Genomic DNA, 55,602 nt, shown 5'->3' with positions numbered 1-55,602 from the left:
CGCGGCTGTCCAGCGCGGCGCAGGAGCAGGATCTGCTCGACGTCGCCTACACCGTGATGCCCTCACCCGTGGGGGAGCTGCTGCTCGCCGCCACCCCGGCCGGGCTGGTGCGGGTCGGGTTCGGCATCGAAGGGCACGACGCCGTGCTGGCGCAGCTGGCGCTCCGCGTCAGCCCGCGGATCCTGGAAGCTCCGGAGCGACTCGCCGAGCCTGTCCGTCAGTTGGGTCAGTACTTCGCCGGAACCCGCAGGGAGTTTAGCCTGCCGCTCGATTTCCGCCTGGCCACCGGCTTCCGGCGCACCGTCGTCGAGCGCCTGGCTGACATCGGCTACGGCTCGACGGCCAGCTACGCCGCCCTCGCTGCCCTCGCCGGGAACCCCGGAGCCGTCCGCGCGGCGGGCACCGCCTGTGCCCGGAATCCGCTGCCGGTGGTGGTGCCCTGCCACCGCGTGGTGCGCTCGGACGGCAAGATCGGCAACTACCTGGGCGGCACGGAAGCCAAGGCCGCCCTCCTGGCGATGGAGGCTGCAGCATGACCGGCCAGCTGTTCCCCCGCGAACGTTCCGCACCCTCGGCAGGGGCCGTTCACGTACCCGGCTGGTTGGAACCCTCCCGCCAGCGCGGGATCGTCGAAGCCTGCCGGGCCTGGGCGGTGGGGCCGGTCCCCATGCGCTCCGCGGTGCTGCCCGGCGGGCACAGGATGTCGGTTCAGACCGTCTGCCTCGGCTGGCACTGGCAGCCATACAAATACACCCGAACGGCCGACGACGCCGGCGGCGGCCGCGTTGCCGACGTCCCGGAGTGGCTGATTGAACTGGGGCGGAACGCCCTCCGAGCCGCGTACTTCGCGGAAGGGGAGGCTGGCTACGCACCGGACATCATGGCGCCGGAGGACTACACCCCGGACACGGCCCTGATCAACTTCTACGCCCACGGCGCGCACATGGGAATGCACCAGGACAAGGATGAGCGATCGAGCGCACCCGTGGTCTCCATCAGCATCGGCGACACCTGCATATTCCGGTTCGGGAATACACAGACCCGCACCAAGCCCTACACCGACCTGGAACTGGTCTCCGGGGACCTGTTCGTGTTCGGCGGGCCTTCCCGCTTCGCCTACCACGGGGTGCCAAAGACCCTTCCCGGTACCGCTGGTCCGGCGACCGGACTCGACTCCGGGCGGATCAACATCACCCTGCGCATGACCGGGCTCGGGTGACCGGCCTGCCCGGGGAGAGGACCCACCGCATCCCGGTGCCTGAGCCGTTTCCCTGGATTCCGCTGGTCCGAAGCCTCGCCGCCCACGCCGTGCCCGGCCTTGAATCCGTGCAGTTCGACGGCGCGTCCGCGTCGGTCACCCGGCTGCTGCCGGCGTCCGGGGGTCATTCGTCCGAAAGGCCGACACAGCAAAGTCCGGTGCTGGCTGAGGTCCGGTTCGGGGCTCCGGACAGTGTGACGGTGCGGTTTGCCGGCGGGACCCCGGCGGAGGACGAGGCTGCGCTGGCCCGGCTGCGCAGCTGGCTGGACCTGGATGCCCCGGGCGCCGCCGTCGACCATTTCCTCTCCGGGTTTCCGCTCCTGGCTCCGCTGGTGGAGGCACGGCCGGGACTTCGGATCCCCGGCAGTGTGGATCCGTGGGAAACCGCCGTGCTGACCGTGCTGGGGCAGCAGGTTTCGCTGGCTGCGGCACGGACCTTCGGGTCCCGGCTCGTCGCCGAATTCGGCACCCGGGGCCCCGGAGGTTTTTGGCTCTTTCCGTCACCGCAGCGCCTGGCCGGCGCCAGTGCGGACGAGCTGCAGGCTGCCATGCGGATCACCGGTTCCCGGGCACGGACTATCCAGGTGCTGGCAGAAGCAGTGGCCGGCGGGCTGGAGCTGGCAGGGAGCGCTGCCGGCACCCGTGCCGAGCTCCTGGCACTGCCGGGAATCGGTCCCTGGACCGTGGATTACCTGGCGGTGCGGGCCGCCGGGGACCGGGACGCGTTCGTGCCCGGGGACCTGGTACTGCGCCGGGCGCTCGGCGTGGGTACCCCGTGGGAGGCCGCGGCGCTGGCGGAACCGTGGCGGCCGTGGCGTGCCTACGCGCTGTTCCATCTCTGGACCGCTGCGGCGTATGACGCCCCCGCAGCAAGGGCGGCCTCCGGCCGGCTGGCGAATGTCAGGACCCCATAAGGGCGAGCACCAGGGCGAGCAGCGCCGGAATGCCCCGGATGAGCGCGATCCGTACCAGTGGCCACCTGCTGGCCAGCAGCACCACCGAGGCCAGCACCATGCAGGCCGTAGAGAAGCTGATCAGCGTCAAACCGGCCACGGGACTGCTCACCCCCAGCAGCAGCACTCCCAGTACCGCACCCACGCCGAGGAACAGATTGTAGAAGCCCTGCGTGTAGGCCAGCGGCTGGGTGGTCTCCGCGTCGACGGAGGATGTGATTCCGTACACGCCCATGGTCTCCGGAACGTTCCAGCGAAGGGACTCCAGCACGAAGAAGTAGAAGTGGACGGCGGCGGAGACCAGGGTGAAGATTGCGGCAGCGACCAGCACGGAACCCCCTCGGGGCAGGGACCGCGCGGCCGGGCGCCTGTTCGGCAAACCGGTCCGCAGCGGTCCGCGGTCCGGCCAATCCTTGCACTCCGGGCCATGGCCGCCAAGGGTGGGCGGCGCTCCCAGTTGGCGGTGGAGACTAATCGGCGGCTAGCCTTGAACTGGCGGCAGCGCCGCTGTGCCCCGTGGGCGCACCGAGCTGCCCGCCAAAACGCCGTCAACGCCGGTTAGCCCCAAGAACAGCCCCAAAAGGAGCACCTTCGTGCGCACTTCCCGTCCCCTTCGCGCCCTGGCAGTCACCGCCGCCGCAGCGCTGGCGCTAACCGCATGCGGCTCTGACTACCCCCTGGGGGACGAACAGCGCGAAGCTGCCGAGAACAGCACGTCCACGCTTTCCGGCATTATCTCCGGCTCGGGTTCGACAGCCCAGGGCCCGGCTATGGATGCCTGGATCGGCGGATTCCGGGTGCTGCACCCCAAGGTGCAGGTCCAGTACTCCCCGGACGGCTCCGGGGCCGGCCGCAACGCCCTGCTGGCCGGAGCGGTGCAGTTCGCCGGCTCGGACGCCTACCTGCAGGACGAGGAGCTGAGTGAAGCACGCGAGGTCTGCGGGCCCGACGGCGCACTGGACATCCCTGCCTATATCTCCCCGATTGCCGTCGCGTTCAACCTGCCCGGATTCGAGTCGCTGAACATGGACGCGGCCACGATCGCCAAGATCTTCCGCGGCGAGATCGAATACTGGAACGATCCGGCGATCGCAGCCCAGAACCCTGGCGTGGAGCTGCCGGACATCCGGGTCACGCCCGTCAGCCGGGCCGACGATTCCGGTACCACTGAGAACTTCACGGAGTACCTGCACGAAGCCGCTCCCGAGGCCTGGCCGAACAGCCCCTCCGGTTCCTGGCCCGGCGGCCTGGGCGGCGAGAACGCGCAGGGCAGCGCCGGCGTCATCAGCACCGTCACCCGCACAGAAGGATCCGTTGCCTATTCGGATGACTCGGTGGTGGATGACTCGCTGGGCACAGTGAACCTTAAGGTGGGCGAGCAGTACGTGCCGATCAGCGCCGAAGCCGCGTCGATCGCCGTCGAGCAGTCCTCCCGGGTTCCCGGACGCGGCGCCCATGACATAGCCCTGCACCTGGACCGCACCACCACGGCTCCCGGCGCGTATCCGCTGGTGCTGATCTCCTACCAGATCTTCTGCAGCAGCTACGAGGATGCCGACACTGTGGAGCTCGTGCAGTCCTTTGGGCAGTACGTCATCAGCCCCGAGGGCCAGGAAGCCTCCGCTGACGCCGCCAAGTCCGCGCCGATTCCTCAGGGCCTGGCGGAGGATGCCAGGGCGGCGGTCGAGAGCATCACCACGCGCCGGTAGCTGCGGCCCCGAGCACCCCTGCGCAGCTGAATCCAGCCGCTGGGAAGGCCGTTTACCGTTCCGGCGGTCATTCGCTGCCTGCCTTGCCCGGCGGTCTTCCCTGGACCCCTTGCGCCCTTCAGAGGCCGGTGGCACCGTGGACCTACCGCGACGGAAAGGGGGCAGGGAATGCAGCCCATCAGGATCGAACGATGGTGGCCGTATCTCGACATCACTGCAAAACAGTGGCTGCGGGAGAACCTCCGGCAGGACGGAATTCCGCCCAAGGTCCAGGACCGGATTGCCGAGGCAGGGGGACCCGTCATAGATCCCATCCTCGATATAAGGGACTGGGACTTCATCGAAACCCAGTCCGAGCTGGTCGATTAGGACAGTTGCCCCGCCTAGTGTGCTCATTTGAGTGGGCGGTCGATGCTCACATGATAAATTGAGCTGCACCTATCCGCTCGTCCAACAGGTGTGACCCATGAGTAAGCTGAAAACCGAGTCCCTGGCCGGCCTTTCCGAGGCGCTGGCCGTTCCGACCTACGACCGCTCCGCCGTGAGCACCGGCATAGTGCACTTTGGGGTGGGCGGATTCCACCGCGCGCACCAGGCCATGTACCTGGACCGGCTGATGAATGACGGAAAGGCCCTGGACTGGGGCATTTGCGGCGTGGGCGTGCTGCCGCAGGACGCAGCGATGAAGTCCGTCATGGACGCGCAGGACTGCCTCTACACCCTGGTACTCAAGAACCCGGATGGAACGCGGGAAGGCAGGGTCATCGGCTCCATTACCGAATACCTGCTGGCTCCGGAGGACCCGGAAGCAGTTCTTGCCAAGATGGCCTCGCCGCAGACGCGGATCGTGTCCCTGACCATTACCGAGGGCGGCTACAACTTCCACCACGTCACCGGGGAGTTCGACGCCGGCAACCCCGCCGTGCAGGCGGACCTGGCCCCCGGAGCGGTCCCGGCCACGGTCTTCGGGCTGGTCACCGAGGCCCTCGCCCGGCGCCGCGAGGCCGGCACTGCGCCGTTCACCGTGATGTCCTGCGACAACATCCAGGGCAACGGCGACGTTGCCCGCCGCATGTTCACGGCGTTCGCGGACCTGCGGGATCCGGAACTGGGGGAGTGGGTACGCGCCAACGTGGCCTTCCCCAATTCAATGGTGGACCGCATTACCCCGGTCACCACGGATACCGACCGGGACATGGTGGCGGAGGACTTCGGCGTCGAGGACGCCTGGCCGGTGGTCAGCGAAGACTTTGAGCAGTGGGTCCTGGAGGATCACTTCCCGCAGGGCCGCCCGCCCTTCGAGGACGCCGGGGTGCAGGTGGTGGACGACGTCGAGCCCTACGAACTCATGAAGCTGCGGCTGCTCAACGCCAGCCACCAGGGACAGTGCTACTTCGGCTACCTTGCCGGGTACCGGTACGCCCACGAGGTCTGCCAGGATCCGCTCTTCTCCCGCTTCCTGCTGGACTACATGGAACGCGAGGCCACGCCCACGCTCAAGCCGCTGCCCGGCGTGGACCTCGATGCGTACCGGCACAAGCTGATCGAACGCTTCTCCAACGAACACGTCCGGGACACCCTGGCCCGGCTCTGCGCCGAGAGCTCAGACCGGATTCCCAAGTGGCTGCTGCCCGTCATCCGCGAAAACCTCGACGCCGGCGGGGAGATCCACCGCTCGGCGGCCATCGTGGCCAGCTGGGCCCGCTACGCCGAAGGCACGGACGAGCAGGGTGCGGACATCGACGTCGTCGACCGGCTGCGGAAACCCCTGATGGCTGCCGCAGCGCGCAACCGCGAAGACCCACTGGCCTTCGTTGCCCAGTCTGAGCTCTTCGGAGACCTGGCTTCCAATGACCGCTTCGTCGACGCCTATACGCGGGCGCTGGCCGTCCTGCACGACGCCGGTTCCCGCGCCACGGTCGAAGGGCTTGCCGCTGAGGGTGCCTGACGGGCCCGGGTGCCGGAACGCAGGCTAGCGGGCGGTGTCCGCCGGCTCCGGTGCGTCAGCCGGCGCCGGCCGGGTGCTGGCCGGCAGCGCCGCGGCCGCCGCAAACACGAGGACCAGCGCCGCACCCCAGATGATGGCTGCGAGGTTGCCGCCCACCAGGAACGGGAAGTTCCAGATGGAGAGAGCCAGCACGCCGAGCAGGCCGATCCCGCCGGCCACGCCCGCGGCCCGCACTCCGCCGGGAGCAGACACACCGCGCGTACCGAAGCTGACGGTGGCGAAGCTGGTCAGGGTCATCATGACAATCACGCCAATGGCCCCTGCCCCGGAGTACCAGGTGTAGATCTCCAGTACTGGATCCAGCTGGGCGGCGGCGGAGACCAGCACGACGGCGGCGGTTACGCCGGTCACCCAGAAGGAGGCGCGTGAGGGTGCCCCGTGGGCGGGGTGGACGGCGGCCAGGCGGACCGGCAGCACCCCGCGCTGGCCCAGGGTGAAGAGGTAGCGGGAGACGATGTTGTGGAAGGCCAGCATGCAGGCGAACATGCTCGTCACCACCAGGACCTGGACAATGTCCGTCATGACCGGGGCGAGGATCTCCCCGGCGAAGCCCACCACCACGCTGTCCGGGCTGTCCGTGGCCAGGGCGACGGCGTTGCCGGCCCCGAGGCCGCTGATGATCAGCCAGGAGGAGAGGATGTACAACGCGCCGATGGAGAGCACCGCGATGTAGGTGGCCCGCGGAACGGTGCGCTCCGGGTCCTTGGCCTCGTTGCGGAACACCGCCGTCGCCTCGAAGCCGAAGAAGCCGAGGAAGGCGAACAGCAGGCCCAGGCCCGGTGCGCCGGACATGGCTTCGGCCGGGCTGAAAGGAACGGAGGTCAGTTCGCGGCCGGAGAAGAGGACGCCCAGGTCGATGGCCAGGACGGCGGCGACCTCCAGGACCAGGACGGCGCCCAGCACCTTCGCGGAAAGGTTGATGTCCCGGTAGCCCAGGAAGCCGACGACGGCGATCATGGCAGCAGAGACGGCCCACCAGGGAACCTGGACTCCGGACCAGAGCTCAATCAGATTTCCTGCCTGCACACCCAGATAGCAGGTCATTGAGACCGTGAGCAGGACGTAGGCAAAGAGCGCCAGCCCGGCAGTGCCGAGCCCGGCACGGCGGCCCAGCCCCCGGTCCACGTAGGAGTAGAAGGCGCCGGCATCCGGCACGTGCGGCGTCATCCAGGCGTAGCCGACCGAGAACAGCAGCAGGATCGCCGTGGCAGCCAGCACCATCAGGGGCATTCCGGCTGATTCGGAGACGGAGAGGATGAGGGGGAAGTTTGCCGCGACAACGGTGATGGGTGCCGCAGCGGCGACGACCATCAGGACGATTCCGGGCACGCCAAGCCTGCGGGTGAGTGTGGTTTTCAACGGTTTCCTTAGCTCTGTGGCCGGTTTATCTCCAGCCGGCACAGAGCCGATTTTAGTAAACCGCCGGTTCCAGCCCTTCATAAGCGTGTCACACACGGCGTTCGGCGAAACGAAAAGACCCTGATCCGGCGAACCGGATCAGGGTCTTTTCTCGTGGTTGCGGGGGCAAGATTTGAACTTGCGACCTCTGGGTTATGAGCCCAGCGAGCTACCGAACTGCTCCACCCCGCGGCGTGCTTAGAACTCTACCGCACCCCTGCCGGAGGGACTAATCGGGTGGCGGGGGTCACTTCCCGGAGAGAGCGACGGCAAGGTCTTCATCAATGAGCAAGGTGGTGACAAATCCGGCGGCGAGCACGGCCCGCACGGCATCGGCGCGGGCCGCTCCCTGTGCCACCGCCACCACCCGGGGTGTGTTCCGGAGCTGGTCCAGGCTGACGGCGAGCACCCGTTCATCCAGTTCCGAGCGCACGGGCCGGCCTTCGGCGTCGATCAGCCGCCCGGAGCATTCGGCCACCGCGCCGGCCTGGGCCGCTTCCAGCTTCAGGTGGTTGTCCACGCGGTTCCATACCGTGGAGAGTCCCGGAAGCCAGGCTCCGACTGCCACCACGGCGGCATCCAGCGAGCCGGCCTTGGCGAGGGTATTCCCGATCTCCGGCTGGCGGCGCAGGCTCTGCGCGGTCAGCGCATTTTCGACGACGAGCGGAGCCCACAGCGGCCAGGTGGCAACGCCGTCGTGCCGGCCCAGGTTCTGGATGAGTTCCAGCGAGTTGCCGCTTCCGGGAACCGGCAGGGCTCCGGCCAGCTGCACGATGTTGCACGGCGGCAGGTTGGTCACATAGCGGGCTGCCAGGTCCAGGGTGCGGGACCAGGAAACCCCGATGCTCGCTCCCGGCGCGGCCGCGGCCATGATTTCCTCCGCGGCCTGCTGGGCCATGGCTTCGCGGGTCGCGTGGTCGTCCGCCCCCGTGGGGCTGATGCGGACGCGTTCGACGCCGAGCGATTCGGCAAGGCGTGCCGGTGTTAGGTCTGCGGCGGCTTCCGGGAAACGGACGTCGATGCGCACGATGCCCAAGGCCCGCGCTTCATCCAGCAGGCGCGCCACCTGGAAACGGGAAATTCCGTAGTTCCGGGCAATGTCCACCTTCGAATGGTTACTGAGGTAGTAATCCCGGCCAATCCTGGCCAGGAGTTCCTCGTGGGACGAACCTGTTCCGGTAATGATTCCGCCCTGCCTGTTTCCGAATGAGCGTTACTTTGTTGCTCATTTGAGTGTATATGACTAGAGTTCCTCACCAAATGAGCGCAAAAAATAATCTCAAATGAGCAAGGGTGACGTATGAGATCAGAACGCAGCCAGCCGCAGCGGCGGCGCGGACGCAGGGCAAGGCAGCTCGCGGCAGCCGCAGCGGCAGCAGCAATGGTGCTAACCGGCTGCGGCAGTGCCAGCGCGGACGGCCGGCAGGAGATCGTGGTGGCCATCGTCTCCAACCCGCAGATGACGGACGCCATCGCACTGCAGGACCGGTTCAAGGAAGAGCACCCCAACGTCGACGTGCGCTTCGTGTCCCTGCCGGAAAATGAAGCCCGGGCCAAGATCACGGCCTCTGTTGCCACCGGCGGCGGCGAGTTCGACGTCGTGATGGTGTCCAATTATGAAACGCCGATGTGGGCGGAAAACGGCTGGCTGACTAACCTGCAGGACTACGCGGACAACACCCAGGGCTATGACCCGGATGACTTCATTCCGAACATCCGCGAGGCGCTCAGCTACGAAGACGATCTTTACTCCGTCCCGTTCTACGGTGAATCAGCCTTCCTCGCCTACCGGGAGGACCTCTTCGAGGACGCCGGGCTGACCATGCCGGAACAGCCCACCTGGGCTGATATTGCCGGATTCGCCGAGACCCTGCACAACCCGGACGAGGGATTCTCCGGCATCTGCCTGCGCGGACTCGCCGGCTGGGGCGAGGTCATGGCCCCGCTGACCACCATGATCAACACCTACGGCGGCAGCTGGTTCGACGAGGACTGGAACGCCACCCTGGACAGCCCCGAAGTCAAAGCCGCAGTCACCGACTACGTAGACCTGATCCGCAATTCCGGCCAGCCCGGGGCGGCAACCAGCGGCTACGGAGACTGCCTGACCCGCTACAGCCAGGGCAACGCGGCCATGTGGTTCGACGCCACCGCCATGGTTTCAACCGTTGAAGATCCGGACTCGTCCCTGGTGGTCGGCAAGACCGCCTACGCTCCCGCACCGGTGGAGGAAACCGACTCGGCCGGCTGGCTGTACTCCTGGTCCCTGGCCATTCCCTCCACCAGCGAAGAAAAGGACGCCGCCTGGGACTTCATCTCCTGGATGACGGACAAGGACTTCATTGAACTGGTGGGCGAGGAAATCAGCTGGGAACGCGTTCCTCCGGGAAGCCGTCTCTCCACCTATGAAATCCCCGAATACGCCGAAGTGGCGCAGGCCTACGCCGAACCCACGCTCTCGGCAATGGCCGGGGCCTCGCAGGACACGTCCATGACGGGCAGCGTGCCCTACCCCGGGCTCCAGTTCGTGGGCATTCCCGAGTTCCAGGACCTCGGAACCCGGGTGGCGCAGCAGGTCTCCGCGGCCATCGCGGGACAAAAAACCGTCGAGGAAGCGCTGGAGCAGTCCCAGCGCTACGCAGAAACCGTCGCCGAGAGCTACCAGTCGGGAGAGAACTGATGACCACACTGGTAGAGCGGCATAACGCGAAGGCGCGCCGCGACGTCGAAAAGCGCCAGTCCGGGGGAATGTCCCGGGCTGAGGGCTGGCGGCGGCGGGGGCCGCTGCTGCCGGCGCTGATCTTCACGATCATCGTCACCCAGGTCCCGTTCCTGTTCACCATCTGGTACTCGCTGCAGAACTGGAACCTGCTCAACCCCGACGGCGACCGGTTCGTCTGGTTCTCCAACTACGTGGAGATCTTCGCCGACTCAACCTTCCGCCAGGCGGCCCTGAACAGCGTCATCTTCACGCTCGGCTGCGTGTTCTTCGCGATGATCCTGGGCATCATCTTCGCCCTGCTCCTGGACCGCTCCTTCGCAGGCCGCGGAATCGTGCGGACCCTGCTGATCACGCCCTTCCTGATCATGCCGGTGGCCGGCTCCCTGCTCTGGTCCGTCTCGATCCTCAACCCCAGCTACGGCCTGCTCAACTGGCTGATCGGGCTGGTGGGCATTTCCCCGGTGGACTGGACCTCCGCCCACCCAATCGCCTCGATCCTGATGTCCCTGGTGTGGCAATGGACGCCGTTCATGATGCTGCTGGTCCTGGCCGGACTGCAGGCCCAGCCCAAGGACGTCCTGGAAGCCGCGCAGGTGGACGGCGCCGGCTGGTGGCGGACGTTCTTCTCCGTCACCCTGCCGCAGCTGCGCCGCTACATCGAGCTGGGCGTCCTGCTCGGCGCGATCTACGTGGTGAACACGTTCGACCAGATCTACCTCATGACCGCCGGCGGCCCCGGCACTGCCAGCGCCAACCTGCCCTTCTACATCTACCAGCGGGCCTTCCTTGGCTTCGACATTGGGCAGGCCGCCGCCATGGGCGTGGTGGTGGTGATTGCCACCATCATCGTGGCCACCTTCGCCCTCCGCCTGATCTTCCGCAGCTTCGACACTAAGGACTAGCCGTGGCCACCCAGACACAGCCGGCTCCGGCTGAACGCACCCCCGCAGCACGGACCTCCGGACAGCGCATGAACCGCAAGCCCAAGCCGCGCGCCGGGGCATCCCTGCTCACGGTCCTCACCTGGATCATCGCCATCGGGTTCTTCTCCCCGGTGCTCTGGATGGTGCTGACCTCCTTCAAGCAGGAATCCGCGGCAGCCTCCAACCCGCCGTCGTTCTTCTTCACCCCCACCCTGGACCAGTACAGGGCGGTGCTGGACGCCGGTGCCGGGACGTACTTCCTCAACTCGGTCATCGCCACGGGCGTCTCCACCCTGCTGGTGGTCATCCTGGCCGTGCCCGCGTCCTACGCGCTGAGCATCCGGCCGGTGAAGCGGACCCAGGATGTGCTGTTCTTCTTCATCTCCACCAAGATGCTGCCCGTGGTGGCCGTGATCATGCCGATCTACGTCATTGCCGGACAGCTGAAGGTCCTGGACAACGTGTGGACCCTGGTGGTGCTCTACACCTCCATGAACCTGCCCATCGCGGTGTGGATGATGCGCTCCTTCTTCCAGGAAGTGCCCTCCGAGGTGCTGGAAGCGGCCCAGATGGACGGTGCGGGACTGCTGAAGACCCTGTGGCGGGTACTGATGCCCATGGTGGCGCCCGGCCTCGCCGCCACCGCCCTGATCTGCGTCATCTTCGCCTGGAACGAGTTCTTCTTCGCGCTGAACCTGACGGCGGCGAAATCCGCCACGGTGCCGGTGTTCCTGGTGTCCCAGATGACCAGCGAGGGACTCTACCTGGCCCAGCTTTCCGCGGCCTCCGTGCTCGCATCCCTGCCGGTGGTCCTGGCCGGCTGGGTGGCACAGAAACAGCTGGTGCGCGGCCTGTCGATGGGAGCGGTCAAGTGAGCATTTCCGAATCCATGTCCGTTTCAGTGCTGGACGGACCCGGAAAACTGAGCCTGGAGGACCGGCCCGTGCCGGTGCCCGGACCGGGAGAAGTCCTGGTGCGGATCGCCTCGGTGGGCGTCTGCGGGTCGGACACGCACTACTACCATGAGGGCCGGATCGGCAGCTTCGTCGTCGAGGCGCCGCTGGTCCTGGGCCACGAAGCGTCCGGCCGGATCGAAGCGGCGGGCGACGGCGTCGACCCCTCCCTGGTGGGGCAGCGGGTGTCGCTGGAGCCGGGCATTCCGCAGCCGTACTCGAAGCAGACACTGGCCGGGCACTACAACCTCGACCCGGACGTGCGCTTCTTCGCCACCCCGCCGGTGGACGGCGCCTTCGCTGAATATGTGGTGCATCCGGCGGCGTTCGCCCACCCTGTCCCGGATCGGCTCTCCGATGATGCGGCCGCCCTGCTGGAACCGCTGAGCGTGGCGCTCGCCGCCCGAGCTGCCGGGAAAGTGCAGCTGGGGGACCGGGTGCTCATAGCGGGCGCCGGACCAATTGGCCTGCTGGTCTCCGCCGTGTGCGCGCTCGCCGGCGCCGAGGTCACCGTGACTGACGTCCGTGCCGAACGGCTGGAAGTTGCCGGCCGGTACGGTGCCGCGCACACCTTCACAGTCGCGGAGGCTGCTGAGCCGGAACCGGAATACCAGGTGTTCATTGACGCCACCGGGGCTGAGCCGGCCGTCCTCGCCGGCATGCAGCGCCTGGCCCCGTGCGGCCGCTGCGTCCTGGTGGGCATGGGAGCGGACACCATCGCCCTGCCGGTCCCGCTGGTCCAGGGCCGGGAACTGCGCATCACCGGCACCTTCCGCTACGCCAACACCTGGCCGCTGGCGGTGTCCCTGGCCGGGCAGGGGCTGGTTGACCTGGAAGGGCTCGTCACGTCCCGGCACGCGTTGAACGACGTCGAAGCGGCGCTGGTCGCCGGCGCCCGGGAGGGTGCGCTGAAGGCCGTCGTCGTTCCGTAACCGTTTCCGTTCCTCCCCGCCCCTCCCATCGAGATGACAGAAACTGCCCGTATGGGCGCTCATACGGGCAGTTTCTGTCATCTCGATGGGGAGTAAGAGGCCGCCGCGGCAGTTGCCACCCGCCGGCCGGCTTCAACCGGGTAGGCCGGATATCCGCGCAGATACGCGGCAAGCGTGCCGTTGTAGGCCAGCACGACGTCGTCCGCCAGGTCCGCGGCATGCTCGCCGGCCAGCGGCTTGGCAAAGTGCCGCAGCCTCTCGGTCAGCAAAGCGGTATCCGCGGCGAGGACGGCGGCGATTTCCTCGCCGGCGTCGGGCAGTTCGGTGGCAGTGGCCAGGAAGGCACACCAGCGGGCCGCCGGCTGCCGGGCACGGAAGGCGGCCAGCGCATCGAAGACGGACAGCAGCCGGTCCAGGTCGCTGCCTGCCTTCACCGCGCACCCGTCCCACACCGACTGCCATTCGGCGAGCCGGACGCGCAGGGCCTCCGCCACGAGTCCGTCTTTGCTGCCGAAATGCGAATAGAGGCTGGCAGCGGACACCTTGGCGGCGCCCAGCACCTCATCCACACCCGTGGCGCGAATGCCTCGGTCGAAGAACACTTCTTCCGCCGCCGCGAGCAGCCGCTCGCGCGCCGGGACTTTCTGGCCGGTAGTCATGGGCCAACTCTAGCCAGCCTTGTTCCAGAACGATAGTTCTGTTTGACTGTAACGATCGTTCTGGTTCGGAAGTCGGGAGTCTTCAATGCAGTGGAAGCTGGTGGCCAGTGGGCTGGCCCTGATCGCGGCGACCTATGGGCTGGCCCGGTTCGGGTACGGGCTCTTCCTGCCGGGCTTCGCGGAGGCTTTCGAGATGGGCCCCGGCCTGTCCGGGGTGATCCAGGCCGGCAGCTTCCTCTCCTACTGCGGAACTGCCCTGTTCGCAGCCCGGCTGGGATTCCGGCCCCGCCTGGTCGTGCTGCTGGCCGGAACAACCGCCGCGCTGGGGTCCGCGGGAGTGGCGCTTGCCCCTAATGCAGCAGTGCTTGCTGGCGCGGTGGTGCTCGCTGGGGCCGGAGCGGGGTTTGCGACCCCGGGACTCGTGAGCCTGATCGAATCCAACGTGGAGGCCCGGCGGCAGGAAAACGCACAGGCCATCGTCAATTCGGGAACGGGCGCCGGCCTGGTGGCGGCCGGGGTGCTGCTGATCCTGGTGGCAGGGCAGTGGAGGCTGGGCTGGGCGGTGATTGCCGTCGTCGTTATCCTGGCGACCGCTGCGACGCTCGCCTCCGACCGGAAGGCAGTCCGTCCCGAGCAAAAGAAGCCGGCACCGCGGATGCCGGGCCTCGTGGAACCGGCACTGCTGCGCCGGCCGCTGATCGCCGCGGGTTTGGCGGGAGCGTCAAGTGCCGCCGTCTGGACGTTCGGCCGAACGGTCCTGGCTGCCGGCAGCGAAGGGGAGCTGCACTCGATCGCGGCCTGGATGATGTTGGGTGGATTCGGGATGCTGGGTGCCGCGGCCGGAAGCATCGTGCAGGCATGGAGCCTGCGGACCGCGTGGACCACGACGGCGCTGCTGATGTCCGGCGGTACCCTCCTTCTGCCGGCGGGGCAGGCAGTACCCGCGGCGGGCTATGCCTCAGCGGCTGTTTTCGGCGCCAGTTACATCGCCCTGAGCGGAGTGCTGATCGTATGGGCGGTCCGGACCGTTCCGGAGCAGGGTGCCCCTGGGACCGTGTTCCTCTTTATCGCGCTCGCCGTTGGCCAGGCCGCCGGATCCGTGGGCCTGGGCGCCGTGCTTCAGCCGCAGGCGCCGCTGCCCGCTTTCGGTCTGGCTGCCGCCGTCGGCCTGCTGGCGATCGCCCCTGTCTGGCTGCGCGGGCGCACGGACCGGGAGCCTTTGGCCAGCACCAATTCATCGAGATGACAGAAACGGCTCTTTACAGCTCTGTAACGTGCACTTTCTGCCATCTCGATGGGGCGTTTTGGTCAGGCCACAGGGTAGCTCGTAGCGTAGTCCTGCGAACGTACGGGGATTGTCCTCGGGGAGGGGACACCATGGGCAACACCGCCACCGCCATCCAGGCACCGGAGCAGGCATCCCCGCCGCAGGGCCCGTCCCGGAGCCGCGCCGGCATCCTGCTGGCCGTCTGCATTGTGCTCATCGGCCTGAACCTGCGCACCGTCTTCTCCAGCTTCTCCGCCATCCTTCCGGAAATCACCGCGGCCTCCGGCATGCCCGCGCCCCTGGTCAGTGTCCTCACCACCGGACCCGTGCTGCTGCTCGGCCTCGTGGCGCCCGCTGCCCCGGCCCTGGCCCGGAAACTGGGAATCGAACGCACCATCCTCGCCGCCATGGTGGTCCTGACCGCCGGGCTGGCCGTCCGCGGCACGGGCGACTTCACCGCCATGGCCGCCGGGACCATTGCCGCCGGTGCGGGCATCGGCGTCGTCAACGTCCTGCTGCCAACCCTGGTCAAGCGGGACTTCCAGCACCGGCTGGGACTGATGAGCGGCCTGTACACCGGCTCGATCTGCGCGGCTGCCGCGCTGGGTGCCGGCTTCACCCAGCCGCTGCTGCAGGCCACCGGCTCCTGGCAGGACGCACTCGCGTTCTGGACCCTCCCCGCCGCCCTGGTGGTGCTGTTCTTCGCGCCGCTGGCACTGCTCCGCGGGCGCACTCCGGCGGACAGGACCAACGACGCCGGCCCCTCGGTCTGGCGCTCAGCCCTGGCCTGGCAGATCACCGGTTTCATGGCCCTGCAGGCCATGATGTCCTTCAGCGTTTTTGCATGGCTGGCCCCGATCCTGCGCGAACGCGGCATCGACGGCGCAACAGCAGGCTACGTGGTGGCCGGCTCGATCGTGGTGCAGGTCCTCGGCTCCTTCCTCGCACCTCCGCTGGCCGCCCGCCTGCGCAGCCAGGGCTGGCTGAACGCCTTCATCGCGCTCCTTACGGGTGCCGGCTTCGCACTCACCATCCTGGGCCCGCTGGAGCTTGTGTGGCTTTGGTCCGTGATGCTCGGCGTGGGACAGGGCAGCCTCACGGCGCTGGCACTGACCATGATCGTGCTGCGTACCCGGAACGCCGCCACCGCGGGCCGGGTGTCCGGCATGATGCAGTGCCTCGGGTACGGTGTGGGCTCCTCCGGAACCCTGCTCGTGGGCATACTGCACACCGCGTCCGGGTCGTTTACGCCGGCAGCGGTGATGTTCCTGCTGGTCGGTTCCGCTGCGGCGGGCATGGGCTTCCTGGCCGGCCGCGCCCGGTTCGTCGGCGGTTCCCGCCGGGATTATTAGGGCAGCAGCCCGGAGAGGGGAGCCGTGAGGGTGCAGCCGTCCAGCGGGCCCGGGTCGGAGAGGCCCGCGGCAGCGCTGGCCACCAGCACCTGATCGTCCAGGACCAGCACGCTGGTGGGCTGCCGGACCGGCACCGGCACGGCGGCCAGGCGTTCGCCGGTTTCTGAGTACACGTCCAGCCGCGAAGCGCCCCACACCGCACTCCAGATCCGGCCGGAAGGGTCCACATGCATGCCGTCCGGGTTCTCCTCGGGCACCCGGGCGAAAACCTCGGCGGCACCGGGATCCGCCGTCGTCGTCCGCAGGATTCTGCCGCGGTCGGTGTCCGAAATCAGCACACTGTGTCCGTCCGGCAGGAACACCGGCCCGTTGGGAATCGGGATGCCGCTGCGCAGCTGCACGACGCCGCCGCCCCCCTCCGGGTCCCAGCGCCAGAGGGCGCCGTCGGGCTCTGACCCGTCGTGGACCATGGTGCCGAACCAGAGGGACCCGTCCGGCGCAAAAGCGCCGTCGTTGACGCGGTAGCGAGCCGGGTCCAGCCCGGTGCCTGCCAGCGGAACAGCCGTTCCGTCCGGAAGCAGCTCGACAACGCCGGTGCCGGCGGCACCGATCAGCCGCCCGGCGGAATCCTCCTCGGCGAAGCCCAGGGGGTCAGCGAGGCGGTGGGTGAGCACCGGGGTGCCGCTCCCCGGTTCCCAGGCATAGAGTTCCCCGTTCACCAGGTCAACCCACCGGGCACCGCCGGGCGTGCGCCGCAGCCCTTCGCCGAGCTCCAGTGCGTGCGTGCTGACGGGTGTCCACATCGTCTGGTCCATGCCTGCCTTTCCGGGAGTTGCACGTGTTGAAGTAATCTACCGGACGCGCCTGCGCCGGCCGGCAGACGTGGTGCTAACCTCAGTTCTGCGAAGGCGGGCACCGGCCGGTGCTAACTACCTGGCATTTCCCGGCCGGAGAGACCGCCGGGGCCTTGATCGCAGGGGGCAGTTCCCATGAATTCAGACGCCGCATACCTTTCCCGGGCCATCGAGCTGGCCACAGCCAACGTCGCAGACAGCGGCGGACCGTTCGGCGCCGTCATCGTTACGGCGGACGGACAGGCGTTCGACGGCGTCAACCGGGTTACCGCCAACAACGATCCGACAGCGCACGCTGAAGTCACCGCCATCCGCAATGCGTGCGCTGCGCTGGAAACCTTCGACCTCAGCGGTGCGGTGCTCTACACGAGCTGCGAGCCGTGCCCCATGTGCCTGGCCTCGGCGCTGTGGGCGCGCATCGACCGGGTGGTCTACGCCGCGGACCGGCACGACGCCGCCGCAGCGGGTTTCGACGACGCCGTCTTCTACGAATACTTCGAAACCCCCGTCGAAAAGCGGTCCATGCCCGTGAGCCAGCTGCCCGGGGACACCCGCAACGCCCCGTTCGACGCCTGGACCGCAGCGGCGTCGCGCATCGACTACTAGTCCGCGAAGCCCGGGTCCGGGCAGTTGGCGGCCCTCAGGCCGGCCGGGGGTCCCGCCCGGGCGGCGGGAGCCGTATCCTCCAAGCATGGACCCGGTTCGTGTGTGTCTGTGGATCTTCATGGCGGTCACCGCCGCAACATGGATCCTGTCTCTTCTCACGCGGGAATACTCGTGGACGGACCGAATCTGGTCGATCGTCCCGGTGGCCTACGTCTGGGTGTTCGCAGCGGCGTCGGACATGGCACCGCGGCTGGTGCTCATGGCAGTGCTGGTGACCCTCTGGGGCGCGAGGCTGACCTTCAATTTCGCCCGCAAAGGAGGCTACGCGCCCGGCGGGGAAGACTACCGCTGGGGGGTCCTGCGCGGACGGCTGCGGCCGTGGCAGTTCCAGGTGTTCAACCTGGGGTTCATCAGCATCTACCAGAACGGAATCATCTGGTTGATCACGCTTCCGGCGCTGACGGTGTTCCAGAACCCGGGACCGCTGGAAGCCTGGGACTGGGCGCTCGCTGTGCTGTTCGTGGCCGCCCTGGCGGGGGAGATTACCGCTGACCAGCAGCAGTGGAACTACCAGCAGCGAAAAAAGGCTGAGCGTGCTGCCGGGAGGGAAGCCGGGCAGGGCTTCGTCCAGAGCGGGCTGTTCCGGTTTTCACGCCACCCGAACTTCTTCTTTGAACAGGCCCAGTGGTGGCTGTTCTACGGATTCACCGTCACTGCCTCCGGTTCCTGGCTGCACTGGACACTGGCCGGACCCGTGCTGCTGACCCTGCTTTTCGCCGGGTCCACGGTGTTCACGGAAAGCATCTCGGCCAGCCGTTACCCTGCCTACGCCGAGTACCAGCGGCGGACCTCACCGATCATTCCCCTGCCGCAGCGCGGTTCCTCCCGTCCCCTCGAAGCCGGCTAGGAGAATCTGAAAGATGCGCTCAGCTGCGTGGACCGCACCCCGGGTTCGATCACCTTGGCAAAGCAGGTTGAATGCGGCAGGTCCTTGTACGGGCCAAAGTTCGGCACCTCGGCGTAGCCGGCCTGCGCATAAAACCGTTTCCCGTCGGACTGGGCTGACCCCGCTTCCGCGGTGACCGCTCCGAATCCGGCGGCACGGGCACGGAACTCGAGCGAAGACAGGATGGCGGTGGCCACCCCGGACCCGCGGGCGTAGGGCAGGACATAGATTCGCTTCACCTCGGCCGTGGAACAGTCCAGCCGCCGGAGCCCCCCACACCCCAGCGGCTGTCCCGAACTCCGCTCGTAGGCGATCACGAACACTGCGGTGTCCACATCGGAAGGCGGAGACGGGTCGTGGTCCGGGCTTCCGTAGCGGGAATCCAGCTCGGCCTGCTGCGCCCTCCGCAGGTCGGCGCCCACCGGGTTGGACCAGGGCACCTCGCGGATGTAGAGGTTCGGGGGAAGCGGGAACACATGAACCTCCTGGGCCTGCGGAACTGGTTCACCTCAATCTACGAAGCCGTGATTTCGCCCGTGTTTCCGCTGTGTGAGAACTGGGCTAAGCCAAAAACACGATTTTTCATTACATGTCAAAATGGAAGGGATGACTTCCCCCAAAACTTCCCCAGCTGCCCCGAGCGCATCCGGCGACAAGCCGCAGGTGCGTCCCGCAACCGAAGGGTGGGAGCAGGCCAAAGAGCCAGACGGCCGCCCCCTGCTGCAGTTCAAGTCCCCGCGGGTTTCCCAGCCGCCGGAACACCTGGCAGACCTGACGCTTGCCGAGCGCCAGGAGAAGCTCAAGGCCCTGGGGCTGCCCGCATTCCGCGCCAAGCAGCTCTCGGTGCATTACTTCCAGCACTACACCACCGATCCCGAGAAGATGAGCGACCTCCCCAAGGAGCGCCGCGACGAGCTGGTTCAGGAGATGTTCCCGACCCTGCTCACCGAGGTGAAGCGCCTGACGACGGACAACGGGGACACCATCAAGTTCCTCTGGCGGCTGTTCGACGGCTCACTCGTTGAGTCAGTGCTGATGCGTTACCCGGGCCGGATCACGCTCTGCGTCTCCAGCCAGTGCGGCTGCGGCATGAACTGCCCGTTCTGTGCCACCGGCCAGGCAGGACTGACCCGCAACATGTCCGCCGCGGAAATCCTGGACCAGATTGTCCAGGCGAACCGCGTCATTGCCGAAGGCGGGCTGGGCGGCAAGCGCCGGGACGGCGGGCACGACGCCGAGCGGGTCACCAACATCGTCTTCATGGGCATGGGCGAACCGCTGGCCAACTACAAGCGCGTGATGAACGCCGTGCACCGCATGGCAGCCGAAGCTCCCGAAGGCCTGGGCATGAGCGCCCGCAACATCACGGTCTCCACCGTGGGCCTGGTGCCGGCGATCAAGAAGCTGGCCGAGGAGAACATCCCGGTCACGTTCGCGCTGAGCCTGCACGCACCGGACGACGAACTGCGTGATGACCTGATTCCGGTCAACAGCCGCTGGAAGGTGGACGAGGCGCTGGACGCCGCGTACCACTACTACCGCACCACCGGCCGCCGGGTCTCCATCGAGTACGCGCTGATCAAGGACATGAACGACCACCCGTGGCGTGCGGCCCTGCTGGCCAAGAAGCTGAACTCACGCGGCCGCGGGTGGGTCCATGTGAACCCGATTCCGCTGAACCCGACCCCGGGCTCCATCTGGACATCCCCGGAACCCGAGGTGATCCAGGAGTTCATCGACACCCTGATCGACGCCGGTGTTCCCACCACGGTCCGCGATACCCGCGGCAAGGAAATCGACGGCGCCTGCGGCCAGCTGGCTGCGGCGGACTAGCAGCCCGGCCGTTCCGGCATCAACGGATTTCGCTCCAGTGTGTGCCGGACGCTCCGCTTCGCCGGGCCCGGAATCGCCCAAACCGGAGCAAAAACAGATAACGAAGGCGGGAGGCCGGGTTTGCGAACCCGGCCTCCCGCCGTCGTTATTCTGTGGGGTCCTACTTCTGCAGGTGGTCCACCAGGTCCTCGGCGATGCCGATGTACCTCGCCGGGGTCAGCGCGAGCAGGCGCGCTTCGGCCTCGGCGGGCAGTCCCAGCCCGGAGACGAACTCCTTCATGCGCTCGGCATCCACGTGGTGTCCGCGGGTGAGTTCCTTGAGCCGTTCGTACGGGTTTTCCATGCCCGGAGCACCGGCGATGGCCTCGGCGCGCATCACCATCTGGATGGCTTCGCCCAGGACTTCCCAGTTGGTGTCCAGGTCCGCGGCCAGCACATCTTCGGCGACGTTCAGGCGTTCCAGGCCCTTGGCCACGTTGGAGATCGCCAGCAGGGAGTGGCCGAAGGCGACGCCGATGTTCCGCTGCGAGGAGGAGTCCGTGAGGTCGCGCTGCCAGCGGGAGGTGACCAGCGTGGACGCCAGGGTGTCCAGCAGGCCGTTGGAGATTTCCAGGTTCGCTTCGGCGTTCTCGAACCGGATCGGGTTGACCTTGTGCGGCATGGTGGAGGATCCGGTGGCGCCGGCTACCGGGACCTGAGCGAAGTAACCGATGGAGATGTAGCTCCAGACGTCCGTGCAGAAGTTGTGCAGGATCCGGTTGAAGCGTGCCATGTCCGCGTACAGCTCGGCCTGCCAGTCATGTGACTCGATCTGGGTGGTGAGCGGGTTCCAGGTCAGGCCAAGACCTTCAACGAAGGACTTGGCCACCTGCTGCCAGTCGGCACCCGGAACGGAGGCGTAGTGCGCGGCGTAGGTGCCGGTGGCGCCGTTGATCTTGCCCAGGAACTCGGTGCCGGCCACGCGGTCCAGCTGGCGGGTCAGCCGGTGCACCGTGACGGCCAGTTCCTTGCCAAGGGTGGTGGGGGTGGCGGGCTGGCCGTGGGTGCGGGAGAGCATCGGAACGGCGCGGGTTTCCTCTGCCATGGCGGCGATCTGGGCCACCATCTTCCGGGCTGCGGGCAGCCAGACGTTCTCCACCGCACCCTTGACGCCCAGGGCGTAGGAGAGGTTGTTGATGTCCTCCGAGGTGCAGCCAAAGTGCACCAGCGCGGTGAGGTTCTCAATGCCGATCGCCGCCAGCCGGCGGCCAATGTAGTACTCAACGGCCTTCACATCGTGGACGGTGACCTGCTCGATTTCCCCCAGCTCGTTGACGGAGTTTCCGTCAAAGCCGGACACGATTTCGCGCAGCTGCGCCTGCTGTTCAGCGCTCAGCGGTGAGGTTCCCGGCAGTACGGAGTTGGAGGTGAGGTGGATCAGCCACTCGACTTCAACATGGGTCCGGTCACGGTTCAGGGCAGCTTCGGAGAGGTAGTCGACCAGCGGTGCGGTCGCGGAGCGGTACCTGCCGTCCAGGGGACCCAGCGCGATCGCGGGGGTCACGGCGGCAAGGGACACGCGGGGTGCGGAAGATGAATCGGCCATGAGCCCAATTCTTCCACGGTCCCGCCCCGGGGCCGATTCCGTGACAGGACGCTCCACCTGCCCTCCACAGTGCTCCGGAAAAACGCCGGTTTCCCCGGCAGGGGAGCGGGCGACGGCGGCGGGCCTGCGGCTGCCTAGAGTTGCTTTCCCGGCGAAAGGGAGGGCGGTCCTCGCCGGTGCCTTTGCGGCGGCGGCACGAAGGATTGGGATGACAGGCGGGAAAGCACGTGACAGGCGGGGAAGCAGCGGCCCAGGCGCTGAGGGCAGGAGAAACTGCGGGGATGCTCGAGCAGTATGCCGCGGAGCTGCGCGGCCTGCAGCGTGAACTGGCGCATGGGGATGAAGAGCAGTGGCGTTCCCCGGCCGGAACGGCATTCCGCCGGCAGGTGGACGGGCTGGCCCTGGAACTGGGGGCGTGCCTGGAGGCCCTGGAACGGGCAGCATCTGCCCGCCGCACGGTTTCCTCGGCTGAGCAGTTCGGGGAACAGTGGCTGGAATGAGCGGTACCTGTCCACTGCCGCCGCCGGCATATCAGGTCCGCGGCGGACAGAACAGCATCCTGGTGGAGTTCGAGGCACTGGAGAACCGCGCCGGGCGCCTTGAATCCGTCGCCGGAGCACTCCGGGAGATCGGCGCTGACCTGCAGCGGATCAGCGGGGAGGAGGTCGCCTGGACCCGGATGCAGCCAGCCTCCGCGGCAGAAACAGCAAGGGTGGAACTTGACCGAGCTGTCTTCCTGCTGCGAGCCTGCACCCAGGCAGCCGAGGAAGCAGCATCCGGCCTGCGGACTGCGGCAGCCAGCTACCGGGATGCGGAAGGGCGCGCCGAACGCCTTGGCGGGCTGCCCGGGGTGCTGCCCGTGGGACTCGCGCTCCTGGATGCCGGCCCCGGCGGATTTCCGAAGCGGCGCTGGGTCGAGTCCCTGCCGCTGAGGCGAGTGGACACTCCCGCGCTGTTGGCGCTGGCAGGGATTCTGGGCGGACGCAGTGCCCTGCGGGACATAGAGGTGGAGCGGGTCGGGCCGGCGGGCGCCAGGGACGAAACCGTCCAGGTCTCCGGATCTGCAGCCGGGCTGCTGGAGCGGAGCGCCGTGCTGCTGCGGGAGGATGACCCCGGTGTGGTGGAAGTGCTGCGCCTGGAAGCAGCGGACGGAAGCGCCGGTGAGGGGAAGGTCTTTGTGGTGACAATCCCGGGAACGCAGCCGGGTTCAGGGGCCGCGGGGGACAACCCGTTCGACAACTACGGCAACGCCGAGGGCCGGGCAGCAGACAGCCGGTTTGTTGCTGCGGCCGTGGCAGAGGCACTGCGGCAGGCCAAAGCGGAAGCGGGAGACTCCGTGATCCTGGTCGGCTACAGCCAGGGCGGCATTCATGCTGCCCACGCGGCCGGCTACCTGCGGGAAACGGAGGGGCTGGACGTCCGTTATGTCCTGACTGCAGGCACCCCGGCCGGTGACGCCGCGATCCCGCCCGAGGTCCAGGCCCTGCACCTTGAACATGCACAGGACTGGGTGCCGGGAGCGGACGGCACGTCCAACCCCGACTCACTCAACCGCGTGACCATGACCCTCACCGGCGACGTCCCGGTGCCGGCCGGAGAAAGCGGGCTGGGCCCGGCCCACAAACTGCCCGTCTATCTGGAGGGAGCAGCGGCTGCGGACAGGAGCACGGACCCGTCGCTCCGGGCGTCACTGGCGGGGGCGGGCACAGTGGTGGGTACAGGAAGCGTTGCGGCCCGCGAGCTCTACCGGTTCCGGCGCCGGGACCGCCGGCCGGCAATGCAGGTAGTGCCCAAGAGCCTGACGGGTCCGGAGTCCGGGCCGGCAGTACCCGGCAATGTGCCTCGCGGCAGGGACTAGCGGCGGGTTCCGGCCAGTGAACCGGCGACCAGCGAGACCAGGGAGATGATGATCGAGGCGAAGATTGCCGTCCAGAAGAAGGAATCGATCTCGAAATGCACCGGGGTGAAGCTGGTGAGCCAGGCCGTGAGCATCAGCATGGCGGCGTTGATGATTACGGTGAACAGGCCGAGGGTCAGGATGGTCAGCGGAAGGGCCAGCAGCCGGACTATGGGACGAACCAGCGCGTTCACTACTCCGAAGACCAGGCCGATGAAGAGGTAGGCCAGGGCCACGTCCAGGGTGGAGTTGCCGGTGGCCGGCGTACCGGCTTCACCCACCACGATTCCGGGCAGTGCCCACGCGGCAACCCACAGGGCGAGGGCATTAATAAGGACTCTCAGCACTAGGCGCATGCCCTAATGCTGGCACAGCGGCTGCGCCCTCCAAAGCCCCAAAGTCATTTGACCCGAATCAGGCCTGTGCGTCACGTCACATGGGCGCCGGTGAATCCGGACTAGTCTTAAGCCATGACCACTACCGAGAATGACACCAGTGCTGTGGCAGGCCAGGCGCCCGAAATCCGCCCGCGCCCGGTCGTTGACCGGCTGCCGCGCTACGCTGCCGGAAAGCCGCCCGTGACGATTGAAGGGCTGCAGAGCTACAAGCTCTCCTCGAATGAGAACCCCTTTCCGCCGCTGCCTTCAGTCCTGGAAGCTATCGCTGCCCACCCGAACGTAAACCGCTACCCCGATCCGCTGGCAACGGCGCTGCGGACGGAACTGGCCTCGTTCCTTGACGTTCCCGCAGAGGACATCGTGACCGGCGGCGGAAGCCTCGGCGCGCTGAACCAGCTTCTGGCCACCTTCGCCGGACAGGGAGAAAACGGCACGCAGGACGAGGTGATTTACCCGTGGCGCTCCTTCGAGGCCTACCCCATTTCGGTAGGACTGTCCGGTGCCCGCAGCGTGCAGGTTCCGCTGCTCGCTGACGGGCGCCATGACCTGGACGCCATGGCCGCGGCAGTCACGGACCGGACCAGGATGGTCCTGCTGTGCACGCCGAACAACCCCACCGGTCCGGTGCTGAGCACTGAGGAAGTAGAGGGATTCCTGGCCAAGGTCCCCTCGGACGTAATCGTCGTGATTGACGAAGCGTATGAGGACTTCGTGCGTGACCCGGACGCCGTCAACGGTGTGGAGGTCTACCGCCGGCACCAGAACGCCGTAGTGCTGCGGACCTTCTCCAAGGGCGCGGGACTGGCAGGGCTGCGGGTGGGTTATTCGATATCCCATCCGCACCTGACGCAGTACCTCCGTGTCACCGCCGTGCCGTTTGCCGTCTCCCAAATCGCCGAGCAGGCGGCAATTGCTTCCCTGAAGCACCACGATGAAGTTGTGGAAAGAATACAAGCGCTGGTAGCCGAGAGGACCCGCGTAGTCGATGGCCTGAAGGCGCTGGGGTGGGCCATTCCGCAGGCTGAGGGTAACTTCGTCTGGCTGGATCTGGGGGAGAATACCCCCGAGTTTGCAGTGCTGGCGGAGCAGCAGGCGCTGGCAGTACGTGCCTTCGGAACCGAAGGGATGCGGGTGACCATCGGCGAGGAGGAAGCCAACAGCCGATTCCTCGCTTTATGTGCAACCTATACAAAAGGCCCCCGGGTTTCCTAGCGTGTCCTGAGTGCTTTTGGGGCCCCGGCCCTCGCTAGGCTGTGGGAAGTAACTTCCACATATATGCCACAACGGGTACATATTCCCTGCGCGGCATATTTCTAGCGGGGGCCGGATCCGTAGGTCCGCCCCGGCGAGGAGAGGTATGGCCCTGGAGCACTTGCCCGCCACCGAATTCGATTCGACGGCACTGAATGAGACGTTGGTGCCTGCCCCCGGCAGCTCACCGGACGGCATGGTCCAGCTGCTGACCCCCGAAGGGGAGCGGGTCGGTCACGAGCTGTACGGCTGGTACGCGGACGACGTCGACGCCGAGGCACTGCGCTCCTTCTACCGGGACATGTTCCTCATCCGCCGGTTCGACACCGAGGCCACCGCCCTGCAGCGCCAGGGTGAACTGGTGATGTGGGTTCCCCTCACCGGGCAGGAAGGTGCGCAGATCGGCTCGGGCCGGGCTCTGGCTGCCCAGGACTACGTCTTCCCAACCTACCGGGAGCACGGCGTTGCGCTCACCCGGGGCCTGAAGCTCTCCCATCTGCTGCGGCGCTTCCGTGGAATCTCCCACGGCGGCTGGGATCCGCGGGAAGCGAACTTCCACCTCTATACCCTGGTCCTGGCGGCCCAGGTCCCCCATGCAGTTGGGTATGCCATGGGCATGGCCCGGGATAATGCCTCCGACGCGTCCTCGCCTGCCGGCGCCACCGTTGCCTTCTTTGGCGACGGCGCCAGCTCCGAAGGAGATGTCCACGAATCCATGGTCTTCGCGGCCTCCTACGACGCCCCCGTGGTCTTCTTCTGCCAGAACAACCACTGGGCGATCTCCGTTCCCACCGAAGTGCAGTCCCGTATTCCGCTGGCCAACCGTGCCCAGGGCTACGGATTCCCGGGCATCCGGGTAGACGGCAACGACGTCCTGGCGGTCCACGCCGTGACCCGGTGGGCACTCGAACATGCCCGCAGCGGCAACGGCCCGGTGCTCATCGAAGCCTTCACCTACCGGATGAGCGCGCACACCACCGCAGATGACCCCACCAAGTACCGCCTCTCGGCCGACGAAGAGGCCTGGATTGGCCGGGATCCGCTCACCCGCCTGGAAAAGCACCTGCGGGCCACCGGTGCCGGCGATGAAACCTTCTTCGCGTCCCTCACCGCCGAAGCGGACGACCTGGCAGTGCGGCTGCGCTCGGAGGTGCAGGCGATGGAACCGCCGTCGTTCGCTGACTCCTTCGCGGACGTTTACGCCGAACCGCACCCGCTGATCGCCGAGGAGCTGGCGTTCCACCAGGCGTACGAGGACGGCTTCACGGACACCGGGTCCAGCAACGACACCGAGGAAGAGGTCGGCGCATGAGCACCATGACCATGGCCAAAGCCATCAATGCCGGCCTGCGCGCCGGCCTGGCCGCTGACCCCAAGACCCTGCTGATGGGCGAGGACATCGGCGCGCTTGGCGGCGTCTACCGCATAACCGAGGGCCTGCAGGCCGAATTCGGAACCGACCGGGTCATGGACACCCCGCTGGCCGAATCAGGCATCATCGGCACCGCAATCGGCCTGGCGCTGCGCGGCTACCGGCCGGTCTGCGAAATCCAGTTCGACGGCTTTGTCTTCCCCGGGTTCAACCAGATCACCACGCAGCTGGCCAAGATGCACTCCCGCAGCGAGGGCGCCCTGAGCGCCCCGGTAGTCATCCGGATTCCCTACGGCGGCGGCATCGGCTCGATCGAGCACCACTCGGAGTCTCCGGAGGCGCTCTTCGCCCATACCGCGGGGCTGCGCATCCTCGCCCCCTCCAACCCGCAGGACGGCTACTGGATGATCCAGCAGGCCATGCAGGGCAAGGACCCGGTGATCGTCTTTGAACCCAAGCGCCGCTACTGGCTGAAGGGGGAAGTGGACACCACTGCGCCCTCCGGCGATCCGTACGCGGCCCAGGTGCTGCGGGCCGGAACCGACGCCACGATCGTCGCCTACGGACCGCTGGTTCCGGTGGCGCTGGCAGCGGCTGAAGCTGCGGCGGAGGACGGACGCAGCATCGAAGTCATCGACCTGCGCTCCATCTCCCCGATCGACTTCGACACCGTTACCGAATCGGTTCGCCGTACGGGACGCCTGGTTGTCACGCACGAAGCCCCAACCTTTGGCGGCATCGGCGGGGAAATCGCGTCCCGGGTCGCAGAGCGCGCGTTCCTGCACCTGGAAGCGCCCGTCCTGCGGGTGGGCGGATTCCACATGCCCTACCCCGTTGCCGCGGTCGAGGAGCACTACCTGCCGGACATCGACCGGCTGCTTGATGCCCTCGACACCGTCTTCTCCTACTGAGAGACCCTGACAGCCGCTTCCGCCGCCGGTCCGCCGGCCCACGCCAGATCGAGATGCCATGACTGAAAAAACATTCAAACTGCCCGACGTCGGCGAAGGCCTCACCGAGGCAGAGATCGTCCAGTGGCGGGTCAAGGAAGGCGACACGGTTGCCGTCAATGACGTGATCGTTGAGATCGAGACCGCGAAGTCGCTGGTGGAACTGCCCTCGCCGTTCGCCGGGACGGTCAGCGGGATCCTTGTCGAAGAAGGCACCACGGTGGAAGTGGGCACGCCCATCTTCCAGGTCTCACCGGCCGGGGGAAGCGGGAAGTCCCCGGCCAAGACGGCCGGCCGAGCGGAGAAAACCACACCGGAGGAACCGGCAGCCGCCGACGGCCCGCCGGCGTCGTCACTGACCGGAACCGGCCCCAAGGCCGACGCCGTCCGCCGGCGTCCACGGCGCAGCCGGGCCACCGCCACGCCACAGGCACCGGCTGCCCCGGCAGCGGTGTCCCCGCAGGCCGATGCACCCCGGGCTGATGCACCCCGGGCCGCCGCCCGGCCGGACCCCCGAGGAGCCGCGGTAGCGGCTGCGGGCGCGGCCGGTGCAGCGGTGCAGGACCGCTTCAACCAGCTCATCCAGCGCGTGCTGGCCAAGCCGCCGGTCCGCAAGGCCGCCAAGGACCTGGGCATCAACCTTGCAGATGTCCCCGCCACCGGCGCGGGAGGCGAGGTGACCAAGCAGGACCTGATCAGCTACCAGGCCCAGCGCGAGTCGGAAGTCGACTCGGCAGACACCTTCTGGTCCTCCTCCAGCAAGCCGCAGGACAGCCGCATTGAGCGGGTCCCGGTCAAGGGAGTCCGCAGGGCCACGGCGAAGGCCATGGTGGACAGCGCCTTCAGTGCCCCGCACGTCAGCATCTTCGTGGACGTTGATGCCTCGCGCACCATGGAATTCGTCAAGCGGCTGAAGGCGTCCCGGGACTTCGAGGGCATCAAGGTCTCGCCCCTGCTGATCCTGGCGAAAGCTGTCATCTGGGCGGCCGCGCGGAACCCCTCCGTCAACGCAACCTGGGCCGGCGACGAAATCCACGTCAAGCACTTCATGAACCTCGGCATCGCCGCCGCCACGCCGCGCGGCCTGATGGTGCCCAATATCAAGGACGCGCAGGATCTTTCGCTTAAGGAACTTGCCGTAGCGCTGAACCAGCTGGCCACTACGGCCCGGGCCGGCAAGACGCCGCCGGCGGACATGCGCGGCGGCACGCTCACCGTTACCAACATCGGCGCCCTCGGCATTGACACGGGTACCCCGATCATCAACCCGGGCGAGGTGGCCATTGTCGCTTTCGGCACCATCAAGCAGAAGCCGTGGGTACTGGACGGCGAAGTCATCCCGCGCTGGATCACCACCCTGGGTGGTTCCTTTGACCACCGGGTGGTGGACGGCGACCTTTCAGCGCGGTTCATGGCCGACGTAGCGGCCATCCTGGAGGAACCGGCCCTGCTTCTGGACTAGGCTCGATGGGGGAACCAACGATCGGAGCAGCATGGCAATGAATCCCGGACCCGGAAACCGCGGGGGCGGACCCCAGATCGACTGGAAGCGGACCGCCTGGATCCTGGCGGGCGCCTTCATCGTGTCCAGCCTGCTGATCATCCTCTTCCCGAACCTGGGCATGCTCTGGCGGCTGGCCATCATGGCACTGCTGTTCGTGATTGTGGTGCCCTTCTTCGACCGCAGGCGCCGCAAGTAACAGCCCGTGCGCGGCACCCGCCGGCCGGCGTCCGGGCTAGGACGCTCCGGCTGGGGCCAGGGCCCGCCGAATGACCGGAGCCAGGCGCCGCACGCCTTCTGCGATGTCCTCCTCGGAAACGGCGCTGAACGCAAGCCGCAGCTTGGAGCTGGGCTCGTCGCCGGGGGTAAAGGCCGTACCCGGAATGAACACGGTTCCTGCGTCGATGGCCTCTGCCAGCAGTGGATAGGTGTCGATTCCTTCAGGCAGCGTCACCCAGACGAAGAACCCGCCGTCCGGCACCGTCCAGCTCACGCCGTCGGGCATTTCCTCCGCCAGTGCCGCCAGCATGGCGGCACAGCGGCCGGCGTACAGCCGGCGCGAACCGCTGATGCGGCTCATCCAGTCGAAGTCCCGGAGGTACGCCGCGGTGATCATCTGGGTCAGGGGCGACGGGCAGAGCACCACGGATTCGCAGGCCAGGTAGAAGCGGCGGAACAGGTGCCGCGGAACCAGCGCCCAGCCCAGGCGCATGCCGGGAGCGAAGATTTTGGAGAAGGATCCCAGATAGAGCACGTCCTCCGGATGCGATGCCCGCAGCGGTGCCAGCGGCTCGCCGTCGAACCGGAGGAGACCGTAGGGGTTGTCCTCGAGCACCAGGATGTTGTTCTCGCGGCAGATCTGCACTATTTCGTCCCGGCGGGCGGCGGAGAGCGTGATGCCGCTGGGATTGTTGAAGCTGGGAATCGTGTAGAGCATCTTGATGGTCTTGCCCGCGGCGCGCAGTGAGGCAATCCGCTCCCGAAGGGCCTCGGGAATCAGTCCTTCCGAGTCCATGGTGACCGGCTGGATGTCCACCTCGTATGACTCGAAGGTATTCAGCGCGCCCACATAGGTGGGGTCTTCGCACAGCACCACGTCACCGGGGTTGCAGAAGACCTTGGCGGCAACGTCCTGACCTGACTGTGAACCCGTGGTGATGACGACGTCGGCGGGGTCAGCATCCAGGATGCCCTCGGCGGCCATCACCTCGCAGGCCAGTTCGCGGAGTTCGGCGATTCCCTGCCCGGGACCGTACTGCAGGGCAGCCAGGCCCTGGCTGCGGATGATCGATGCCGTGGCGTCGGCCAGCTCATCCAGCGGCAGCTCCTGGAGGTACGGACTGCCTCCGGCGAGCGAGATCAGGCCGGGCTGGATCGAGATATCGAAGACATCCCGGACAGCGGACTGCTTGATGTGGAAGGCGCGGTGGGACAGGAGATCGTGGTGGCGGTGCGCCGAGCCCGTCGCCCGGTCCAGGGCCACCTGTGCTTCCGGGGTCAGCACCGACCCCGTGGTTTCCTCAAACGTCATGCCACATCATGGCACTGGGGTTGACCGGGAAGCAACACAAGTTTTCTAAATCCACCCCGCCTTGTGCGCCTTGATTCCCGCCTGGAAACGGCTCTCTGCCTTGAGTTCTTCCAGCATCCAGGCGATGTGCCGCCTGCACGTCCGCACGCTGATGCCCACACGGCGGGCGATAACCTCATCCGAGTGCCCCGCAGCCAGTCCGGCCAGCACGGACCGCTGGGTGCTGGTCAGCCCCGCCTTGCCGGGTTCATCCGCGAGAAAGGGCTCGGCCAGGCTCCAGGCGAACTCGAAGAGTTTGCTGAAGAGGCCAATGAGGTTTGCATCCCGGATCACCAGGCCCGCCCTGTCATAGGTGTGCAGCTGGCGTGCCACCACGGCCACCTTGTCATCGAAGATAAGGGTGCGCATGGGCACGTAAGGCAATGTGCGGAATTCTCCGCCGGCCTCGCTGATCCGCTCGACCGCCTTGCAGGTTGGTACGTGGTCCCGGGTGCTCGAGTGGTAGAGGGTCTGCCGCTTCACCCCTGCCCGGAGCAGGTCCAGGTCCTTCTGCACGCTCTCTTCCTGGAAGTCGGCGTTGGAACCATGGCCGGGCCGGGCGATCAGCACGCTTTCCGAGGCGGAGCGTCCGTACTCAATGAGCACCCGCTGGACCTGCTCGGGGTCCTCAAGCACTTCGACCGAGGCATCTGCGGCAACCTGCCTGCGCGCTTCGGCGAAGGTTGGCACCAGGGCTGCCAGCTCGCGCCGCTTGGCTCCAATGCGGGCCCTCAGTTCCAGCATCTCGCGTTCATCCGGATCCACCAGCTCGGCCAGTGCCACATCGGGGGACACCGCGGTGTAAACAGTGCTGTCCGGGCTCTCGGAGAAGAGCAGGCAGCGGGACCGCAGTTCATCCACTGCCCGGTCGATGGCACGCGTTGTGTAGCCCAGTGCATCCGACGCTTCTCCAGGGGTCCACCCCGGATGGGAGACCGCGTAGCGGTAGACCTCAACCGATACCTGATCCAGCAAATCTCCTCCTACAACCGCGGTGCTGGGGGCAGCCGGAACGGGTCCGGCGTGCACCTGATGCCCCATGAACTGCCGGCCTCCGGATAAAGCGCTGCGCCCGAAAATTGGAACCCGGAGAGAGTGACATGACAGCTTAATGCCATTGTCCACTCTAGCCCGGTAGTTCGGTACCCAAAGCGCCGATTTCCGCATGTCTGCGGGCTTTCGACGGGGCTGCCCGGAACCCGTAAACGGCCCTCGGGGCACCAACCGGACATGACAGGAAGCTGAAATTGGTAACGGTGGACACACCCTTCCGGCCCGGGGGAAGCTTTCGGAGTCAAACAGGACCGGCTGTGCAACCAGCCGAACTAAAAAAGGGGATACGACCATGAAGAAGGCAACTGCACCGGTTTCCATCAAAAGCTGGGAATGGTTCTAATCTAAGCCCCTCAGTTGGGGGATGAACCATCCAGCAACACCTCTAGACCCGCCCCAGCGGCGGTAACCAGACTAGGACCCGGAGGAAGAACCCCATGAGCCAGCTAACAGCAGTTCGAAACGCCTCGCGAACTAATGCAAGCACTCACTGGTGGACACTATCCATCTATACCGGCGGCTTCGATGTAGCGGACGGCATCATTGGAGAACTGGTTACCCCGCTGGCGGCGCAGGCCCAGCTATGGGGGGCGCAGCGGTGGTTCTACACCCGCTGTTCTGAGCCTGCGAACGCCCATGTACGCATGAAGGTCCTGGCGCCCCAGGAAACCCTGGACCGGCTGAAGTCCCTCCTGGGAGCACTCCAGGAGCAGGCAAGCGGTGTCATAGGCCATCTGACCGTGACGCACGCCTTCGGAGATCCGGCCTGCGACCGGCTGAGTCCCGGTGGCTCAGACCCTCAGGATCCGCGCATCGAAGCCGATCTTGCGAAGTACGGCGGCGTGGAAGGGCTGGCGCTTGCTGAGGAAGTCTTTGAGCTGTCCTCGGACCTCGGCACGTGGGCAACGGCCCGCTTCCCGAAGGTCCAGAACAGATGGGCGCTCGGTTCGCTGCTGCTCTTCGATTCGGCACGCAGCATGATGAAGGGCCCCGGGCGTCCAGCTGGCCGGACCGCCGCAGGCTTTCCTGGGACTATTACTGGGACAGCCACCTGCGCAGCTGCACTGCCGGCTTTGGTCCGCGGGCGGCAAGCGTGCGGCAGGCCATGACGGTGCAGGTCGGGGCGAAAGTCATGCCGACCCACCGGCTGATGGCCGCCACGGCTGCCGAATCCGCCGTCGAAAACTGGCGGCGCCGCTGGTTCCGGACCATGGACACCTACCTTTACCGGGCGGACAAGGCGCGCGTCAGCCGAAGCGCACAGCATCTTACGGTTTACCAAGCCCACATGCTCCTCAACCGCCTGGGACTGTCCCTGCGGGAGGAAGCCGCCATGGGACTGTATGCCCGGACCTGGAGCACAGAGCGCGAAGCCATGCTCCTGGACAAGCACTAGTTTCCCCGGATGGACCGGTGGAGGGCGCCGAGGAGAAGGAGGCGGTCACTATGTCGCAACGGAATGAGGTAGTTCTGGCTGCTGACGACAAAGACCTGGGAACGGTCTTGGGCTGCAACGAAGAGACAGTCGCTGATATGCGCGGCATGGGATACGTCGAGTCCCGGGGTGAACTTTTCAACGTGGGGCCGGCACGGGATTACCTGCGGGACGCCGCCTGGGCAGACTGTCTCTGGGAGTAGCGCAACCGCAGCATACCGACGCCCGCGCCGCCTGCCGGGCCCATTGAAGTCCGCTCCAGTTCGCCGGCCCACTGCGGGTCTGCTGCCGGAGCGGTAGGGGATGCATCCCCACGGAGACGGATCTGCCTGTATCCCCCTACTGGCGGATCCGTTTCTTCGTGTGTACCGGCCCAACCCACCCGCTTGTTAAGCATCCTTACTATTTTTCGATAGGCTGATTCCGGAGCCGCGCTCCAGGCGCGGCGATCAGTTCCACTAGATGGAGGCCACATGCCAGATCAGAGCACATCCGCCAACGGACTTCCGATTCCCGGAGCACCTGCGCCGCAGCAGCCCTCACTTGCCGAACCAACCGAACCGCACGACCCGCTTCCGCCCAAGCCGGACCAGGACGGCCCCGAGACAGTTTCGCCAACCGGTGTGCCCACCGGAGCGCCCAAAACGTCCAACGCCCAGTCCGGCCGCTACCTGACCACGGCGCAGGGCGCCCGGCTGCGGGACACGGACCACTCCCTCAAGGCGGGACCACGCGGTCCGGTCCTCCTCCAGGACCACCACCTGCGGGAAAAGATCACCCACTTCGACCACGAGCGCATCCCCGAGCGCGTCGTCCACGCACGCGGTGCGGCAGCCCACGGCGTCTTCGTTGCCAACGGAGCAGCGGAAGGCATCACCCGGGCAGGCTTCCTGGCGCGTGATGCGCAGACACCGGTCTTTGTGCGCTTCTCCACCGTCCTCGGCTCCCGGGGTTCTGCTGACACCGTTCGCGACACGCGCGGGTTTGCCACCAAGTTCTATACGGACGAGGGAACCTTCGACCTGGTGGGGAACAACATTCCGGTCTTCTTCATCCAGGACGCCATTAAGTTCCCGGATGTCATTCACGCCGGCAAGCCCCATCCGGACCGTGAAATCCCGCAGGCCCAGAGTGCCCACGACACGTTCTGGGACTTCGTCTCGCTGCACACCGAGGCACAGCACCACACCATCTGGAACATGTCCGACCGCGGCATCCCGCGTTCATACCGAACCATGGAAGGTTTCGGCGTCCACACCTTCCGGGTAGTCAATGCCAAGGGGGAGACCTCCCTGGTGAAGTTCCACTGGAAGCCCCGCCTTGGCGTGCACTCCCTGGTGTGGGAGGAAGCGCAGATCATCAACGGTATGGACCCGGACTTCCATCGCCGGGACCTCGCAGATGCGATCGAAGCCGGCGCGTATCCGGAATGGGACCTGGGCGTCCAGGTCTTCCCGGACACCGAGGACGAGATGTTCGAGGGCATCGACCTGCTGGACCCCACCAAGATCGTCCCCGAGGAACTGGCACCGGTTCAGGTCATCGGAACCATGACGCTGAACAGGAATGTCACCAACTTCTTCGCTGAAACAGAGCAGGTGGCCTTCCACCCCGGTCATCTGGTCCCGGGCATCGACGTCACGAACGACCCGCTGCTCCAGGGCCGCCTGTTCTCCTACATCGACACCCAGCTGACCAGACTGGGCGGACCGAATTTCGCCCAGATTCCGATCAACCGCCCGCATGCCCCGGTGAATGACATGCTGCGGGACGGCTTCCACCAGGACGCAGTGCACAGCGGTACGGCACCCTACCAGCCCAATTCGCTGGACGGCGGCTGCCCGTTCCTGGCCGGCGCGGACATGGGAGCGTTCATCGACGTGCCCGCACCGGTGGCGAAGTCTCGCAAGGTCCGGGAGAATCCGGCCACTTTCGATGACCACTACAGCCAGCCGCGGCAGTTCTTCCGCTCGCTCACTGCGGTGGAACAGGACCACGTCATCCAGGCGTACACCTTCGAACTGGGCAAGTGCTACGAAGAGAACATCAAGGTCCGCCAGCTCCAGGCTCTCGCCAACATCGACGAGCGCCTGTGTGCCGAAGTGGCAGCAGGCCTGGGACTTCCGGCGCCGGCACCCACGCTGAAGGTCGAGGATACCGACCCGAGCCCCGCCCTCCAGCAGGTTGGCGGTACCTGGCCGGTTGACGGCCGGATCATCGGGATCCTCGCCGACGGAAGCTCGGACCTGGCCGCCCTCGCCCGGATCCGCGCAGCCATTGACGCGGCGGACATGGTGCCGCTGGTCATCGCGCCGCAGGGCGGCATGCTCGGCGGGCAGGTTCCTGTCCAGCGCACCTACCTGACGGCGCGCTCCACGGAGTTCGACGCCGTCATCGTGGCAGGTTCGGGTGAGTACGGCACGGACGCGGTGGACAGCCTGGATGCCAAGGCCGGCAACCCTGCCGGCCATCCGGCTATCGACCCCCGCGTGGCGATCCTGCTGACTGAGGCCTACCGCCACTCCAAGGCGCTGGGTGCCTGGGGCAGTGGAGCGGGCGTGCTCGGGGCGTCCGGCATTCCGGAGGACGCCCCCGGCATCCTGGTCGAGTCCCCGGAGGAAATTGTTCCCGGCCTGGTAACGCTGCTGAGCAAGCACCGGGTGTGGGAGCGCTTCCCGGTGACCGCCGACTCGTAGCGGCAGGGTACCAACCGCCAGAGACCGGCGGCGGGTCCGGGGCATCAGTGCTGCTCCGGGCCCGCCGCCGTCTTAGGCCGGCAAAGAGGGATCTACACCGGATCCGGCGTTTCTTCGTCTTCCATGGACCGGATGAGTGTGTAGAGGGCCTGACGAAGCTCCGTCTCGCCGGCGCGCGCGTCGCATTTCTTCTTAACGGCCGCGAGTTCCTCCACCATCGCAGCGCCGGAGGGCGTGCGGGACCATCGGCCCGGACGCCGGGGCCGGGCATAGCCAGCCTGGTGCAGGGATGCCAGGGCGAATGAAGCTTCCTCCAGGCTCAGGCGGGTCAGTATGGCCACCCTCGCGGCAGGCATTCCCGGCGCCGTGAGCGCCTGCAGGACGCGCACGGAGTGCTCGCTCAGCGAGAGGTCGGCCAGGAACAGGCGGGTGGCTTCGGAGGAGAGATGCGCGGCCGCACCAAGCAGCAGGGTGAGTCCTCCGGGAAACGGGGGCCGGGAATCAGCCCCCAACATGCCACCCTGGCGGAACCCAGCCGGCGGGCACGTCATGGCCGGCGAAGGTCTCGCAGGCGGAGCAGGTGTAACTCACAACCCCGGGACTGTCCCCGGTCGGTGGAGTGTAGAACTCGTAAATCAGGTAATCGTCAACGCCGCAATGGTGGCAGATCGGCAAGTGCGCCGGCAGGCCCATCGATAACTCCATAAAGGTATGCAGAAGCCATGGCCGCGTCTTGACCGTATCCCGATATCGTAGTATCTAAGCTCTGACACGACAATCGTGCGCGCACAGCGCGGTTCACCAGGGCTCGAAAAGGAACATTGCACTATGGACGACCTGAGGTCTGCGACCGCCACGGCAGCACAGCTGCAGGACCTGCTGATCCACCATGAAGACGTGCTGGAATTCCTTCAGCAGCTCGCCCGGCTCAGCGCCTCCTCCCTTTCCTCGCGGGGCAGGGTCTACTGCGGTATCACACTGCAGCGCTCCCGGGGACACAGCTACACCGTTGCCAGCAGCGACAGCGCCGCCCTGGAAATGGATGAGATGCAGTACGCCTTCGACGACGGCCCCTGCCTCCACGCGCTCCGTGTCCATGAAGCCGTTGACGTGCCGGACACCTCCGCAGATGAACGCTGGCCGGACTATATGCACCACGTCATGTCCCAGGGCATGAGGTCGATGTACGCGGTGCCGCTTACACTGGAGGGCCACGCACGAGCCGCATTGAACCTGTACTCCCGTTCAGCCAATACCTTCGATGACGAGTTCAAGCGGGTCGCGCGGTCCTACGCCCAGGAGGCATCGATGGCACTCCGGCTGGCGGTCCGCATGTCCCAGCGAGCCTCCACGGTTGAGGACCTGCAGTCCGTTCTGCAGTCGCGTACGGATATTGACTTGGCAATCGGCATCATCATGGGCCAGAACCGCTGTTCCCAGGGTGAGGCATTCGAGACGCTGAAGCGGGCTTCGAACAGCAGGAACCTTAAGCTCAAGGTCCTGGCGGGAGAGATAGTCGCCAAGCTCAACGGCGCACCTTCCTCGACGCATTTCCAGACCTCGTGACCGAGGCACCCCGGCCCGGAGACTACGCTCCGCTGCGTACCCTGCTCTTCGGCTACGGCCTGGGCGGGCGGGTCTTCCATGCTCCGCTGCTTGAAGCAGATCCGCGGTACTCACTGGATGTGATCGTCACCTCCGACCCTGCCCGCGCCCAGGCTGCTGCGAAGGCCTACCCGGGTGCCGCCGTCGTGCCTTCCGCCGAAGCGGCCCTGGACCTAGCCGCAGATTTGGACCTTGCTGTCATCAGCACCCCGCCTGCAACGCATGCCTCGCTGGGCCTCGCTGCACTGCGGTCCGGACTTCATGCAGTGGTTGACAAGCCGTTCGCGCATTCTCCGCAGGCCGCACGGGAACTGATGGAGACAGCTGCCGCTGCAGGCAAGGTGCTCTCGGTTTTCCAGAACAGGCGGTGGGACGGGGATTTCCTCACGCTGAAAGGCCTGCTTGAACGCGGCGACCTCGGAACGGTCACCCGGTTCGAATCCCGAATGGAGTCCTTCAAGCCCGCGGTTGCCAAAGCCTGGAAACGGGAAGCGGGGACGGACGACGGCGGCGGAATCCTTTTCGACCTGGGCCCCCACCTGGTTGACCAAGCACTGCAGCTTTTCGGCCCAGCCAAACCTGCCTATGCCGAAGTACGCTCCCGGCGGGAGGACGGCGGCCCCGACGACGACGTGTTCGTGGTCCTGCAGCATGACTCGGGCGTCCTGTCCCACCTGTGGATGAATTCCCTGTCCCCGCGGCCGGGGGCGAGGTTCCGCGTGACCGGGTCCAAAGCGGCCTGGACCAAGCGCGGAGCCGATCCGCAGGAAGCCCAGCTCGATGCTGGGATGCTTCCCGGAGATCCGGGGTACGGGGAAGAGGAACTGGCGGACTGGGGACTGCTGGGAACAGCTGCCTCCAGTGCCGCGGTGCCCACGGAAGCCGGGCGCTACCAGGACTTCTATGCCGGCCTTGCGACTGCTGTTCTGGATGGTGGGGCCTTGCCGGTGGACCCCGCGGATTCACTGCGGGGGTTGGAAATTATACGGCAGATCCACGCAGGAATCTGATTTTCCGGAGACTGCCGCGTAACCGCCTCCACCCAACGCGACCGAAATCACGGTGTGTCCCTCATCTCCTTTAGCATTTGAGGAATGCACCTCAAAGACCGGATCGAAGATTCCACCCTGAGCCGGCGGCAAGTCGGAATCATTGCAATTTGTACAGCTCTCTACATGATCGACGGTTTCGACGTCCTGGTCATGGCCTTCAGCGCCTCCGCGGTCTCAGCGGAGTGGGACCTCAACGGCGCCCAGCTCGGCTTCCTGCTCAGCGCAGCGCTGGTCGGCATGGCTGTTGGCTCCATTTTCGTCTCGACCATCGCGGACATCATCGGCCGCCAGAAGACCCTGCTGATCGGTGTCTGCGTCGTCGCGGCAGGCATGTTTGCCTCCGTCTTCGCTCCGTCCTACGAAGTGCTGCTGGTCCTGCGCCTGATCACCGGCGTTGCCATTGGAACGCTGCAGGCGACCATCAACGTCTTCGCCTCGGAGTTCTCCAACGCCAAGCGGCGCTCCACCGCCCTGGCAATCGTCAGCATCGGCCAGCCCGTGGGCGGCGTGCTGGGCGGGCTGGTGACAGGCGTGCTGATCGCCTCCTTCGGCTGGCGATCAGCCTTCCTCTTCGGCAGCATTGCCACCCTGATCATGATCCCGCTGGTACTGAAGGTGCTGCCCGAGTCCATTGACTACCTCTCGGTGCGACGCCCGGCCGGCGCGCTCGAACGGATCAACAAGACCCTGCGCGCCATTGGCCAGGAGCCAGTGGCGGAGCTGCCCGAACCGGCACCGCGCGGAGAGAAGAAGTCCCGCTTCGCGGACGTCCTCACCGGAGCCAACGCCCGGCGCACCATCCTGCTCTCCCTGGCGTACTTCATCCTCATGGCCAGCTTTTACTTCGCGAACTCCTGGACCCCCAAGCTGATCACCGCGAGCGGTTTCAGTGCGCAGGACGGCATCAACGCCGGCGTGCTCTTCAGCGTCGGCGCGATCACCGGCGCGGTGGTGCTGGGTGTCTTCGGCTCCCGCTATGACATGCGCCGGGTCCTGGCGGTGTTCTTCGTGATCGGCGCAGCGACCTTTGTGGTGTTCGCCAACTCCACCGAAGGTTCGCTGCCGCTGGCGCTGTTCGCCGCCGCCCTGGTGGGCTTCGGCTCCAACGCACCGATCGCCGGCATGCTGGCCATCAGCCCCACCTATTACGATTCCGAGGTCCGCGGCACCGCCCTGGGACTGGTGATCGGCATGGGCCGGGTCGGAGCGATCGTTTCCCCCATCCTGGCCGGTGGCCTCATCGACGGCGGCTGGACCCCGGGGGATCTGTACTTACTGTTCGTTATTCCCATGGCACTCGGCGCCGTCGTCATTTCGATGCTTGGCGCGCCGGTGCTCCGGGGCGCTGCCGCTAAGGTTCCGGTTTCGCACTAGGCCTGTTTCGGACAGCAAAGGCCGGCAGCCCCCAAGGTGAACTGCTCCCCGAAAGTTGGACTGGCCAAATAAGATCCTAGGCCGCGAGGGCCTGAGCACGGTATTGCACCGGGCTCAGGCCCTCGAGCTTTGTCGAGATGCGTTCATTGTTGTACCAGCCGATGTACTCGCGGAGCTGCGCTGCCAGGGCATCGGTGTTCAGGAACCGGACCCGGTGGAACAGCTCTTCCTTCAGATGACCGAAGAAGTTCTCCATCACCGCGTTGTCGTAGCAGTTACCTTTGCGCGACATTGACTGGACTGCGCCGGCATCATTGAGCAGAGCACGCCAGGACCGGTGCTGATACTGGAAGCCCTGATCCGAATGAACCATCGGCGCTTCACCAGACCTTAGGCTGGCCAGGGCATCGCGCAGGCACGAATTCGTGAGCTCCAGGTTCGGGGAGTCCCCGACCGAAAAAGACACTACCTGCCGGTCGTAGAGATCCATCACCGGTGAAAGATAGAGCTTGCGGTCACCGACACTGAACTCAGTCACGTCCGTAACCCATTTCTGGTTTGGTGCAGCAGCTTCGAATTCCCGGTTCAACAGGTTCGGCGCCACTACACCTTGCTCGCCGCGGTAAGAGGCGTAGCGTTTCCTGCGCCGGACTTTACAGACCAGCCGAAGAGAGCGCATCAGCTTCAAGACGGTCTTTTTCGCCACGGTCCAACCCTGCTTGACCAGTACCGTGTGGATGCGGCGGTGACCGTACCGGGCATGGTTCTTCTCGAAGATTTCCCGGACTGCGGCTTTGAGCTCAGCTTGTGGGTCCGGGTTCTGTAAGCGGGCTTGGTGGTAGAAAAACGTTGACCGAGCCAAGCCGGCCACGTCAAGGAGCAAGTCCAGACGGTGCTCGGCCTTGAGGGCGATGACAGCGCGGACTTTTAGCGCCGTTCCTTTCCCCTCAAGGCCTGAACTTTTCCCAGGAAGGCTACTTCTGCCCGCAGCCGCTCGTTCTCCCTACGCAACCGTTCAAGCTCCGACACCGGCCGCGCAGGAGCTTCGGTCAGCGCTTTCGGACGGCCCTTCGGTTTAGGACGCAAGCCCTCTTCGCCTTCGCTGCGGTACTTACTGACCCACGCCTTGATGAGATTGGGTGAGGACAGCTGGAACTCCTGAGCCAAGGCGACCTTCGTTTCTCCTGCAAGAAAGCGCTGAACAACCATGAGCTTGAACTCAAACGAAAACTTACGCTTGGTTGGCTTGGCCAATAGTGTTGTCCCTCCGCGCACTCTCCAGCGGTCGTATAACCCGTTTGCAGCCTTCTTGCTCACGCCAAGCTTCATGGCTACCGACTTGTACCCCCAACCCAGCTCAAATAAGGCTACCGCTGCCTCACGCTGCTCTTCCGACAATGAACTGCTGCTGTGCATAGAACTGCTCCCCGAGAGTGAACTGATTTCTCAGTCCAACTTTCGGGGAGCAGTTCAAGGCTGCCGGCCTTCTCCCGTTCGAGCGGGCTACGGAGCAACCAGCTCTTTCCAGCCCTCGGCCAGGGCGAGTCCGTGCGCATCGGAAACCGAGTGGTGGGTCACGGCGCCGTTGGCGATGTTTAACCCCCGTGCCAGGGCCGGGGAATCCTCGAACGCGGCACGGACGCCCTTATCCGCCAGCGCCACAGCGTAGGGAAGCGTGACGTTCGTGAGCGCGTAGGTCGAGGTGTTGGGAACGGCGCCGGGCATGTTCGCCACGCAATAGAACAGGGAGCCGTGCACGCGGAAAGTCGGATCCTCATGCGTTGTGGGCCGGCTGTCCTCGAAGCATCCGCCCTGATCGACGGCGATGTCCACCAGCACGGAGCCGGGCTTCATCCGGGCCACCATGTCATTGGTCACGAGCTTCGGGGCGCGGGCTCCGGGCACCAGGACGGAGCCGATTACGAGGTCTGCGTCCACCAGTGCCCGCTCAATCTCGAACGCATTGGACGCCACGGTCTTGATGCGTCCGGCGTAGAGCGCATCGAGTTCGCGCAGCCGGTTGATGTTGATGTCCAGGACCGTCACGTCCGCGTGGGCGCCTACGGCAACTGCGACGGCGTTGGTGCCGGCCACGCCGGCCCCGAGTACCACGACCTTCGCCGGGCGCACCCCGGGAACGCCCCCAAGGAGCAGCCCCGGCCCGCCCGCGGGTGCCATCATGCACTGGGCGCCCACCTGCACTGAAAGGCGTCCTGCAACCTCGGACATGGGAGCCAGCAGCGGCAGCGCCCGCCCTTCCTGGACAGTTTCGTAGGCGATCGCGGTGACGCCGGATTCGAGCAGCGCGCGGGTGAGTTCCTCCGTCGCGGCCAGGTGCAGGTAGGTGAAAAGGATGAGTCCGGGCCGGAAGTACTGGTACTCCGCCGCGATGGGTTCCTTCACCTTGAGGATCATGTCCGCGCGCTTCCAGACGTCCGCGGCTGCGGAAACCAAATCGGCGCCCGCAATCGAATATTCCTCGTCGGTAATATTCGAACCGGCTCCGGCGCCGGCCTCAACCAGGACGGTGTGTCCGCGGGTAGTCAGCTCGTGGACACCGGAGGCCGTAATGGCCACGCGGTACTCATTGTTCTTGATTTCTTTGGGGATACCGATAATCACGTTTTGCTCCGGTCAACAGAATTGAAAGTACGAGTGGAACCAGCTGTGCTGGTGAGCAGGTGTGCGGAGCCGCACGGCGGCGGTGCTCCTAGGTATCAGTCCCCCCTGAAGTGACGTCCCCGCCCTGCGCCGCGGCCTTCGCAGCGCGGAGTTCGCGCTGGGACTTCAGCCAGGCCTCGACGTCGGACATCCTGATCCGGCGGTGCGTGCCGCGGTATTCAACGGGGAGAATCCCGGCGTCGGTCAGGTTGCGCAGATAGGTGTGGGATATCCCGGCCGCAGCGGCAGCCTGGGAAGTGGTGAGCAGCGGATTGTGCGCCGGGGAATCAACGGGATCCTTCGCCCCATCCGGTGATGCGGAGGCGAGGGTCACGGCCGAGCCCGCGGCAAGCCGGCTGAGCAGTTCCAGTACTGCGTCCCGGGCAGCGGCTGGCAGCCGCAGCGCCGTGCCGTCAACGAATACCGTGACGTCGCCGGCCGAAAGTGCCCGGTTCAGTGCGGAGGCATCCTCGCCGGTCAGCGCGGGGAAGGTCCTGCTCTGTTGGCTCATGGATCACATCTTGCCAAATGAAACAGGCCGGAAACATGATCTGACGTCACAGAATTGTCAGCCGCGCCGCAGGGTGCCTCTTTGGCAGCCTGTCCAAGCCGTGCTGGAATGGGACCCAGCCCGCACCGGCAGCGGCGCGGACCGCCGATTCGAAGGGGAATCATGAGCAGCCGCACTATACGGGGAGCCGTCCTGGAACGCACCGGGGCGGAACGTCCCTACGCCGGCAGCCGGCCGCTGCGCCTGGCGGAGCTCGAGCTGGATCCGCCCGGTCCAGGAGAGGTGCTGGTCCGTATTGAGGCGGCCGGGGTATGCCATTCGGATCTGTCCGTGGTGAACGGCAGCCGGGTCCGTCCCCTGCCCATGCTGCTGGGCCACGAGGCCGCCGGCCGCGTCGAGGCCGTGGGCCCGGACGTTCCGAACCTGGCCCGCGGCCAGCGGGTGGTGATGGCTTTCCTGCCCAGCTGCGGTGAATGTGCGGCCTGCCGGACGAACGGCAAGATGCCATGCACCCCCGGCAGTGCAGCCAACAACGCCGGCACCCTGCTGGGCGGGGGAATCCGGCTGAGCCGGAACGGCCAACCCGTGCTGCACCACCTGGGCGTGTCCGCCTTCGCCACCCACGCCGTCGTCAATTACCGGTCACTGGTTGCCGTGGACGACGACGTTCCTCCAGCCGTTGCCGCCCTGCTGGGCTGTGCCGTGCTCACAGGTGCGGGGGCAGTGCTGAACGCGGCGCCTCCCGGCCCGGATGACGACGTCGCCGTGGTTGGTCTGGGAGGGGTTGGCATGGCAGCGCTGCTGGCCGCGACGGCTGCAGGTGCGAGGAGCGTCATTGGCATCGACGCACTGCCGGAAAAGCTGAAGCGTGCCCTGGAACTCGGGGCGGACGCCGCGTACACCCCCGAGGAGGCGGCCGACGCCGGCATCCGGACGGCGCTGGCTGTGGAGGCCGCCGGACACCCGCGGGCGTTCGAAACCGCCGTGCGGCTCACCGCCCCCGGCGGCACCACGGTGACCGTGGGACTCCCGGCCCCGGACCAGCATGCGCAAATCACTCCGCTGACCCTGACGGCGGAAGCCCGCACCATCATCGGCAGCTACCTCGGTTCGGCCGTACCGTCCCGGGATATTCCGGTGTATGCGGACCTCTGGCGCCAGGGAAAGCTGCCGGTCGAGGAACTGGTCTCGGCGGAGGTTGCCCTCGAAGACATCAACGAGGCCATGGACACCCTGGCGGACGGACAGGCCATCCGCCAGGTCATCCACTTCGACTGACCGGAATGTCGTGGCGCCGAAGGGGCCGGGAACGTCACAGTGCCCGGCAGACTGGACCTTCATAGCGCCGGACGGACCGGGTTAGGCGGCTTTAATACTCCGAAGCGAGCCCTGCGAGCGAAGGAGTTTCGTTGCCGCCGTTCCGGTCCGCCCGGTGCGCGTCCAGCCCGGTGCGCGGTCCGCCCGGTGCCTGGTCCGCGCGGCGCCGCGCAGGTCGAAACCTAGTCCACCAGCTCGTACGCCGGCAGGGTCAGGAAGTCCACGTAGTCCTCGGCGAGGCTGATCCGGCCGACCAGTTCGCTGGCCGGGGCGTAGTAGCGATTGAACTTTTCCTCATCCACTTCGCCGCGCAGCCTCTCGGTTTCCTCTGCCAGCAGCCGCTTGACCAGGTCTTCGGTGACGGTTTCCCCGGTATCCTCCAGCGTCACGCCGTTGCGCACCTGCTGCCATACCTGGGAGCGGGAGATCTCGGCCGTGGCTGCGTCCTCCATCAGGTTGTGGATCGCCACCGCTCCGTTGCCTGAGAGCCAGACGGCGGTGTACGCCACCGCAACGTAGAGGTTGGAGCGCAGCCCTGCCTCGGTGATCGAGCCCTCCGCCGTGGTGACGTCCAGCAGGTCCTTTGCAGAAACGTTGACGTCCTCGCGTAGCTTGTCCACCTGGTTGGGCTTCTCGCCCAGGACGGAGTCGAACACCTCCCGGCAGGTGTCCACCATGTCCGGGTGTGCCACCCAGGAACCGTCGAACCCGTCATTGGCTTCGCGGGACTTGTCCGCCGTGACCTTCTCGAATGCCTTGGCGGTGATTTCCGGCTCGCGGCGGTTGGGAATGAAGGCCGCCATGCCGCCCATCGCGAACGCGCCGCGGCGGTGGCAGGTCTTCACCAGCAGCTCCGTGTACGCGCGCATGAACGGTGCCGTCATGGCGACGTCGGCGCGGTCCGGCAGCAGGAAATCCTTGCCTGAGTCGCGGAACACCTTGATCATGCTGAAGAGGTAGTCCCAGCGGCCGGCGTTAAGCCCGGCAGCGTGGCCGCGCAGCTCGTAGAGGATTTCCTCCATCTCGAACGCGGCAGGAATGGTCTCGATCAGCACGGTGGCACGGACTGAGCCCTGCGGAACACCGATGTAGTCCTGGGCGAAAACAAAGACGTCATTCCAGAGGCGGGCCTCCAGATGGCTTTCCATCTTGGGCAGGTAGTAGTAGGGGCCCTGGCCGTTTTGCAGAAGCTGCTTCGCGTTGTGGAAGAAGTGCAGGCCAAAGTCCACCAGTGCACCCACGGCCGGTTCGCCGTCGACCAGCACGTGTTTCTCCGGCAGGTGCCAGCCGCGCGGACGCATAACGACGACGGCGAGCGGCACATCGGTGCGCAGCGCGTATTCCTTGCCGTCAGGGGAAGTGAAGGACAGGTCTCCACGGGCGGCGCGGTAGAGGTTGTATTCGGCGTCCACCACGTTGTGCCAGGTGGGGGTGGAAGCATCCTCCAGATCCGCCAGCCACACCTTGGCTCCGGAGTTCAAGGCGTTGATCGCCATCTTGGCGGGGGACGCCGGTCCGGTCATTTCCACGCGGCGGTCCTGAAGGGCGGGCGGCGCCGGGGCAACCTGCCAGTCGCCTTCCCGGATTCCGGCGGTCTGCGGCAGGAAGTCCAGGGTTTCACCGGCTGCGATTGCCTCACGGCGCTTCGTGCGGGCGGCGAGCAGGTCATTCCGGGCGGGGGCGAAGCGGTGGTGGAGTTCTTCGATGAACGCCAGGGCGTCCGGGGTCAGGATGGTCCCGGCGCCCTCGGCGGGGTTCGGGCCGGTTACTTCGATGGCCATGGTTTCTCCTCTCGCGTACCGGCCTGGTCGGTGCCGGACAGCGTCGTCGAAATGCAGCGTGCCCTGAACGTACGGGGCCAACCGAGGGGTGTAAACCCGCCGGGCTGCGAAATTCCGGTCCTGTGTCCGCTCACGGAGTGAACGAACTCTCATCCTAAACGAAAACTTATTTCCGTATCGTGAACATAATGCTCGCGTACGGAACGGCAAGGTCAGCGGCGGGGGCGGATGGGCACGGCGGTCTGAGCGTTCCGGATTTGCCGTCCATGCCGGTTAAAAGTTGCTCAGGGAGTGACGATCTCCGGCCCAGACGCCCTTAATGGAAGGTACGGCGATCCCTCTCCGGGATCCCCTTCTTCAGGAGATGAGTGCCATGGCAGAATCCGCCAGGAATCCTGGACAGTCAACGGCCCCACCGGTGGCCGGCGGAGAAGAGATGCAGCGGGACGGCGACCTCACCCGGCACCGCCCCTCCGGGCCGCTCCACACACCGCGAGGAGACACCACCATCGAAGAGAACGTGGTGCAGAAACTCGCCGGGATCGCGACCCGCGAAGTTCCGGGCGTTTATGCGATGGGAAATGCCGCCCGGCGCGCGTTCAGCGCAGTCGCCGAGCGGATCCCCGGCTCCCAGACGAACTACGGCAATGGTGTGAGCGTGGAGAAAGGCGAGCGGCAGGCGGCGGTGGACGTGAGCGTGATCGTGGAGTACGGCTACTCGATTGTCGAGGTCAGCCAGGCCATCCGCACCAACGTCATCCGCTCCGTCGAAAACGCCACCGGACTGGAAGTCCTGGAGGTCAACGTGAACGTCACGGACGTGCACCTCCCGGATGATGACAGCGACGACGACGGCCAGTCGCAGAAAAAGCCGTCCGGACGGCTGGAGTAGAGAGGGCCCGGCATTCGCGCGGGCTGCATCCACCACGTACTAATACGTCCTAAGGAGAGCACCGATGAATGCAACAAGATGGTGCCTGGTAGTTGGTTTGGTTTTGGGGATCGTGCTGGCATTCGGGGGGTGGTTCGCCTTCCTGGTGACCGTTCTCTTTGGTTTGATCGGGTTGCTGGTGGGCCTGGTGGCTGACGGCAAACTGGACATGGCCGGCCTGTTTGGCCGTGCCGCAAGCCGATGACCATGACGGAGGCGGGTACTGAGAGACGCCCCCGGCGGGCAGTTGAAGACCGGGGCAGCACGTCCATGTCCCGCAGGGTCCTGGAGAAGATCGCCGGCCAGGTGGCACGCGACGAAACCGAAGCCGGCGGAACGTCCGGAGGATTCCTGGGAATCGGATCGCGGGCGGACTTCACGGCCCGGCCCGAGGCCTCGGTTGAGCTGGCCGGGAACATTGCCAGCCTGCGGGTATCGGTAGGGCTGCCCTATCCGGTGGCCCTGCGTGCGGCCACGCGCGAGCTGCGCGAGCGGATAGCCTGGCGCGTCACTGAACTGACGGGCGTGCAGGTGCGGCAGGTGGACGTTACCGTGGCCTGGCTGAGGCCCCGGCCGGCGTCGCCCGGACGGCGGAAACTGCTGTGAGTGCCGAGTCGCCGCCGGTGGCCCTCCGCCCGCGGCCCAGCCGCTCCGTACCGGCCACCATCTGCGCCGTGGTGCTGCTGGTACTGGGTGTTGCTGCCGTGGTGGCTGCACTGCTCCGGCTCACATCGGGAACCTGGCCGGAGGCGCTCACCGCTCCGGTGCAGTGGCTGGCCGACTCGGCATGGAACAGCACCGGAGTCTGGGCGCTGGGCATCGCGCTCGCGGTCGCCGGCCTCTTGCTGCTGCTGGCAGGCATCATCCCCGGCCGCTTCCATGACCTGCCGGTCCGGGTTCCGGCGGCCGGGGATCCGGAGGCTGGCCGGGCGACCGTTGGCGAACCTTCAGCGGTGATGTCCCGCCGCGCCGTGGCCCAGCTGGCGGCGGCTACGTGCGAACACATCGACGGGGTTTCCTCGGCGTCGGCCACAGCCACGGACCGTGATGTCCGGGTTTCGGTGACCACTGCCCTGCACGACATCCGGGACCTGCAGCGCTGGGTCGGTGACGGCGTGCGTTCCCGGCTGGAAGCCTCCGGCCTGGATCCGGTGCCCCGGGTCCGGGTCACCATTCACTCACGGGACTGACCCGGCGCACCGGGAAGGACACAGCATGCGACATCATGCAGGAGCCATGAACCGGACGTGGCTGATCATCATCGGCCTCATCCTGCTGGCCGCGGGAGCAGCCTCGATCCTCTTCTCTTCGGGCCTCATGGACCAGCTTTCCGGCGGCAGCCTCGCCGGTGCGGAAGAGCCCGTCCTGACCGACGGCTCCGGAGTCCTTGAAACCCTCCCGGCTGCGGCCGTGCTGATCGGCGGAATCATCCTGGGGCTGTTGGGGCTGTGGTGGATGCTGGCTGAAGTGCCGCGGCGACGTGCCGCGTCCAGCTACCGCCTCCATGAAGACCCCGCCCGCGGAATTACCCGGTGCGACCCGGCCGTGCTGGCTGCCGCCGTGGAGGACGACGCGGCATCCCTCCCGGGCGTGGTCAGCAGCTCCGCCCTGCTGCGCGGAACGGCTGATTCACCGGACCTGGCCATGCGCCTGACCCTGAACGAGCGGGCGGATGTGCAGGAGGCGCTGCGCCGCGTCCGCAGCGACGTGCTGGCGAACCTCAGCCGCGCCCTGGAAGTGCCGCTCCATACGGCCGGGATTGCGCTGGAGGTCAGCAGACGTCCGGCACAGCTGGGGAACACGGTTGAATCCACCGGCACGGTTGTCTACTGAGTTGCCAAATCGTTATTCAGAGCACCAGGTGATCTTGCCCGCCCACGGTGTTACGCGGCCGCAGCGGACGGTAGCCTAACGGCACTTCGGCCTTACCTGGTGACGGACGGGTTTATGACCATGGTGCAGCATTACCGCGAGGCACTGCCTCCGAACGAGTATCCAATCTGTGTAACGTGCGGGACCCAGTATGGAGAACCCCGCGCCGATTGCCCGGTGTGCCTGGACGAGCGGCAGTACGTCCCGCTGACCGGCCAGGCGTGGACCACTCTCTCCCGCCTCCGCTCCGGAGCCCGGCGTGCCAGCGTGCATCCGCAGGGTCCGGGCGTGCTGGGGATCGGCAGCGAACCCAGGTTTGCCATCGGCCAGCGTGCCCTGCTGGTCAAGGCCGCCGGGGGCAACGTGCTCTGGGACTGCGTGCCGTACCTGGACGAAGAGCTGATCGACCTCATCAATGCCGAAGGTGGTCTGACCGCCATTGCCATCAGCCACCCGCACTACTACGCCACCATGGTGGACTGGGCCCGGGAGTTCGGCGTCCCCGTCTACCTGCACAGCGCGGACAGGGAATGGGTGGGGCGCCGCGACCCCGCCCTGCAGTTCTGGGACGGGGACAGCATGGAACTGGCTGAAGGCCTGGTCCTGTACCGGCCGGGCATCCATTTTCCCGGCGGCACGGTGATGCACTGGGATGATGACCCGGACGGGGTTGGGGCGCTGTTCAGCGGAGACATCATCCAGGTCATCCCGGACTTCAGCCACGTCGCTTTCATGTACAGCTACCCCAACCTGATCCCGGAGCGCCCGGATGTAGTTGAGGCTGCGGCCGGGCTTTTGGCGCCGCTGTCCTACGAGCGGCTGTACGGGGCCTGGTGGGACTACATCCTGCCCCGCGGAGCTGACCGGATCGTGCAGGATTCGGCCCGCCGCTACCTCAAGTTCACCCGCGGCTGAGCTGCTTCACGGCTCCCCGCTCAGCCTCGGCCATGGCTTTGTACTCCGCCACTCGCGCCTGGTGCAGCGGAGTGCGGCGCAGCAGGGCGTAGGCGCCGGCCAGCAGGGCAAACCAAATGGGCGTAACGAGCAGTGCCGTCAGCGTGTCCGGCTGGGTGGTCAGCGCCCACACAATGAACGCGAAGAACGCCAGCACCACGTAGACCATTACCCGTCCACCTGGGAGCTTGAAGGCAGATTCCCGGTGCAGCTGCGGGCGGCGCCGGCGGTAGGCCAGGTAGCTCAGCAGGATGATGGTCCACACGAACATAAAGCACAGGGCTGAAATGGTGGTCACCAGCGTGAACGCCTCGCTCACCGAATCCCCGGCGTAGAGCAGCACCACCCCGGCCAGCAGGAAGGTGCAGGAGAAGAACAGGGCGTTGCGCGGCACTTTCCGGCTGGACAGGCGGCCAAATGCCTTGGGGGCATCGCCGTCGTGCGCCAGTCCGAAGACCATCCGCGAGGTGGAGTAGATCCCCGAGTTCGCGGAGGAAGCCGCGGAGGTCAGCACCACAAAATTGACGACGGCGGCAGCAATGCCCAGCCCGGCCAGGGCGAACATGCCCACAAAGGGGCTTTCATCGGCGGTGAACCGCGTCCAGGGAATCACGGCCATCAGCACCACCAGGGCGCCTACGTAGAAAAGCATGATGCGCAGCGGAATCGAGTTGATCGCCTTGGGGAGGTTCTTCTCCGGATCCTTGGTCTCTGCCGCGGCGGTGCCCACCAGTTCAATGCCGACGAACGCGAAGACGGCGATCTGGAAGCCTGCCACGAAGCCCATGGGGCCGGTGGGGAAGAAGCCTCCGTGTTCCCACAGGTTCTCAAACCCTGCCGTGGCACCGCCGCCCGAGTCGAAGCGGGTGAGGATCAGAACCAGGCCCACCACAATGAGCGTCAGGATCGCGATGATCTTGACCAGGGCGAACCAGAACTCGGTCTCGCCGAAGGCCTTCACGGATGGCAGGTTCAGTGCCACCAGCAGCACAATGCAGGCCAGCGCCGGAATCCACAGCGGAATCTCCGCCCACCAGAAGGTGACGTAGTGGGCAATCGCCACCACGTCCGCAATTCCGGTGACCACCCAGCAGAACCAGTAGGTCCAGCCGGTGAAGAAACCGGCCCAGGGGCCCAGAAGGTCCGCAGCGAAGTCGCTGAAGGACTTGTACTGGAGGTTGGACAGCAGCAGCTCGCCCATGGCCCGCATCACGAAATACAGCATGAAGCCGATGACCATGTACACGAAGATGACGGAGGGCCCGGCAACCGAGATGGTTTTCCCCGAGCCCATGAACAGACCGGTGCCGATCGCTCCGCCGATGGCGAGGAGCTGGATGTGACGGCTGGACATCGAACGCGCGAGGCCGGGGTCCTTCGAACTTGTTACCGCAGCTGAATGGTCCGTGGTTGAAGCGGGGGTGGAGCTACCTGGCATGGGGGTTCTTTCTTATGGCGCCGTGTGGCATGCCGCCGGCAAGACACGCTGCTGACACCAATATGCTCAGATATCCAATGAAGCCTCATGAGATGCAGCGACACCGCCGATCGTTTTAGTTTCGGCAGTCACCGGAGCGCTGTCAATTTGGGACCCTGGCGCAGCTGCGCCCGTATCCCCGGTCCCCGGCTCGTGAATGAGGTCCGGTCATACCTTGAAGGGGGCTGCCGGGCGGGCTAAAGTCAGGGTGCAGCCACAATTGAATATGCCTTTACCAGCCGTGGCGGGAGAGTCCCGCGCGACACATGCAGACGCGGGCGCCGTAGGAGCAAACCCTCCCCGGGAATCTCTCAGGCCCCAGTACCGCCATGGCGAGGCAACTCTGGAAAGCAGGGCCGGCGTGCCGGCTCCTCACCGACGGTGCAAGCGGATAACACCCGCGGAATCTCTCAGGTCCAATACAGAGCGGGGAGGAGCCAGCCGTCGTTTCGGCGTACCCTCGCCAGCCTCTTGGAGCCTCCTATGACAGCAGTACCGTCCACCGCAGCCTTCGTTGACCGCCATATTGGTGCCCGCGCAACCGAAACCGACGCGATGCTCAAGGCTGTCGGCTATGACACCCTCGATAACCTGGTGGACACGGCCGTCCCCGCCGCTATCCGGCAGGATGCCCCGCTGGTGCTCAGCGCACCGCGCAGCGAGCAGGAAACCCTCGCCGAGCTGCGCCGCATCGCCGCCAGGAACAAGACCGCCGTCCAGATGATCGGCCAGGGCTATTTCGACACCCACACCCCGCCGGTGATCCTGCGCAATGTGGTGGAAGACCCGGCCTGGTACACCGCGTACACCCCGTACCAGCCCGAAATCTCCCAGGGCCGCCTCGAAGCGCTGCTGAACTTTCAGACCATGGTCCAGGACCTCACCGCACTCCCGGTGGCCAATGCCTCGCTGCTGGATGAAGCTACCGCCGTTGCCGAAGCCGTCCTGCTGATGCGCCGTTCCAACAAGGCCAAGGCGGACGGCAAGATCGTGCTCGACGCCGACGCACTGCCCCAGACCATCGCGATCGTCCGCGGCCGCGCCAAGGCGCTGGGCTTCGACGTCGAGGTCGCCGACCTCGCTGCGGGCCTGCCCGGCGGCGAGATCACCGGCGTCGTGCTCCAGCAGCCCGGCGTCTCCGGCGCCGTCCGGGACCTGTCCGGCGTCGTCACCGAAGCCAAGGACCGTGGCGCCCTGGTGACCGTTGCCGCTGACCTGCTGGCACTGACCCTGCTGACACCTCCCGGCGAGCAGGGCGCGGACATCGCGGTCGGCTCCGTGCAGCGCTTTGGCGTTCCGCTGTTCTTCGGCGGACCGCACGCCGCCTACATGGCTGTCCGCAAGGGCCTTGAGCGCTCGCTGCCCGGCCGCCTAGTCGGCGTGTCCAAGGACTCCGCCGGTACCCCCGCGTACCGCTTGGCGCTGCAGACCCGCGAGCAGCACATCCGCCGTGAGAAGGCTACGTCCAACATCTGCACTGCCCAGGCGCTGCTGGCGATCGTTGCCTCCATGTACGCCGTCTACCACGGCCCCGAAGGCCTGAAGGCCATCGCCCTGCGCGCCAACGGCCACGCCCGTGCGCTCGCCACCGCGCTCACGAACGCCGGAATCGAGCTGGCCTCGGACGTTTTCTTCGACACCGTCACCGCCCGCGTTCCCGGCCGTGCCGCCGAAGTAGTTGCCGCCGCCGAAGCCAAGGGCATCAACCTGCGGCAGATCGACGCTGACACCGTGGGCATATCCGCTGACGAAACCACCACGGACGCCGTGATCGCCGACGTCGCACGCGCCTTTGGCGCACAGCCGGCTGTCGAGGTCGCCGGGTTCGAACTGTCGGCTGAACTGCTGCGCACCTCGGATTACATGACCCACCCGGTGTTCTCCTCCTACCGTTCCGAAACCCAGATGCTGCGTTACCTGCGCCGCCTCTCGGACCGGGACCTGGCCCTGGACCGCACCATGATCCCGCTGGGCTCCTGCACCATGAAGCTCAACGCCACGGCGGAGATGCAGGCCATGACCTGGCCCGAGTTCGCGTCCATCCACCCGTTCGCCCCGGATTCCCAGACCGAGGGCTGGCGTGAACTGATCGCGGATCTGGAAGCCCAGCTGGCCACGATCACCGGCTACGACCAGGTGTCCATCCAGCCCAACGCCGGCTCGCAGGGCGAGCTTGCCGGCCTGCTGGCCATCCGCGGCTACCACCACTCCCGCGGCGACGAGCAGCGCAACATCTGCCTCATCCCCGCGTCCGCGCACGGCACCAACGCAGCCTCCGCCGTCCTGGCCGGCATGAAGGTCGTCGTCGTAGGCACTGCCGGCGACGGCGCGATCGACCACGAGGACCTGCGCGCCAAGATCGATGCGCACCGCGAGAACCTCGCCGCGATCATGATCACCTACCCCTCCACCCACGGTGTGTACGACGACGACGTCCGCGACGTCTGCGAAGCCGTGCACGCGGCCGGCGGCCAGGTCTACATCGACGGCGCAAACCTCAACGCCCTGGTTGGCCTGGCACAGCCCGGCGAGTTCGGCGGCGACGTCTCCCACCTCAACCTGCACAAGACCTTCTGCATCCCGCACGGCGGCGGCGGCCCCGGCGTCGGACCGGTTGCCGCCAAGGCACACCTGGCACCGTTCATGCCCGGCAACGCCGCGGCCTGGGACGGCGGGGAAGACATCCCGATCTCCGCATCCCGGTTCGGTTCCGCCGGTGTGCTGCCGATCTCCTGGGCCTACGTCCGGCTGATGGGCGGGGAGGGCCTCACCGCTGCGACCAAGAGCGCGCTCCTGGCAGCGAACTACGTGGCGGCCCGGCTGAACGACTACTTCCCGGTGCTCTACACGGGCAAGGGCGGACTGGTGGCGCACGAGTGCATCCTGGACCTGCGCGAGCTGACCAGTAAGACCGGCGTCACGGCCGAGGACGTGGCCAAGCGCCTGGTGGACTACGGCTTCCACGCCCCGACGCTGTCCTTCCCGGTGGCCGGCACCCTAATGGTGGAGCCGACCGAATCCGAGGACCAGGGCGAAATTGACCGGTTCATCGAGGCGATGATCGCCATCCGCGGCGAGATCGACCAGGTGGCAGCCGGGGACTTCTCCGTGGAGGAGAGCCCGCTGCGCAACGCGCCGCACACCGCCGCCGTCGCCGCCGGCAACGAATGGAACCGTCCCTACCCGCGCGAACAGGCCGTCTTCCCGCTGAAGAGCCTGCGCATGGACAAGTACTTCCCGCCGGTGGGCCGCATTGACGGCGCCGCGGGAGACCGCAACCTGGTGTGCTCCTGCCCGCCGATCGAAGACTTCGAAAACTAAAGGGGACCGCCGCAATGACTGAGCAGTACACCGCTCTCTACGAAGAGCACAAGAAACTCGGTGCCTCCTTCACCGACTTCGGCGGCTGGCAGATGCCGCTGAAGTACAGCTCCGAGCTGGCCGAGCACCACGCCGTCCGCAGGGCCGCCGGCCTGTTCGACCTGTCCCACATGGGCGAAGTCGCGGTCACCGGACCGCAGGCCGCCGCGTTCCTGGACTACGCGCTCACGGGCAAGCTTTCTGCCGTGGCCGTGGGCCGCGCCAAGTACTCGCTGATCACGAACGCCGACGGCGGGATCATCGACGATCTGATCAGCTACCGGCTGGGTGACGACTCCTATCTGGTGGTTCCGAACGCGGGCAATGCCGCCACCGTTGCGGCGGAGCTGGCCGCCCGGGCCGATGGGTTCGACGTCGTAGTGCAGGACCAGACGGCGGCCACCTCGCTGGTGGCCGTGCAGGGCCCCGAAGCCGAGGCCATCCTGCTGGACCTGGTTCCCTCCGCACAGCAGGACCTGGTCACCGGGATGAAGTACTACGCTGCGGCGCAGGTTGAGCTTTCCGTGGGGGGCAGCTCGCATCCGCTGCTGGTGGCACGTACCGGTTACACCGGTGAGGACGGCTTTGAGATCTACGTCCCGAATGACGACGCCGCCGCCCTGTGG

Annotated in this window: 55 protein-coding genes, 1 tRNA gene and 1 riboswitch (2 of these 57 running past the window's edge); of the genes, 38 read left to right on the top strand and 18 right to left on the bottom strand. The window is 66.5% G+C overall.

Annotated features, from left to right (window positions below):
- The 3 genes in view from ITX31_RS10295 to ITX31_RS10285 are tightly spaced (at most 35 nt apart) and all read left to right on the top strand, a layout consistent with a single transcriptional unit that may run on beyond the window.
- Positions 1-536, top strand: the 3' portion of a protein-coding gene (locus ITX31_RS10295) for a methylated-DNA--[protein]-cysteine S-methyltransferase (RefSeq protein WP_194783272.1). Its footprint begins 64 nt before the window's first position; 536 of the gene's 600 nt are visible here — the last part of the coding sequence; its start codon lies off the left edge, out of view; its stop codon occupies positions 534-536.
- Positions 533-1,219 carry an alpha-ketoglutarate-dependent dioxygenase AlkB family protein gene (locus ITX31_RS10290; protein WP_194783271.1) on the top strand — a complete coding sequence of 229 codons (687 nt, stop codon included), beginning with the start codon at positions 533-535 and terminating at the stop codon, positions 1,217-1,219. Before ITX31_RS10295 ends, ITX31_RS10290 begins: the two co-directional genes overlap by 4 nt.
- Positions 1,220-1,254: 35 nt before the next feature.
- Positions 1,255-2,172 carry a DNA-3-methyladenine glycosylase family protein gene (locus tag ITX31_RS10285; protein ID WP_323745644.1) on the top strand — a complete coding sequence of 306 codons (918 nt, stop codon included), beginning with the start codon at positions 1,255-1,257 and terminating at the stop codon, positions 2,170-2,172.
- Here ITX31_RS10285 and ITX31_RS10280 read toward each other — a convergent pair.
- Positions 2,159-2,542: a DUF1304 domain-containing protein gene (locus ITX31_RS10280; protein WP_194783270.1), complete on the bottom strand. Its 384-nt coding sequence runs from the start codon at positions 2,540-2,542 to the stop codon at positions 2,159-2,161. The genes ITX31_RS10285 and ITX31_RS10280 overlap by 14 nt on opposite strands.
- Before the next feature lie 262 nt (positions 2,543-2,804).
- Here ITX31_RS10280 and pstS point away from each other — a divergent pair, with 262 nt between their 5' ends.
- From pstS to ITX31_RS10265, 3 genes are all read left to right on the top strand, one after another.
- Positions 2,805-3,920, top strand: coding sequence for a phosphate ABC transporter substrate-binding protein PstS (gene pstS / locus ITX31_RS10275; RefSeq protein ID WP_194783269.1), 1,116 nt, complete (start codon positions 2,805-2,807; stop codon positions 3,918-3,920).
- A 168-nt stretch (positions 3,921-4,088) separates the two neighbouring features.
- Positions 4,089-4,289: a hypothetical protein gene (locus ITX31_RS10270; protein WP_228529134.1), complete on the top strand. Its 201-nt coding sequence runs from the start codon at positions 4,089-4,091 to the stop codon at positions 4,287-4,289.
- A 97-nt stretch (positions 4,290-4,386) separates the two neighbouring features.
- A complete protein-coding gene (locus ITX31_RS10265) occupies positions 4,387-5,868 on the top strand; it encodes a mannitol dehydrogenase family protein (RefSeq protein WP_194783268.1) in 1,482 nt (493 codons plus the stop codon).
- Positions 5,869-5,892: 24 nt separating this feature from the next.
- Here ITX31_RS10265 and ITX31_RS10260 read toward each other — a convergent pair whose 3' ends face one another.
- The 3 genes from ITX31_RS10260 to ITX31_RS10250 all read right to left on the bottom strand — a co-directional run bounded on the left by ITX31_RS10260 (position 5,893) and on the right by ITX31_RS10250 (position 8,431).
- The gene (locus tag ITX31_RS10260; protein WP_194783267.1) at positions 5,893-7,287 is read right to left on the bottom strand and encodes an APC family permease; all 1,395 of its coding nucleotides are present in this window, start codon (positions 7,285-7,287) and stop codon (positions 5,893-5,895) included.
- 154 nt (positions 7,288-7,441) lie between these two features.
- Positions 7,442-7,518, bottom strand: a tRNA-Met gene (locus ITX31_RS10255).
- Positions 7,519-7,573: 55 nt separating this feature from the next.
- On the bottom strand, positions 7,574-8,431 hold the full coding sequence (locus tag ITX31_RS10250; protein WP_323745642.1) for a sugar-binding transcriptional regulator: 858 nt from the start codon (positions 8,429-8,431) through the stop codon (positions 7,574-7,576).
- A 195-nt stretch (positions 8,432-8,626) separates the two neighbouring features.
- On the opposite strand from ITX31_RS10250, the gene ITX31_RS10245 reads away from it, so the two are divergent.
- The 4 genes from ITX31_RS10245 (at position 8,627) to ITX31_RS10230 (ending at position 12,856) form a co-directional block, all read left to right on the top strand.
- On the top strand, positions 8,627-10,006 hold the full coding sequence (locus ITX31_RS10245) for an ABC transporter substrate-binding protein (RefSeq protein WP_194783266.1): 1,380 nt from the start codon (positions 8,627-8,629) through the stop codon (positions 10,004-10,006).
- Positions 10,006-10,950 carry a carbohydrate ABC transporter permease gene (locus tag ITX31_RS10240; protein WP_091600989.1) on the top strand — a complete coding sequence of 315 codons (945 nt, stop codon included), beginning with the start codon at positions 10,006-10,008 and terminating at the stop codon, positions 10,948-10,950. Before ITX31_RS10245 ends, ITX31_RS10240 begins: the two co-directional genes overlap by 1 nt.
- Before the next feature lie 68 nt (positions 10,951-11,018).
- Positions 11,019-11,846 carry a carbohydrate ABC transporter permease gene (locus tag ITX31_RS10235; RefSeq protein ID WP_194783617.1) on the top strand — a complete coding sequence of 276 codons (828 nt, stop codon included), beginning with the start codon at positions 11,019-11,021 and terminating at the stop codon, positions 11,844-11,846.
- On the top strand, positions 11,843-12,856 hold the full coding sequence (locus ITX31_RS10230; protein WP_323745641.1) for an NAD(P)-dependent alcohol dehydrogenase: 1,014 nt from the start codon (positions 11,843-11,845) through the stop codon (positions 12,854-12,856). Before ITX31_RS10235 ends, ITX31_RS10230 begins: the two co-directional genes overlap by 4 nt.
- A gap of 77 nt (positions 12,857-12,933) precedes the next feature.
- Here ITX31_RS10230 and ITX31_RS10225 read toward each other — a convergent pair whose 3' ends face one another.
- Positions 12,934-13,515, bottom strand: coding sequence for a TetR/AcrR family transcriptional regulator (locus tag ITX31_RS10225; RefSeq protein WP_194783265.1), 582 nt, complete (start codon positions 13,513-13,515; stop codon positions 12,934-12,936).
- Between the two features lie 85 nt (positions 13,516-13,600).
- On the opposite strand from ITX31_RS10225, the gene ITX31_RS10220 reads away from it, so the two are divergent.
- Together ITX31_RS10220 and ITX31_RS10215 are read left to right on the top strand one after the other, a co-directional pair.
- Positions 13,601-14,761, top strand: coding sequence for an MFS transporter (locus tag ITX31_RS10220; protein ID WP_194783264.1), 1,161 nt, complete (start codon positions 13,601-13,603; stop codon positions 14,759-14,761).
- A gap of 131 nt (positions 14,762-14,892) precedes the next feature.
- Positions 14,893-16,134, top strand: a complete 1,242-nt coding sequence (locus tag ITX31_RS10215; protein ID WP_194783263.1) for an MFS transporter — start codon at positions 14,893-14,895, stop codon at positions 16,132-16,134.
- Here ITX31_RS10215 and ITX31_RS10210 read toward each other — a convergent pair.
- Complete coding sequence (locus tag ITX31_RS10210; RefSeq protein ID WP_194783262.1) at positions 16,131-16,949, bottom strand: SMP-30/gluconolactonase/LRE family protein; 819 nt, start codon at positions 16,947-16,949, stop codon at positions 16,131-16,133. The genes ITX31_RS10215 and ITX31_RS10210 overlap by 4 nt on opposite strands.
- 174 nt (positions 16,950-17,123) lie before the next feature.
- On the opposite strand from ITX31_RS10210, the gene ITX31_RS10205 reads away from it, so the two are divergent.
- Both ITX31_RS10205 and ITX31_RS10200 read left to right on the top strand, forming a co-directional pair.
- On the top strand, positions 17,124-17,594 hold the full coding sequence (locus ITX31_RS10205) for a nucleoside deaminase (RefSeq protein ID WP_194783261.1): 471 nt from the start codon (positions 17,124-17,126) through the stop codon (positions 17,592-17,594).
- A gap of 85 nt (positions 17,595-17,679) precedes the next feature.
- The gene (locus ITX31_RS10200) at positions 17,680-18,501 is read left to right on the top strand and encodes a DUF1295 domain-containing protein (protein WP_194783260.1); all 822 of its coding nucleotides are present in this window, start codon (positions 17,680-17,682) and stop codon (positions 18,499-18,501) included.
- On the opposite strand, the gene ITX31_RS10195 is transcribed toward ITX31_RS10200, so the two are convergent.
- Complete coding sequence (locus ITX31_RS10195) at positions 18,498-19,016, bottom strand: GNAT family N-acetyltransferase (RefSeq protein ID WP_194783259.1); 519 nt, start codon at positions 19,014-19,016, stop codon at positions 18,498-18,500. The genes ITX31_RS10200 and ITX31_RS10195 overlap by 4 nt on opposite strands.
- Before the next feature lie 130 nt (positions 19,017-19,146).
- On the opposite strand from ITX31_RS10195, the gene rlmN reads away from it, so the two are divergent.
- Positions 19,147-20,373, top strand: a complete 1,227-nt coding sequence (rlmN, locus tag ITX31_RS10190; protein ID WP_194783258.1) for a 23S rRNA (adenine(2503)-C(2))-methyltransferase RlmN — start codon at positions 19,147-19,149, stop codon at positions 20,371-20,373.
- A gap of 160 nt (positions 20,374-20,533) precedes the next feature.
- Here the strand turns inward: rlmN and purB are convergent, their stop codons facing one another.
- Positions 20,534-21,958: an adenylosuccinate lyase gene (gene purB, locus ITX31_RS10185; protein WP_194783257.1), complete on the bottom strand. Its 1,425-nt coding sequence runs from the start codon at positions 21,956-21,958 to the stop codon at positions 20,534-20,536.
- 281 nt (positions 21,959-22,239) lie between these two features.
- Between purB and ITX31_RS10180 the strand changes: the two genes are divergently transcribed.
- Together ITX31_RS10180 and ITX31_RS10175 are read left to right on the top strand one after the other, a co-directional pair.
- Positions 22,240-22,458, top strand: a complete 219-nt coding sequence (locus ITX31_RS10180; RefSeq protein ID WP_194783256.1) for a hypothetical protein — start codon at positions 22,240-22,242, stop codon at positions 22,456-22,458.
- Entirely contained in the window at positions 22,455-23,816 is a 1,362-nt protein-coding gene (locus ITX31_RS10175; RefSeq protein WP_194783255.1) for a hypothetical protein, read from the top strand. Before ITX31_RS10180 ends, ITX31_RS10175 begins: the two co-directional genes overlap by 4 nt.
- On the opposite strand, the gene ITX31_RS10170 is transcribed toward ITX31_RS10175, so the two are convergent.
- Entirely contained in the window at positions 23,813-24,211 is a 399-nt protein-coding gene (locus ITX31_RS10170) for a phage holin family protein (protein ID WP_194783254.1), read from the bottom strand. The genes ITX31_RS10175 and ITX31_RS10170 overlap by 4 nt on opposite strands.
- A 114-nt stretch (positions 24,212-24,325) precedes the next feature.
- Between ITX31_RS10170 and ITX31_RS10165 the strand changes: the two genes are divergently transcribed.
- From ITX31_RS10165 to ITX31_RS10145, 5 genes are all read left to right on the top strand, one after another.
- The gene (locus tag ITX31_RS10165; RefSeq protein ID WP_194783253.1) at positions 24,326-25,465 is read left to right on the top strand and encodes a histidinol-phosphate transaminase; all 1,140 of its coding nucleotides are present in this window, start codon (positions 24,326-24,328) and stop codon (positions 25,463-25,465) included.
- Positions 25,466-25,610: 145 nt separating this feature from the next.
- Positions 25,611-26,816, top strand: coding sequence for a pyruvate dehydrogenase (acetyl-transferring) E1 component subunit alpha (gene pdhA, locus ITX31_RS10160; RefSeq protein ID WP_194783252.1), 1,206 nt, complete (start codon positions 25,611-25,613; stop codon positions 26,814-26,816).
- Positions 26,813-27,787 (top strand): alpha-ketoacid dehydrogenase subunit beta, encoded by a 975-nt coding sequence (locus ITX31_RS10155; RefSeq protein ID WP_194783251.1) that lies wholly within the window; start codon positions 26,813-26,815, stop codon positions 27,785-27,787. Before pdhA ends, ITX31_RS10155 begins: the two co-directional genes overlap by 4 nt.
- 58 nt (positions 27,788-27,845) lie before the next feature.
- Positions 27,846-29,288, top strand: a complete 1,443-nt coding sequence (locus tag ITX31_RS10150) for a dihydrolipoamide acetyltransferase family protein (RefSeq protein WP_194783250.1) — start codon at positions 27,846-27,848, stop codon at positions 29,286-29,288.
- A gap of 31 nt (positions 29,289-29,319) precedes the next feature.
- Positions 29,320-29,526, top strand: a complete 207-nt coding sequence (locus tag ITX31_RS10145; RefSeq protein ID WP_194783249.1) for a hypothetical protein — start codon at positions 29,320-29,322, stop codon at positions 29,524-29,526.
- A 36-nt stretch (positions 29,527-29,562) separates the two neighbouring features.
- Here ITX31_RS10145 and ITX31_RS10140 read toward each other — a convergent pair whose 3' ends face one another.
- Positions 29,563-30,858 carry a PLP-dependent aminotransferase family protein gene (locus ITX31_RS10140; RefSeq protein ID WP_194783248.1) on the bottom strand — a complete coding sequence of 432 codons (1,296 nt, stop codon included), beginning with the start codon at positions 30,856-30,858 and terminating at the stop codon, positions 29,563-29,565.
- 45 nt (positions 30,859-30,903) lie between these two features.
- Positions 30,904-31,872 carry a helix-turn-helix domain-containing protein gene (locus tag ITX31_RS10135; RefSeq protein ID WP_194783247.1) on the bottom strand — a complete coding sequence of 323 codons (969 nt, stop codon included), beginning with the start codon at positions 31,870-31,872 and terminating at the stop codon, positions 30,904-30,906.
- A gap of 515 nt (positions 31,873-32,387) precedes the next feature.
- On the opposite strand from ITX31_RS10135, the gene ITX31_RS10130 reads away from it, so the two are divergent.
- The 4 genes from ITX31_RS10130 to ITX31_RS10115 all read left to right on the top strand — a co-directional run bounded on the left by ITX31_RS10130 (position 32,388) and on the right by ITX31_RS10115 (position 36,081).
- On the top strand, positions 32,388-33,059 hold the full coding sequence (locus ITX31_RS10130) for a lantibiotic dehydratase C-terminal domain-containing protein (protein ID WP_194783246.1): 672 nt from the start codon (positions 32,388-32,390) through the stop codon (positions 33,057-33,059).
- Positions 33,056-33,346, top strand: coding sequence for a hypothetical protein (locus ITX31_RS10125; RefSeq protein ID WP_194783245.1), 291 nt, complete (start codon positions 33,056-33,058; stop codon positions 33,344-33,346). Before ITX31_RS10130 ends, ITX31_RS10125 begins: the two co-directional genes overlap by 4 nt.
- 50 nt (positions 33,347-33,396) lie before the next feature.
- Positions 33,397-33,588, top strand: a complete 192-nt coding sequence (locus ITX31_RS10120; protein WP_194783244.1) for a hypothetical protein — start codon at positions 33,397-33,399, stop codon at positions 33,586-33,588.
- A gap of 270 nt (positions 33,589-33,858) precedes the next feature.
- Positions 33,859-36,081, top strand: a complete 2,223-nt coding sequence (locus tag ITX31_RS10115; RefSeq protein WP_194783243.1) for a catalase — start codon at positions 33,859-33,861, stop codon at positions 36,079-36,081.
- A 92-nt stretch (positions 36,082-36,173) separates the two neighbouring features.
- Here ITX31_RS10115 and ITX31_RS10110 read toward each other — a convergent pair whose 3' ends face one another.
- Positions 36,174-36,596 carry a hypothetical protein gene (locus ITX31_RS10110; protein ID WP_194783242.1) on the bottom strand — a complete coding sequence of 141 codons (423 nt, stop codon included), beginning with the start codon at positions 36,594-36,596 and terminating at the stop codon, positions 36,174-36,176.
- Positions 36,597-36,909: 313 nt separating this feature from the next.
- Here ITX31_RS10110 and ITX31_RS10105 point away from each other — a divergent pair, with 313 nt between their 5' ends.
- The 3 genes from ITX31_RS10105 to ITX31_RS10095 all read left to right on the top strand — a co-directional run bounded on the left by ITX31_RS10105 (position 36,910) and on the right by ITX31_RS10095 (position 40,112).
- Positions 36,910-37,647, top strand: a complete 738-nt coding sequence (locus ITX31_RS10105) for a GAF and ANTAR domain-containing protein (RefSeq protein WP_194783241.1) — start codon at positions 36,910-36,912, stop codon at positions 37,645-37,647.
- Positions 37,644-38,696 carry a Gfo/Idh/MocA family oxidoreductase gene (locus tag ITX31_RS10100; protein ID WP_194783240.1) on the top strand — a complete coding sequence of 351 codons (1,053 nt, stop codon included), beginning with the start codon at positions 37,644-37,646 and terminating at the stop codon, positions 38,694-38,696. The genes ITX31_RS10105 and ITX31_RS10100 overlap by 4 nt, the downstream gene beginning before the upstream one ends.
- 84 nt (positions 38,697-38,780) lie before the next feature.
- A complete protein-coding gene (locus tag ITX31_RS10095) occupies positions 38,781-40,112 on the top strand; it encodes an MFS transporter (RefSeq protein ID WP_194783239.1) in 1,332 nt (443 codons plus the stop codon).
- Between the two features lie 76 nt (positions 40,113-40,188).
- Here the strand turns inward: ITX31_RS10095 and ITX31_RS10090 are convergent, their stop codons facing one another.
- The 4 genes from ITX31_RS10090 to ITX31_RS10080 all read right to left on the bottom strand — a co-directional run bounded on the left by ITX31_RS10090 (position 40,189) and on the right by ITX31_RS10080 (position 43,284).
- Positions 40,189-40,995: an IS3 family transposase gene (locus ITX31_RS10090; RefSeq protein WP_228529133.1), complete on the bottom strand. Its 807-nt coding sequence runs from the start codon at positions 40,993-40,995 to the stop codon at positions 40,189-40,191.
- A gap of 44 nt (positions 40,996-41,039) precedes the next feature.
- Positions 41,040-41,528, bottom strand: a complete 489-nt coding sequence (locus ITX31_RS15860; protein ID WP_228529132.1) for a helix-turn-helix domain-containing protein — start codon at positions 41,526-41,528, stop codon at positions 41,040-41,042.
- 87 nt (positions 41,529-41,615) lie between these two features.
- Entirely contained in the window at positions 41,616-42,734 is a 1,119-nt protein-coding gene (gene ald / locus ITX31_RS10085; protein ID WP_194783238.1) for an alanine dehydrogenase, read from the bottom strand.
- An 88-nt stretch (positions 42,735-42,822) separates the two neighbouring features.
- On the bottom strand, positions 42,823-43,284 hold the full coding sequence (locus ITX31_RS10080) for a helix-turn-helix domain-containing protein (protein ID WP_194783237.1): 462 nt from the start codon (positions 43,282-43,284) through the stop codon (positions 42,823-42,825).
- A gap of 162 nt (positions 43,285-43,446) precedes the next feature.
- Here ITX31_RS10080 and ITX31_RS10075 point away from each other — a divergent pair, with 162 nt between their 5' ends.
- Entirely contained in the window at positions 43,447-44,562 is a 1,116-nt protein-coding gene (locus ITX31_RS10075) for an alcohol dehydrogenase catalytic domain-containing protein (RefSeq protein ID WP_194783236.1), read from the top strand.
- A gap of 221 nt (positions 44,563-44,783) precedes the next feature.
- Here ITX31_RS10075 and aceB read toward each other — a convergent pair whose 3' ends face one another.
- Positions 44,784-46,382: a malate synthase A gene (aceB, locus tag ITX31_RS10070; protein ID WP_194783235.1), complete on the bottom strand. Its 1,599-nt coding sequence runs from the start codon at positions 46,380-46,382 to the stop codon at positions 44,784-44,786.
- Positions 46,383-46,818: 436 nt separating this feature from the next.
- Between aceB and ITX31_RS10065 the strand changes: the two genes are divergently transcribed.
- The 6 genes from ITX31_RS10065 to ITX31_RS10040 all read left to right on the top strand — a co-directional run bounded on the left by ITX31_RS10065 (position 46,819) and on the right by ITX31_RS10040 (position 50,100).
- On the top strand, positions 46,819-47,274 hold the full coding sequence (locus ITX31_RS10065; RefSeq protein WP_194783615.1) for an Asp23/Gls24 family envelope stress response protein: 456 nt from the start codon (positions 46,819-46,821) through the stop codon (positions 47,272-47,274).
- A 64-nt stretch (positions 47,275-47,338) separates the two neighbouring features.
- Positions 47,339-47,518 carry a hypothetical protein gene (locus ITX31_RS10060; protein ID WP_091601061.1) on the top strand — a complete coding sequence of 60 codons (180 nt, stop codon included), beginning with the start codon at positions 47,339-47,341 and terminating at the stop codon, positions 47,516-47,518.
- Positions 47,515-47,919 carry an Asp23/Gls24 family envelope stress response protein gene (locus tag ITX31_RS10055; protein WP_323745639.1) on the top strand — a complete coding sequence of 135 codons (405 nt, stop codon included), beginning with the start codon at positions 47,515-47,517 and terminating at the stop codon, positions 47,917-47,919. The genes ITX31_RS10060 and ITX31_RS10055 overlap by 4 nt, the downstream gene beginning before the upstream one ends.
- Positions 47,916-48,503, top strand: coding sequence for a DUF6286 domain-containing protein (locus ITX31_RS16085; RefSeq protein ID WP_194783233.1), 588 nt, complete (start codon positions 47,916-47,918; stop codon positions 48,501-48,503). Before ITX31_RS10055 ends, ITX31_RS16085 begins: the two co-directional genes overlap by 4 nt.
- Before the next feature lie 25 nt (positions 48,504-48,528).
- Positions 48,529-49,146 carry an alkaline shock response membrane anchor protein AmaP gene (locus ITX31_RS10045; protein ID WP_194783232.1) on the top strand — a complete coding sequence of 206 codons (618 nt, stop codon included), beginning with the start codon at positions 48,529-48,531 and terminating at the stop codon, positions 49,144-49,146.
- Positions 49,147-49,260: 114 nt separating this feature from the next.
- On the top strand, positions 49,261-50,100 hold the full coding sequence (locus tag ITX31_RS10040; protein ID WP_228529130.1) for a hydrolase: 840 nt from the start codon (positions 49,261-49,263) through the stop codon (positions 50,098-50,100).
- Here the strand turns inward: ITX31_RS10040 and cycA are convergent.
- Positions 50,087-51,493 (bottom strand): D-serine/D-alanine/glycine transporter, encoded by a 1,407-nt coding sequence (gene cycA, locus ITX31_RS10035; protein WP_416354813.1) that lies wholly within the window; start codon positions 51,491-51,493, stop codon positions 50,087-50,089. The two genes, ITX31_RS10040 and cycA, sit on opposite strands and share 14 nt — an antisense overlap.
- A gap of 358 nt (positions 51,494-51,851) precedes the next feature.
- Positions 51,852-51,953, top strand: a riboswitch (glycine riboswitch).
- 146 nt (positions 51,954-52,099) lie between these two features.
- On the opposite strand from cycA, the gene gcvP reads away from it, so the two are divergent.
- Together gcvP and gcvT are read left to right on the top strand one after the other, a co-directional pair.
- A complete protein-coding gene (gene gcvP, locus ITX31_RS10030; protein WP_194783230.1) occupies positions 52,100-54,937 on the top strand; it encodes an aminomethyl-transferring glycine dehydrogenase in 2,838 nt (945 codons plus the stop codon).
- Positions 54,938-54,951: 14 nt separating this feature from the next.
- Positions 54,952-55,602 carry the 5' portion of a glycine cleavage system aminomethyltransferase GcvT gene (gene gcvT / locus ITX31_RS10025; RefSeq protein WP_194783229.1) on the top strand. The gene runs 471 nt beyond the window's last position, so the window shows 651 of its 1,122 coding nt (coding positions 1-651); it begins with the start codon at positions 54,952-54,954; the stop codon falls past the right edge of the window.

Origin of the sequence: Arthrobacter gandavensis, from assembly GCF_015355785.1 — a bacterium.
GTDB classification, from domain to species: Bacteria; Actinomycetota; Actinomycetes; order Actinomycetales; family Micrococcaceae; genus Arthrobacter_B; species Arthrobacter_B gandavensis_A.
This window is presented reverse-complemented; position numbering and strand designations above follow the sequence as displayed.

Bases quoted from the DNA above. Each gene is read 5' to 3' on its own strand.
- ITX31_RS10215 (WP_194783263.1), top strand. From the start codon at position 14,893: ATGGGCAACACCGCCACCGCCATCCAGGCACCGGAGCAGGCATCCCCG.
- ITX31_RS10080 (WP_194783237.1), bottom strand. From the start codon at position 43,284: ATGAGCCAACAGAGCAGGACCTTCCCCGCGCTGACCGGCGAGGATGCC.
- ITX31_RS10110 (WP_194783242.1), bottom strand. From the start codon at position 36,596: ATGTTGGGGGCTGATTCCCGGCCCCCGTTTCCCGGAGGACTCACCCTG.
- ITX31_RS10290 (WP_194783271.1), top strand. From the start codon at position 533: ATGACCGGCCAGCTGTTCCCCCGCGAACGTTCCGCACCCTCGGCAGGG.
- ITX31_RS10130 (WP_194783246.1), top strand. From the start codon at position 32,388: ATGAGCCAGCTAACAGCAGTTCGAAACGCCTCGCGAACTAATGCAAGC.
- ITX31_RS10060 (WP_091601061.1), top strand. From the start codon at position 47,339: ATGAATGCAACAAGATGGTGCCTGGTAGTTGGTTTGGTTTTGGGGATC.
- ITX31_RS10065 (WP_194783615.1), top strand. From the start codon at position 46,819: ATGCAGCGGGACGGCGACCTCACCCGGCACCGCCCCTCCGGGCCGCTC.
- ITX31_RS10205 (WP_194783261.1), top strand. From the start codon at position 17,124: ATGAATTCAGACGCCGCATACCTTTCCCGGGCCATCGAGCTGGCCACA.
- gcvP (WP_194783230.1), top strand. From the start codon at position 52,100: ATGACAGCAGTACCGTCCACCGCAGCCTTCGTTGACCGCCATATTGGT.
- ITX31_RS10040 (WP_228529130.1), top strand. From the start codon at position 49,261: ATGACCATGGTGCAGCATTACCGCGAGGCACTGCCTCCGAACGAGTAT.
- ITX31_RS10120 (WP_194783244.1), top strand. From the start codon at position 33,397: ATGTCGCAACGGAATGAGGTAGTTCTGGCTGCTGACGACAAAGACCTG.
- ITX31_RS10115 (WP_194783243.1), top strand. From the start codon at position 33,859: ATGCCAGATCAGAGCACATCCGCCAACGGACTTCCGATTCCCGGAGCA.
- ITX31_RS10220 (WP_194783264.1), top strand. From the start codon at position 13,601: ATGCAGTGGAAGCTGGTGGCCAGTGGGCTGGCCCTGATCGCGGCGACC.
- ITX31_RS10105 (WP_194783241.1), top strand. From the start codon at position 36,910: ATGGACGACCTGAGGTCTGCGACCGCCACGGCAGCACAGCTGCAGGAC.
- ITX31_RS10245 (WP_194783266.1), top strand. From the start codon at position 8,627: ATGAGATCAGAACGCAGCCAGCCGCAGCGGCGGCGCGGACGCAGGGCA.
- ITX31_RS10265 (WP_194783268.1), top strand. From the start codon at position 4,387: ATGAGTAAGCTGAAAACCGAGTCCCTGGCCGGCCTTTCCGAGGCGCTG.
- ITX31_RS10145 (WP_194783249.1), top strand. From the start codon at position 29,320: ATGGCAATGAATCCCGGACCCGGAAACCGCGGGGGCGGACCCCAGATC.
- ITX31_RS10075 (WP_194783236.1), top strand. From the start codon at position 43,447: ATGAGCAGCCGCACTATACGGGGAGCCGTCCTGGAACGCACCGGGGCG.
- ITX31_RS10180 (WP_194783256.1), top strand. From the start codon at position 22,240: ATGCTCGAGCAGTATGCCGCGGAGCTGCGCGGCCTGCAGCGTGAACTG.
- aceB (WP_194783235.1), bottom strand. From the start codon at position 46,382: ATGGCCATCGAAGTAACCGGCCCGAACCCCGCCGAGGGCGCCGGGACC.
- ITX31_RS10140 (WP_194783248.1), bottom strand. From the start codon at position 30,858: ATGACGTTTGAGGAAACCACGGGGTCGGTGCTGACCCCGGAAGCACAG.
- ITX31_RS10045 (WP_194783232.1), top strand. From the start codon at position 48,529: ATGCGACATCATGCAGGAGCCATGAACCGGACGTGGCTGATCATCATC.
- ITX31_RS10210 (WP_194783262.1), bottom strand. From the start codon at position 16,949: ATGGACCAGACGATGTGGACACCCGTCAGCACGCACGCACTGGAGCTC.
- rlmN (WP_194783258.1), top strand. From the start codon at position 19,147: ATGACTTCCCCCAAAACTTCCCCAGCTGCCCCGAGCGCATCCGGCGAC.
- ITX31_RS10095 (WP_194783239.1), top strand. From the start codon at position 38,781: ATGCACCTCAAAGACCGGATCGAAGATTCCACCCTGAGCCGGCGGCAA.
- purB (WP_194783257.1), bottom strand. From the start codon at position 21,958: ATGGCCGATTCATCTTCCGCACCCCGCGTGTCCCTTGCCGCCGTGACC.
- pdhA (WP_194783252.1), top strand. From the start codon at position 25,611: ATGGCCCTGGAGCACTTGCCCGCCACCGAATTCGATTCGACGGCACTG.
- ITX31_RS10175 (WP_194783255.1), top strand. From the start codon at position 22,455: ATGAGCGGTACCTGTCCACTGCCGCCGCCGGCATATCAGGTCCGCGGC.
- ITX31_RS10055 (WP_323745639.1), top strand. From the start codon at position 47,515: ATGACCATGACGGAGGCGGGTACTGAGAGACGCCCCCGGCGGGCAGTT.
- ITX31_RS10155 (WP_194783251.1), top strand. From the start codon at position 26,813: ATGAGCACCATGACCATGGCCAAAGCCATCAATGCCGGCCTGCGCGCC.
- ITX31_RS10270 (WP_228529134.1), top strand. From the start codon at position 4,089: ATGCAGCCCATCAGGATCGAACGATGGTGGCCGTATCTCGACATCACT.
- ITX31_RS10225 (WP_194783265.1), bottom strand. From the start codon at position 13,515: ATGACTACCGGCCAGAAAGTCCCGGCGCGCGAGCGGCTGCTCGCGGCG.
- ITX31_RS10165 (WP_194783253.1), top strand. From the start codon at position 24,326: ATGACCACTACCGAGAATGACACCAGTGCTGTGGCAGGCCAGGCGCCC.
- ITX31_RS15860 (WP_228529132.1), bottom strand. From the start codon at position 41,528: ATGCACAGCAGCAGTTCATTGTCGGAAGAGCAGCGTGAGGCAGCGGTA.
- ITX31_RS10200 (WP_194783260.1), top strand. From the start codon at position 17,680: ATGGACCCGGTTCGTGTGTGTCTGTGGATCTTCATGGCGGTCACCGCC.
- ITX31_RS10170 (WP_194783254.1), bottom strand. From the start codon at position 24,211: ATGCGCCTAGTGCTGAGAGTCCTTATTAATGCCCTCGCCCTGTGGGTT.
- ITX31_RS10240 (WP_091600989.1), top strand. From the start codon at position 10,006: ATGACCACACTGGTAGAGCGGCATAACGCGAAGGCGCGCCGCGACGTC.
- ITX31_RS10235 (WP_194783617.1), top strand. From the start codon at position 11,019: ATGAACCGCAAGCCCAAGCCGCGCGCCGGGGCATCCCTGCTCACGGTC.
- ITX31_RS10125 (WP_194783245.1), top strand. From the start codon at position 33,056: ATGACGGTGCAGGTCGGGGCGAAAGTCATGCCGACCCACCGGCTGATG.
- cycA (WP_416354813.1), bottom strand. From the start codon at position 51,493: ATGTCCAGCCGTCACATCCAGCTCCTCGCCATCGGCGGAGCGATCGGC.
- ITX31_RS10150 (WP_194783250.1), top strand. From the start codon at position 27,846: ATGACTGAAAAAACATTCAAACTGCCCGACGTCGGCGAAGGCCTCACC.